This is a genomic window from Streptomyces lydicus (assembly GCF_000717345.1).
GTDB lineage: Bacteria > Actinomycetota > Actinomycetes > Streptomycetales > Streptomycetaceae > Streptomyces > Streptomyces lydicus.
Genome location: NZ_JNZA01000014.1, coordinates 1 through 57671, shown reverse-complemented (window position 1 = coordinate 57671; position 57671 = coordinate 1). Strand labels below are relative to the sequence as shown.

The 57671-nt window shown below is 71.9% G+C and carries 46 protein-coding genes (1 of these 46 running past the window's edge); 20 read left to right on the top strand and 26 right to left on the bottom strand.

The genetic code is table 11. From position 1 onward, the window contains the following. Both OO62_RS15360 and OO62_RS15355 read right to left on the bottom strand, forming a co-directional pair. Window positions 1–207: the beginning of an ABC transporter permease gene (locus tag OO62_RS15360; protein ID WP_033267964.1), read on the bottom strand. 468 nt of this gene lie to the left of the window's left edge; 207 of the gene's 675 nt are visible here — the first part of the coding sequence; the start codon lies at window positions 205–207; its stop codon lies off the left edge, out of view. Next, the gene (locus tag OO62_RS15355) at window positions 204–953 is read right to left on the bottom strand and encodes an ABC transporter permease (RefSeq protein ID WP_033267963.1); all 750 of its coding nucleotides are present in this window, start codon (window positions 951–953) and stop codon (window positions 204–206) included. Before OO62_RS15355 ends, OO62_RS15360 begins: the two co-directional genes overlap by 4 nt. A 237-nt stretch (window positions 954–1190) precedes the next feature. Between OO62_RS15355 and OO62_RS15350 the strand changes: the two genes are divergently transcribed. Continuing rightward, window positions 1191–2057, top strand: coding sequence for a polysaccharide deacetylase family protein (locus OO62_RS15350; protein ID WP_033268114.1), 867 nt, complete (start codon window positions 1191–1193; stop codon window positions 2055–2057). 40 nt (window positions 2058–2097) lie between these two features. Here OO62_RS15350 and OO62_RS15345 read toward each other — a convergent pair whose 3' ends face one another. Then, complete coding sequence (locus OO62_RS15345; protein WP_180290067.1) at window positions 2098–2661, bottom strand: VanZ family protein; 564 nt, start codon at window positions 2659–2661, stop codon at window positions 2098–2100. A 195-nt stretch (window positions 2662–2856) separates the two neighbouring features. Continuing rightward, window positions 2857–4158 (bottom strand): alpha/beta hydrolase, encoded by a 1302-nt coding sequence (locus OO62_RS15340; RefSeq protein ID WP_033267962.1) that lies wholly within the window; start codon window positions 4156–4158, stop codon window positions 2857–2859. A 658-nt stretch (window positions 4159–4816) separates the two neighbouring features. On the opposite strand from OO62_RS15340, the gene OO62_RS15335 reads away from it, so the two are divergent. The 3 genes from OO62_RS15335 to metG all read left to right on the top strand — a co-directional run bounded on the left by OO62_RS15335 (window position 4817) and on the right by metG (window position 10228). Beyond that, window positions 4817–6436: a vWA domain-containing protein gene (locus OO62_RS15335; protein WP_033267961.1), complete on the top strand. Its 1620-nt coding sequence runs from the start codon at window positions 4817–4819 to the stop codon at window positions 6434–6436. Between the two features lie 242 nt (window positions 6437–6678). Beyond that, window positions 6679–8271, top strand: coding sequence for a DHA2 family efflux MFS transporter permease subunit (locus OO62_RS15330; RefSeq protein ID WP_206738502.1), 1593 nt, complete (start codon window positions 6679–6681; stop codon window positions 8269–8271). A 241-nt stretch (window positions 8272–8512) separates the two neighbouring features. Further along, complete coding sequence (gene metG, locus OO62_RS15325; RefSeq protein ID WP_033267960.1) at window positions 8513–10228, top strand: methionine--tRNA ligase; 1716 nt, start codon at window positions 8513–8515, stop codon at window positions 10226–10228. A gap of 79 nt (window positions 10229–10307) precedes the next feature. Here metG and OO62_RS36975 read toward each other — a convergent pair whose 3' ends face one another. Next, window positions 10308–12059: a hypothetical protein gene (locus OO62_RS36975; protein ID WP_051733218.1), complete on the bottom strand. Its 1752-nt coding sequence runs from the start codon at window positions 12057–12059 to the stop codon at window positions 10308–10310. A gap of 133 nt (window positions 12060–12192) precedes the next feature. After that, window positions 12193–13956: an aspartate--tRNA ligase gene (gene aspS / locus OO62_RS15315; protein WP_033267959.1), complete on the bottom strand. Its 1764-nt coding sequence runs from the start codon at window positions 13954–13956 to the stop codon at window positions 12193–12195. 280 nt (window positions 13957–14236) lie between these two features. On the opposite strand from aspS, the gene OO62_RS15310 reads away from it, so the two are divergent. Next, window positions 14237–16411, top strand: a complete 2175-nt coding sequence (locus tag OO62_RS15310) for a SpoIIE family protein phosphatase (protein ID WP_033267958.1) — start codon at window positions 14237–14239, stop codon at window positions 16409–16411. Here the strand turns inward: OO62_RS15310 and OO62_RS15305 are convergent. From OO62_RS15305 to OO62_RS15295, 3 genes are all read right to left on the bottom strand, one after another. Next, on the bottom strand, window positions 16333–17487 hold the full coding sequence (locus tag OO62_RS15305; RefSeq protein WP_033267957.1) for an AI-2E family transporter: 1155 nt from the start codon (window positions 17485–17487) through the stop codon (window positions 16333–16335). The genes OO62_RS15310 and OO62_RS15305 overlap by 79 nt on opposite strands. Window positions 17488–17602: 115 nt before the next feature. Next, a complete protein-coding gene (locus OO62_RS15300) occupies window positions 17603–18556 on the bottom strand; it encodes a pirin family protein (protein ID WP_033267956.1) in 954 nt (317 codons plus the stop codon). A gap of 120 nt (window positions 18557–18676) precedes the next feature. Next, window positions 18677–19159, bottom strand: coding sequence for an SseB family protein (locus OO62_RS15295; RefSeq protein WP_033267955.1), 483 nt, complete (start codon window positions 19157–19159; stop codon window positions 18677–18679). Window positions 19160–19325: 166 nt separating this feature from the next. On the opposite strand from OO62_RS15295, the gene OO62_RS15290 reads away from it, so the two are divergent. The 7 genes from OO62_RS15290 (at window position 19326) to OO62_RS15260 (ending at window position 28966) form a co-directional block, all read left to right on the top strand. Then, window positions 19326–21152, top strand: a complete 1827-nt coding sequence (locus tag OO62_RS15290; protein WP_033267954.1) for an acyl-CoA dehydrogenase — start codon at window positions 19326–19328, stop codon at window positions 21150–21152. A gap of 279 nt (window positions 21153–21431) precedes the next feature. Further along, a complete protein-coding gene (locus tag OO62_RS15285; protein ID WP_033267953.1) occupies window positions 21432–22727 on the top strand; it encodes a M18 family aminopeptidase in 1296 nt (431 codons plus the stop codon). Between the two features lies 1 nt (window position 22728). After that, on the top strand, window positions 22729–24765 hold the full coding sequence (locus tag OO62_RS15280) for an AfsR/SARP family transcriptional regulator (protein ID WP_033267952.1): 2037 nt from the start codon (window positions 22729–22731) through the stop codon (window positions 24763–24765). Between the two features lie 201 nt (window positions 24766–24966). Continuing rightward, on the top strand, window positions 24967–25776 hold the full coding sequence (locus OO62_RS15275; RefSeq protein ID WP_051733216.1) for a DUF4232 domain-containing protein: 810 nt from the start codon (window positions 24967–24969) through the stop codon (window positions 25774–25776). A 298-nt stretch (window positions 25777–26074) separates the two neighbouring features. After that, complete coding sequence (locus OO62_RS15270; RefSeq protein WP_106974858.1) at window positions 26075–27091, top strand: hypothetical protein; 1017 nt, start codon at window positions 26075–26077, stop codon at window positions 27089–27091. A gap of 175 nt (window positions 27092–27266) precedes the next feature. Beyond that, the gene (locus tag OO62_RS15265; protein ID WP_033267951.1) at window positions 27267–28139 is read left to right on the top strand and encodes a helix-turn-helix domain-containing protein; all 873 of its coding nucleotides are present in this window, start codon (window positions 27267–27269) and stop codon (window positions 28137–28139) included. Between the two features lie 173 nt (window positions 28140–28312). Further along, a complete protein-coding gene (locus OO62_RS15260; RefSeq protein ID WP_033267950.1) occupies window positions 28313–28966 on the top strand; it encodes a DUF4232 domain-containing protein in 654 nt (217 codons plus the stop codon). Window positions 28967–29017: 51 nt separating this feature from the next. Here the strand turns inward: OO62_RS15260 and OO62_RS15255 are convergent, their stop codons facing one another. Further along, a complete protein-coding gene (locus OO62_RS15255; protein WP_033267949.1) occupies window positions 29018–30826 on the bottom strand; it encodes an NHL domain-containing thioredoxin family protein in 1809 nt (602 codons plus the stop codon). Between the two features lie 64 nt (window positions 30827–30890). On the opposite strand from OO62_RS15255, the gene OO62_RS15250 reads away from it, so the two are divergent. Together OO62_RS15250 and OO62_RS15245 are read left to right on the top strand one after the other, a co-directional pair. Beyond that, entirely contained in the window at window positions 30891–31421 is a 531-nt protein-coding gene (locus OO62_RS15250; RefSeq protein ID WP_051733214.1) for an LURP-one-related/scramblase family protein, read from the top strand. Window positions 31422–31568: 147 nt separating this feature from the next. Next, a complete protein-coding gene (locus OO62_RS15245) occupies window positions 31569–32393 on the top strand; it encodes a maleylpyruvate isomerase family mycothiol-dependent enzyme (protein WP_033267948.1) in 825 nt (274 codons plus the stop codon). A gap of 118 nt (window positions 32394–32511) precedes the next feature. On the opposite strand, the gene OO62_RS15240 is transcribed toward OO62_RS15245, so the two are convergent. The 3 genes from OO62_RS15240 to OO62_RS41330 all read right to left on the bottom strand — a co-directional run bounded on the left by OO62_RS15240 (window position 32512) and on the right by OO62_RS41330 (window position 35514). Further along, a complete protein-coding gene (locus OO62_RS15240; protein ID WP_033268107.1) occupies window positions 32512–33765 on the bottom strand; it encodes an MFS transporter in 1254 nt (417 codons plus the stop codon). Between the two features lie 89 nt (window positions 33766–33854). After that, window positions 33855–34538, bottom strand: a complete 684-nt coding sequence (locus OO62_RS15235) for a GntR family transcriptional regulator (protein WP_033267947.1) — start codon at window positions 34536–34538, stop codon at window positions 33855–33857. Between the two features lie 112 nt (window positions 34539–34650). Beyond that, complete coding sequence (locus tag OO62_RS41330) at window positions 34651–35514, bottom strand: GNAT family N-acetyltransferase (RefSeq protein ID WP_033267946.1); 864 nt, start codon at window positions 35512–35514, stop codon at window positions 34651–34653. 207 nt (window positions 35515–35721) lie between these two features. Here OO62_RS41330 and OO62_RS39960 point away from each other — a divergent pair, with 207 nt between their 5' ends. Continuing rightward, window positions 35722–35898 (top strand): hypothetical protein, encoded by a 177-nt coding sequence (locus tag OO62_RS39960; RefSeq protein WP_164993280.1) that lies wholly within the window; start codon window positions 35722–35724, stop codon window positions 35896–35898. Between the two features lie 152 nt (window positions 35899–36050). Here the strand turns inward: OO62_RS39960 and OO62_RS15225 are convergent, their stop codons facing one another. From OO62_RS15225 to pdhA (OO62_RS15215), 3 genes are read right to left on the bottom strand one after another with little or no spacing between them, the layout of a single operon-like run. Continuing rightward, window positions 36051–37514: a dihydrolipoamide acetyltransferase family protein gene (locus OO62_RS15225; RefSeq protein ID WP_033268106.1), complete on the bottom strand. Its 1464-nt coding sequence runs from the start codon at window positions 37512–37514 to the stop codon at window positions 36051–36053. 23 nt (window positions 37515–37537) lie between these two features. After that, window positions 37538–38521: an alpha-ketoacid dehydrogenase subunit beta gene (locus OO62_RS15220; RefSeq protein ID WP_033267945.1), complete on the bottom strand. Its 984-nt coding sequence runs from the start codon at window positions 38519–38521 to the stop codon at window positions 37538–37540. A gap of 2 nt (window positions 38522–38523) precedes the next feature. Then, window positions 38524–39741 (bottom strand): pyruvate dehydrogenase (acetyl-transferring) E1 component subunit alpha, encoded by a 1218-nt coding sequence (pdhA, locus tag OO62_RS15215; protein ID WP_033267944.1) that lies wholly within the window; start codon window positions 39739–39741, stop codon window positions 38524–38526. A gap of 327 nt (window positions 39742–40068) precedes the next feature. Between pdhA (OO62_RS15215) and OO62_RS15210 the strand changes: the two genes are divergently transcribed. The 3 genes from OO62_RS15210 to OO62_RS15200 all read left to right on the top strand — a co-directional run bounded on the left by OO62_RS15210 (window position 40069) and on the right by OO62_RS15200 (window position 42362). Further along, window positions 40069–40728 (top strand): response regulator, encoded by a 660-nt coding sequence (locus tag OO62_RS15210; RefSeq protein ID WP_033267943.1) that lies wholly within the window; start codon window positions 40069–40071, stop codon window positions 40726–40728. Window positions 40729–40846: 118 nt separating this feature from the next. Then, entirely contained in the window at window positions 40847–41266 is a 420-nt protein-coding gene (locus tag OO62_RS15205) for a pyridoxamine 5'-phosphate oxidase family protein (RefSeq protein WP_033267942.1), read from the top strand. 52 nt (window positions 41267–41318) lie between these two features. Next, the gene (locus tag OO62_RS15200) at window positions 41319–42362 is read left to right on the top strand and encodes a phosphotransferase (RefSeq protein WP_033267941.1); all 1044 of its coding nucleotides are present in this window, start codon (window positions 41319–41321) and stop codon (window positions 42360–42362) included. Between the two features lie 22 nt (window positions 42363–42384). Here the strand turns inward: OO62_RS15200 and OO62_RS15195 are convergent, their stop codons facing one another. Continuing rightward, entirely contained in the window at window positions 42385–43995 is a 1611-nt protein-coding gene (locus tag OO62_RS15195) for a protein kinase domain-containing protein (protein ID WP_078617177.1), read from the bottom strand. Between the two features lie 321 nt (window positions 43996–44316). Here OO62_RS15195 and OO62_RS15190 point away from each other — a divergent pair, with 321 nt between their 5' ends. Next, window positions 44317–45984 (top strand): protein kinase domain-containing protein, encoded by a 1668-nt coding sequence (locus OO62_RS15190; RefSeq protein WP_033267939.1) that lies wholly within the window; start codon window positions 44317–44319, stop codon window positions 45982–45984. Between the two features lie 120 nt (window positions 45985–46104). On the opposite strand, the gene OO62_RS15185 is transcribed toward OO62_RS15190, so the two are convergent. The 9 genes from OO62_RS15185 to pdhA (OO62_RS15145) form a co-directional block, all read right to left on the bottom strand. Next, complete coding sequence (locus OO62_RS15185) at window positions 46105–46665, bottom strand: bacterial proteasome activator family protein (protein ID WP_173675752.1); 561 nt, start codon at window positions 46663–46665, stop codon at window positions 46105–46107. Between the two features lie 258 nt (window positions 46666–46923). Beyond that, window positions 46924–47778, bottom strand: coding sequence for a hypothetical protein (locus OO62_RS36970; RefSeq protein ID WP_129322986.1), 855 nt, complete (start codon window positions 47776–47778; stop codon window positions 46924–46926). Between the two features lie 134 nt (window positions 47779–47912). Then, window positions 47913–48890, bottom strand: a complete 978-nt coding sequence (locus tag OO62_RS15175) for an NAD(P)H-quinone oxidoreductase (RefSeq protein WP_033267937.1) — start codon at window positions 48888–48890, stop codon at window positions 47913–47915. A gap of 94 nt (window positions 48891–48984) precedes the next feature. Beyond that, on the bottom strand, window positions 48985–50124 hold the full coding sequence (locus OO62_RS15170; protein ID WP_033267936.1) for a potassium channel family protein: 1140 nt from the start codon (window positions 50122–50124) through the stop codon (window positions 48985–48987). Continuing rightward, a complete protein-coding gene (locus OO62_RS15165) occupies window positions 50121–51725 on the bottom strand; it encodes a molybdopterin molybdotransferase MoeA (protein WP_033267935.1) in 1605 nt (534 codons plus the stop codon). Before OO62_RS15165 ends, OO62_RS15170 begins: the two co-directional genes overlap by 4 nt. Continuing rightward, the gene (locus OO62_RS15160) at window positions 51722–52612 is read right to left on the bottom strand and encodes an NTP transferase domain-containing protein (protein ID WP_033267934.1); all 891 of its coding nucleotides are present in this window, start codon (window positions 52610–52612) and stop codon (window positions 51722–51724) included. Before OO62_RS15160 ends, OO62_RS15165 begins: the two co-directional genes overlap by 4 nt. 276 nt (window positions 52613–52888) lie before the next feature. Then, window positions 52889–54355, bottom strand: coding sequence for a dihydrolipoamide acetyltransferase family protein (locus OO62_RS15155; RefSeq protein ID WP_033267933.1), 1467 nt, complete (start codon window positions 54353–54355; stop codon window positions 52889–52891). Then, on the bottom strand, window positions 54355–55389 hold the full coding sequence (locus tag OO62_RS15150; RefSeq protein ID WP_033267932.1) for an alpha-ketoacid dehydrogenase subunit beta: 1035 nt from the start codon (window positions 55387–55389) through the stop codon (window positions 54355–54357). Before OO62_RS15150 ends, OO62_RS15155 begins: the two co-directional genes overlap by 1 nt. Further along, window positions 55386–56579, bottom strand: coding sequence for a pyruvate dehydrogenase (acetyl-transferring) E1 component subunit alpha (gene pdhA, locus OO62_RS15145; RefSeq protein ID WP_033267931.1), 1194 nt, complete (start codon window positions 56577–56579; stop codon window positions 55386–55388). The genes OO62_RS15150 and pdhA (OO62_RS15145) overlap by 4 nt, the downstream gene beginning before the upstream one ends. A gap of 224 nt (window positions 56580–56803) precedes the next feature. Between pdhA (OO62_RS15145) and OO62_RS15140 the strand changes: the two genes are divergently transcribed. Continuing rightward, window positions 56804–57319 (top strand): Lrp/AsnC family transcriptional regulator, encoded by a 516-nt coding sequence (locus OO62_RS15140; RefSeq protein ID WP_033267930.1) that lies wholly within the window; start codon window positions 56804–56806, stop codon window positions 57317–57319. Window positions 57320–57671: the final 352 nt, after the last annotated feature.

The following is a 57671-nucleotide window of genomic DNA, read 5'->3' as shown; positions in this document are numbered from 1 at the left end:
TCCGACGTTGGCGAGGTTGACCGCCAGCGCGCCACCGCGCCCGAGGTGGCCGAGGGTCAGCGCGACCGGCAGGGCGATCAGGGCGCTGAGGGCCAGACAGGCGAAGGTGAGCACGAGGTGCTGTTCCAGGCGGTGCCAGACGCCGTTCTCCCCCGCCCAGTTGGCACCGGTGGTCAGCCAGTCCCAGACCGCGGAGAGGGTGTTCATGTGCGCCGCCCCGGCGCCGCGACCGGCCGCCTGATCCCTGATCCGGCCCGGCTTCGCACCCGGTCCTTGCCGCTCGCCCGCCGCCAGGGCGTCAGCAGCCGTTCCGCCCCGAGCAGCAGCAGGTCGAGGACGACCGCGATGACCACGCACAGCACGGACGCGGTGAGCACCTGCGCCTTGAAGAACGAGTTCATCCCGGCGTAGATGAGGTTGCCCAGTCCGCCGTACCCGACGATCGCGCCGACGGTGGTGAGCGCGACCGCGGAGACCGTGGCGATCCGCAGCCCGGCCATCGCGGTGGGCAGGGCCAGCGGCAGCTCGACGGTGAGCAGTTGGCGCGTCGGCCCGTAGCCCATGCCGCGGGCGGCCTCCTTGGCCTCGGCGGGCACGCCGTTCAGCCCGGCCAGGAGGTTCCGCACGAGCAGGGTGAGGGAGTAGAGCGCGAGACCGACCACGACGAGGGTCGCGGAGAGCCCGTAGAACGGCAGCAGCAGCGAGAACATCGCCAGCGACGGGATCGTGTAGATCAGCGTCGTGATGCCGAGCACCGGCCCGACCGTCCAGCGCCGGCGGCGGGCCAGCAGCGCCAGCGGCACCGCGATGACCAGCCCGAGCGCCACCGAGACGACGGTGAGCTGGAGGTGCTGGAGGACCGCGTCGAGCAGGATCTGCCGGCGGGTGCTCAGGTACTCGCCGCAGATCCATGCGTTTTGGGCCAGGCAGTCGTCGGGCGGCGGTGCGGTCACGCTACGAGTCCACCCCGGCGGGAGCGGAGCGGCACGGCGGAGGCGTCCGATCGTGCGCCCGACCGTACACACCCCACGTATACATCGAGTGTGTACTACCTATGTATAGTGCCTTTCGAGCCCCTGGAACCGGTGCGACCGGTGGTCGGCGCGGCCGGGCGCGCCCCGGCCCGCGCCGGCTTCGCCCTGCCCGGAAGCGGGCTCGCCCTCGACCGCCCGCGTCCGAAAAGAGCCCCCATGCCGAAGACCCCCACGGCCCGGAGCACGTCCATAGCCGGACTGCTGACGGCCACCTCGCTGGTCCTGGCCCTCAGCGGCTGCGCCACCTACGACGTCACCGCGCCGGCCGACGCCCGCGCCGACGCACCGGCGGCCGCCGTGAAGGAGAAGGACGCCCGGCTCGCCGCGGACGCGGACGGCAAGAACGGGGCCGGGAAGAACAGTGCGGGGAAGGACGGGTCGGCCAGGGACGGGGGCGGCGCCGGGCCGGAGGTCGACTGCCGCAAGGCCAAGTGCGTGGCGCTCACCTTCGACGCCGGCCCCAGCGAGAACACCGGCCGCCTGCTGGACATCCTGAAGAAGGAGCAGGTGCACGCCACCTTCTTCATGCTCGGCAAGAACCACGTCGACAAGCGCCCCGCCGAGGTGAAGCGGATCGACGCCGAGGGCCATGAGCTGGCCAACCACACCTGGTCGCACCAGATCCTCACCGAGATCGACCCCGCCGAGGCCAAGCGCGAGCTGTCCCGCCTCCAGGACGCGGTCCACAGGATCACCGGCAAGACGCCCCGGCTGATGCGCCCGCCGCAGGGCCGGACCGACGGCGAGGTCTCCCGGATCAGCAAGGAACTCGGGCTGGCGCAGGTCCTGTGGAGCGTGACCGCCAAGGACTACCAGACCAACGACTCGGCCCTGATCACCAAGCGCGTGCTGGAGCAGACCGAACGCGACGGCATCATCCTGCTGCACGACATCTACCGGGGCACCGTGCCGGCCGTCCCCGGCATCCTCAAGGAGCTGAAGAAGCGCGGCTACACCGTCGTCACGGTCTCCCAGCTGCTGTCGCCGGCGAAGCCGGAACCGGGCATGGTCTACCGGCCGTAGAGCGCCGCGGGGCCGTCGCCACCGCGCCCGGCGGGCGTCCTCAGCCTTCCGCGCCCGAGGACTTGGCGCCGGCCGCCGGCCGCCCGCCGGACAGCCGGTGCCACCAGTGCCGGCGCCGCGGATGGACGGCCCGCCCGAGCCGGCGCCCCAGCAGCAGATAGCCGAGCAGCGCGCCGGCGCAGTTGAGGATCACGTCGTCGATGTCGAACGCCCGGCCGGTGACCAGCGCCCCCTGCACCAGCTCCACCAGCAGCATCACCAGTGCGGTCGCCACCCCCACCCGCACCAGCCCGCGCGCCCGCGGCTCCAGCACCGGCCACAGCACGCCGAACGGCACGCCCAGCACCACGTTGCCGCCGAGTTGCTTGGCCGCGTCCGCCAGGTTCGGCGCACCGAGGTAGTCCCGGATCGACGCACCCGGACGCAGATTGGGGTGGGTCAGCGGGACCGAAGCGGCCGACGGGGTCAGTGTGATCCGGGCCAGCAGCGCCGCGAAGGCCACCATCGCGGCGAACGCGACCACCAGCAGCAGGATCCGCACGGCCAGCGGGGCGCGCGCAGCCGCCAACGGCCGCCCTTCATCAGCCGGTTGCGTACGCACCATGAGAGCCTCCCGGGTCGACGGGACGGGCCGTGTGCCCGAGGTTCCGTCGGTTACCCGCGGCCGCAGGGATCATGTACAGATCACGTGGGCCCCAGAGGCGGCACGCCCCGAACAAACAAACCCCCGGCGGGATCCCCTCCTACGCAGAGAGGGGCGCCGGGAAAGTCCCGGCGCCCCTGCGCTGTTCCTGTGCGGTCAGTTCCGCGGTCGCTCCGCCTCCACCCGGCGGCGGCCGTCGGACGTCGCCGGTGCCTTGCTCGGCCCGGCCGTCCTGCCCGGGGCGCTGCCCTGGCCCGCCTTGGCGGGGGGCGTCTTCCGCGGCGGCACGGCCTCGGTGTCCTGCGGGAACGTCAGCTGCCGGCTCTGCCACTCCAGGGCGGGCACGACCTCGCGCCGCCAGGTCGCGAACTGGTGGCTGCCCTGCGGCAGGATGATCGAGTCGACCGTCATCGGCGCCTTGGCCGCGTGGATGAACTTCATGGTGGCGCCGTAATCCGCCTCGCCCTTGCGGCTGCTGGCCACCAGCGCGGAGATCTGCGGTGCGGGCAGGTTCTTCAGCCGCCACAGCAGGTCGTGCTCACGCTCGTGCTGGGCGCCCGCCGGGCCGGCGCCGAAGAGGCTGCCGGTGGTCAGGTCGTCCTTGATCGCGTAGTCACCGGAGAGCGAGACCGCCGAGGTGTACGCATGCGGGTTGCGCATCGCCAGCTGCAGCGAGCACGTACCACCGGACGAGTACCCGAACGCGCCCCAGGCGCTGGGGTCGTGGCCCACCCGGTAGGCCGACCGCATGGCGTCCGGCAGGTCCTTGGTGAAGAACGTCTCGGCCTGCGGCCCGCCCGGCACGTCCACGCACTCGGTGTCCCGCGGCGGCGCGATCGTCGGCCGCACCATCACGATCACGGTCGGCTGCATCCTGCCCTGGGCGATCAGCCGGCCCGCGTTCTGCGGCACCTGGAGGTGCTGCGCGAGGTTCATGATTCCGCCGGGGTAGCCGCTGATGACGACCATGACGGGGAAGCGCTGCCGGCGGAACTGCTGCTGGAAGTACTGCGGCGGCAGGTAGACGAAGCCCGGGTTGATGGCGCGCGTACGGCGACCGATGATCCGTACGGACTCGACCTTGCCCACCTTGTCGGCGGGGCCCTTGGGCAGCCCGGTCACCCGGTCGAGGCCCTGCGGACCGGCCGGCTGGACCAGCCCGCCCTTGAGGTTGCCGACCGAGGCGTACTGACCGGCGCCCTGGCTCACGGAGGCCGGCGCCTCCTCGTTGTTGCCCAGCAGCTCGTCCCAGTTGCCGTAGAACTCGAAGTTCGCATTCACGGCGAGGGCGAGCGCGCACACGATCGACACCTGGGTGACCACGATGGCGCCCAGTCTGCCCAGCACGGGTCCGACCCCCTGCTTCGACAGCCGGGGCCACAGCCACACCGTGGCGGCCACGCAGACCACCGCCAGCACGACCACCGTGTACTCGAGCGACTGACTGGTCAGCCCCATGCGCCCACATCTCCCGTCACCCTCGGAAGGGTTCTTGCCTTCTTACCGGCCGCCTAAGGCACAACGGGCGGCTCGGGACAATGGTCACCGGAGAAGACGGGCACACCTGCGCATCGGATACCTGAACGACTCAGTTCTTACCCACCTCTTGCCACTTCGTTTCCGGGGCGTGATGTGGCGGCGGGGGGAAAGTGCCCGAGAAAGCGGAGAAAAGTGAAATCTGCCGCACGGGACGGTTTCCTGCCCTGATACCCCGCCATCTCCCCCTACACACACGGAACACCCCCGCTCCCGCCACCCTCCTCCCTCACAACTCCCCTGCCTCATCTCAACTCTCCGTCCCCCTGCGCCTCTTGCAGCCCGGACCACTCGGCACGCATCATCAGGCGCACCCGCATCACTGACGCTCGACCCCCTTGACGCCCGACGGCCACCGATCAGCCCCGTACGCAGCACCGATGCGACCGCGGCAAGATCACCCACCGCCGGCCGAAACCACTTCGCCCGACAGACCCCCCGGATAGCCCACCACGCAAGGCGCGGGGTCCCACGATGAGGCCCTTCCCGGCCGCTACGCTTACGTATCCGTCCTGGTCAGGGACATGTCCGCGCTTCACGGACATACGCCGCACCCACCACCCGCAAGAGAGGTTCGCCGATGGGCATTCGGAGTCTGCTGCGCAACGCTTTCGGTCGCTCCAAGGCGACCCGTGAAGAATCCGGCGCGGCCCCGAGCGGCGCCGGCAAGCCGGAGTCCGCGACCATCCCGGAGGCCCGCGAGGAATCCACGCCGGCCGCCGCCCCGGAAGCCGAGGTTCCGGCCGCTCGTACGGCCCCCTCGGACGACCGTGCCACGGACCCGGCGCCGACGCCCGCCCCCACCCTGCCGGCCCAGGGCAGCCCGGTGGACCGCACCGAGTCGCCCGCACGGGACACCGCCGACGTCGTCGACGTATGGGACGCGGCCGACGTGCGGGACGAGCCCACGACGGAAGCGGCCGAGAAGACCACGGCCGAGCCGGAGCCCACGGCCGAAACCGAGCCCGCGGCCGAGCCCACCGCCGAAGCCGAGCCCGAGGCCGAGCCGAAGGCGGAGACCACGGCAGAGCCCGAGGTCGAGGACAAGGCCGAGGCCGAGGCCCCGAGCACGGAGCAGGCCGAGGACGAGGCCGCACCGGCCACCACCGACCTCGTCAGCCAGGCTTTCGACACGCCGGCCCCGGAGCCGGCCCCGGTCGCGACTCCTGCCGCCGAGCCTGTCGTCGAGGCCGTCGAGCCTGTCGTCGAGGCCGTCGAGGAGCCCGTCGAGGCGAAGACCGCAGACGCGGAGCCGCAGTCCGAGGCCGAGGCCGAGGCCGACGCAGCGCCGGAGGCGGAGGCAGAAGCCGAGCCGACGAGCGAGCCGCAGCCGGAGACGGCCCCGGAGACGACCGCTGAGGCCGCCACCGAGCCCGAGGCGATCCCGGAGACGGCCCCCGAGCCGGCCGCGTCGGAGCCGGAGGCCACCGAGGCCGCTGCGGTCGCCGACGCCACCGCGGTCACCGAGGCCGCCGAAGACGCCGCCCCCGGTGCCTCCCTCCCCACCGCTGCCCCCGCCCTCCTCGGCCTCTACAAGGCCGCCGGGGCCACCCTGGAGAAGCACGGCCTCACCAGCCAGCGCGCCGCCGTCTACCTCGTCCTCGACCGGTCCGGCTCGATGCGCAACTACTACAAGGACGGCACGGTCCAGAACCTCGCCGAACAGGCCCTCGGCCTCGCCGCGCACTTCGACGAGGACCCCACCGTCCCCGTCGTCTTCTTCTCCACCGACATCGACGGCACCGCCGACATCGACCTCACCAACTACGAGGGCCGCATCGAGGAGTTGCACGCCGGCCTCGGCCACATGGGCCGTACGAACTACCACTGGGCCGTCAACGCGGTGGTGGAGCACTACAAGAAGTCCGGCAGCACCGCCCCGGCCTTCGTCCTCTTCCAGACCGACGGCGCCCCGACGTCCAAGCCGGCGGCCGAGCGGGCCCTGTGCGAGGCGGCCGAACTGCCCATCTTCTGGCAGTTCATCGGCTTCGGTGACCCGGAGGCCAAGGGCTTCGACTTCCTCCGCAAGCTCGACGACCTGACCGTCCCGGAGAAGCGCCGCGTCGACAACGCCGGCTTCTTCCACGCCGGCCGCGAGCCCCGCAGCCTCTCCCACGAGGAGCTCTACCAGCAGCTGATGGTCGAGTTCCCCGAGTGGCTCACCGAGGCCCGCACCGCCGGCGTCCTCAAGGACAACTGAGCACCGGGCCCACCCGGCACTCCGCACACCCAGCAGCACCACCGGCCGCGGCCGGGCCCCCGGTGGCCCGCCGCGGCCGCCGCTTTTCCCGCCCGCGTTCCCCGGCCCCCACGGCGCGCTCCCCACACAGCAGGCGAGCCCCCGCTCCCCTCCCTAGGCTGAGTGGGTGAAGCGCTCCGATCGCGCCCCCACGGGCGGCCGGCGGTCGGGGTGATCGTGCCGGCCGGATGAGGCGGGTCGCTATGAGTGGCACGAGCGAAGGCGCGGGGGCCGGGCCCCCCGCTGCCGCCGGCGGCCCGACCACCACCGGCTGGGCCGCCCCCGCGGAGCCGGATCCGCGGCGCTGGTGGGCGCTGGTGGTGATCGCCATCGCGCAGTTGATGGTGGTGCTGGACGCGACCATCGTGAATATCGCGCTGCCGTCGGCCCAGCGGGACCTGGGCATGTCGGATGCGAACCGGCAGTGGGTGATCACCGCGTACACCCTCGCGTTCGGTGGGCTGCTGCTGCTCGGCGGGCGGATCGCGGACCTCGTGGGCCGGAAGAAGACGTTCATGGTGGGACTGGTGGGGTTCGCCGTGGCGTCGGGACTGGGCGGCGCGGCCGGCGGGTCGGGCCTGCTGTTCGGGGCGCGGGCCCTGCAGGGGGCGTTCGCCGCGTTGCTGGCGCCGAGTGCGCTGTCGCTGTTGACCACCACGTTCACGGTGGGCAGGGAGCGGAGCAAGGCTTTCGGGATCTACGGGGCCATCGCGGGCGGCGGCGCGGCGATCGGGCTGATCGCGGGCGGGCTGCTGACCGAGTACCTGAACTGGCGCTGGTGTCTGTACGTGAATGTGCCGGTCGCGACGGTCGCCTTCGCGGCCGCGGCGGTGGTGCTGCGGAGCAAGGCGGTACCGGAGCGGGCGCATCTGGACATACCCGGCGTGCTGCTGGGGTGCAGCGGGCTGGTCGCGCTCGTTTACGGGTGCAGTGAGGCGAGGCCGCGCGGGTGGGGCGACGGGCTGGTCGTAGGGATGCTGGTGGGCGGCGCGCTGCTGCTGGGGGCCTTCGCGTGGTGGCAGACCCGGGCACCGCATCCGTTGCTGCCGCCGCACGTCGTGCGGGACCGGAACCGCGGCGGGGCGTTCCTGACCATGGCCCTCGCGGTCATCGCGATGTTCGGGATGTTCCTCTTCCTGACCTACTACCTGCAGACCGTGCTGGGCTACTCGCCGCTGAAGGCCGGGCTGGCCTTCCTGCCCATGGTGGCGGCGATCGTCATCGGCTCGACGCAGATATCCGCCCGGCTGCTGCACCTGGTCCCGCCGCGGTTCCTGATGGTTCCGGGCGCGCTGCTGGCGTCGGCGGGACTGTTCACCCTGACGTTCCTGACGGCGGAGTCCGCGTACGTCGCGCACGTGCTGCCGGCCGAACTGCTCGTGGGGCTGGGCATGGGGCTGACCTTCATGCCGGTCATGGCCACGGCGACCACGGGGGTCGCGCCCCAGGACGCCGGGGTCACGTCCGCGACGGTCAACACCGCGCAGCAGGTGGGCGGTTCGATCGGTACGGCGCTGCTGAACACCATCGCGACGTCGACCGGTGCGACGTATCTCGCGGGCCGTCTGGCCGACGCGGCGCGGCACAGCGGCGGGCACCCGGTCCCGCCGGCGGTCCGGGAGGGCTTGGTGCGGGCGGGGGTGGTGCACGGGTTCACGGTGGCCATCGGAGTCGGCTCGGTGATCATGCTGGGCGCCGCCCTCGCCGCCGGACTGATCGTGAACGGGCCGGCTCCCCGGCAGAACCAGGTGCCCGCGGCGGGCAGCGCGGACAGCGCGGAGTCGGCGGTGCGGTGATCCGGGCGCACGGCGGGCCGGGAGTGGAGCCCTCCCGGCGCCCCTGAGCCCCGCCGTCCCGATGCCCCGCCCCCGGCCCCCGCGCCCCGTCGACCGCCGCGGCCCCGCACGCCCCCGGCCCCTGCCCGGCCCCTCACCGGCCCCGAAAAGCCCGCGCCGGACCCGCCACCCCGTCCAGTACGATATTGACGTTCCGTAAAGCAAATCCTCACTCACCGTAGCGACTTGGGAGCAGCCGGCAATGGCTCGACACCTCATCACCAGCGCCCTTCCGTACATCAACGGGATCAAGCACCTGGGCAACATGGTGGGGTCCATGCTCCCGGCCGATGTCTACGCCCGGTACCTGCGGCAGCGCGGGCACGACGTGCTCTACATCTGCGCGACGGACGAGCACGGGACCCCGGCGGAGCTGGCGGCGAAGGACGCCGGGCAGTCGGTCGACGCGTTCTGCGCGGAGCAGCACGACAAGCAGAAGGCGATCTACGAGGGCTTCAGCCTCGAGTTCGACTACTTCGGCCGCAGCTCCTCGCCGGAGAACGTCGAGCTCACCCAGCACTTCGCGCGCAAGCTGCACGAGAACGGCTTCATCGAGGAGCGGGCGATCCGCCAGGTCTTCTCGGTCGCCGACGACCGCTTCCTGCCCGACCGCTACATCGTCGGAACGTGCCCGCACTGCGGCTACGACAAGGCGCGCGGCGACCAGTGCGAGAACTGCACCCGGGTGCTGGACCCGACCGATCTGATCGACGCCCGCTCGGCGATCAGCGGCAGCGGCGACCTGGAGGTGCGGGAGACCAAGCACCTGTTCCTGCTCCAGTCGAAGCTCCAGCACGAGGTCGAGGGCTGGCTGGAGGGCAACGGCAGCAAGGAGTGGCCGACCCTGGCGTCCTCCATCGCGCACAAGTGGCTGACCGAGGGTCTCCAGGACCGGGCGATCACCCGTGACCTGGACTGGGGCGTCCCGGTGCCGGCGGACGTGTGGCCGGAGCTGGCGGCCGAGGGCAAGGTCTTCTACGTGTGGTTCGACGCCCCGATCGAGTACATCGGTGCGACGAAGGAGTGGGCCGACGTCGACCCGCAGAACCGCGACTGGAAGGCGTGGTGGTACGAGGCCGAGAACGTCCGCTACACGGAGTTCATGGCCAAGGACAACGTCCCGTTCCACTCCGTGATGTTCCCGGCGACCCAGCTGGGGACCCGTGAGCCGTGGAAGAAGGTCGACTTCCTCAAGGCGTTCAACTGGCTGAACTACTACGGCGGCAAGTTCTCCACCTCGCAGCGGCGCGGCATCTTCACGGACGCCGCGCTGGAGCTGCTGCCGGCCGACTACTGGCGCTACTTCCTGATCGCCAACGCCCCGGAGTCGGACGACACCTCCTTCACCTGGGAGCTGTTCTCCTCCTCGGTCAACAAGGACCTGGCGGACACCCTCGGCAACTTCGTGAACCGGGTGCTGTCGTTCTCGCGGAAGCGGTTCGGCGACGAGGTGCCCGCGGGCGCCGAGGCCGGGGCCGCGGAGCAGAAGCTGGGCGAGGAGATCGCCGGGCTGCTGGCGGAGTACGAGGGCCACATGGAGGCCCTGCAGTTCCGCAAGGCGGCGGCCTCGCTGCGCGCCCTGTGGAGCGCGGGCAACTCCTACCTGGAGGAGAAGGCCCCGTGGCTGGAGATCAAGACCGACAAGGACGCGGCGGCGCTGACGCTGCGCACGGCCATGAACCTCATCCACCTGTACGCGGTGGTCTCCGAGCCGTTCATCCCGGCGTCTGCGAAGGCGATGCGGAGCGCCTTCGCGCTGGAGAACGACACCGCGCCGTGGGTCTCCCAGGACGAGGCGAAGGCGCTCGCATCGGTGCCGGCCGGTACGCCGTTCACGGTCCCGCCGGTGCTCTTCGCGAAGATCACCGAGGAGGACCTGGAGTCCTACCGCGAGCGCTTCGGCGGCGCCGAGCAGTAAGCGCGGAGCGCACGGACACCTGCGCGCCCGTCCGGTCCTCGGGACCGGGCGGGCGCGCTTCGCGTGCCGGGCGGGCGGGTCAGGGCCGGGCCGCCGGGGACAGGTAGGCGCTGAGCCGCTTCAGGCCGGGCGTCGGCGGGAGGCGGACCGGGCGCCAGTCCCGGGCGTAGCGCGGCGGCTTCCGGCCGGCGGCCAGCACGACGGCGGCGGGGTGGCGGGCGCCCAGCCGGGTCAGGCCCGCCGGGCTGATGCTGGCGTCGTGGCCGCCGGGCTGCCGGGCCGCGCAGTGGATCCCGTACGCCAGCCGTACCGCCTCCTCGCCGCTCACCGCGCAGGGCGGCCGGACCCCCGCGGTGCGCAGCGTGCCGACGATGCGGCCGACGTCGTGCTGGGCGCGGACGGTCGCCCGGTGCATCTTGTACAGGATCGCCAGCTGCGTCCCCTCATGGGCCAGCAGCGCGAGGACCAGGGCGGCGATCGCCCAGCCGTGCCGGCGGCGGGGCAGCAGGGTCAGCCAGTACAGGAACCAGGCGGCGGGCATCAGCAGCAGGGCGTAGGCGGGCAGCAGGAAACGCGGGGCGGCGTAGTCCACCATCAGCAGATAGGGGAGGGCGAGGCAGAGACCGACCAGGGCGGGGAGGGCGATGGGGCCCGGGCCGTAGCGGTGCCGCGCACCGCCGGGGTCGCGCAGGCTGGAGGGCGGCCAGGCCGGTCCGTACCGGTGCATCGCGCCGTCGAGGCCGAGGCCGACCGCCCGTACGGGGTTCAGCCCGAGCGTGCCCAGGCGTACCGGCTCCAGGCCGAGTTCGCGGCGGCCGCTGCCCGGTGCGCGGCCGCGCGGGACGGGCCACACCGGCCCGTAGCGGTGCAGCGTCCCGCCGGGTTCGTGGGCCCGCGACGCCGCCCACACCGCTCCGGCGACCGCCAGGGGCAGCGCGAACCACCACACCGCCGTGACCGGCTGGTCCCAGGCCAGGTCGCAGGGACGGCAGAGCGTCTTGCCCTGGAGGGCCCGTGCGTGGTCACCGAAGGACGGGTGCCAGCCCAGCCCGCCCTGGATCTCCCCGGCCTGCCGCAGCCGGGCCAGCAGCCCGCCGTAGGACGTGAATGCCTCCACGATCCACTCGGTGCAGCCGAGGACCAGGCCGGCCGGCACGGCCAGCAGCACGGTGGAGCGCCGCCAGGCGGGTACGCAGAGCGCCGCGGCAAAGAGGGGCAGGGACAGCCAGACGGCGTCGAGGGGACGCATCAGGCCGGCCACGGCCACCGCGACGGCAAGGCCGACCGCCGCGCTCCGGCCGGCGCCCGGGGCCAGCTGCGCCGCCGGCTGCCGTACGGCCAGCAGGAAGCAGCCCGTGGCGACGAGCGCGGCATAGGCGGTCCACAGGTTGGGCATCGCCTGCGGACCGTAGAAGAGGGTGATCCACAGACCCGCGAACAGCGCACCGCCCAGGGCCGGTACGGGGGCGGGCAGCAGACGCCGCCAGAGGCACAGGGTGAGCAGGAACCCGGCGCCGGAGAGCACCGCGAGGTAGCAGTGCAGGACGGGCGCCGAGGTGGTCAGGGCGGCGACCGGGGCGAGGAGCAAGGTGATGCCGCGGGCGCGCGGGGCGCTGAAGAACGCGGCCGGGGCGCGGGGGTCGACCTGGCTGACGTAGACCGTCTCGTCCCATCCCAGGCCGGGCGTGCCGACGGCCAGGTAGAGCTGGGCAGCGGTGAAGAGCACGGCCAGCGCGATCAGCCATCGCAGATCGCGGACCGGAGCGAAGTGTGCCGTACGCGTCCGCGTGCCCAGGACGGACGTGCCGGGGAGAAGGCTGGCTTGCTGCATGGGCACCACAGTGCGTGCGCGGCCGGAACCCGGCCACAAATGTGGTGCGGTTGGAGCACGCGGCCGCTTACGCCGAAGGGGCGGTGTTTCACGTGAAACACCGCCCCTCGGCGTCTGTGCGGCTCCGCCGGCGCTACTTCACCTGCGGCTTGCGGACGTTGAGGTGGAGCTCCTTGAGCCGGGCCTCTTCCAGCTCGGTCGGGGCGCCCATCATCAGGTCCTGCGCGTTGCCGTTCAGCGGGAACGCGATGGTCTCGCGGATGTTCGGCTCGTCCGCGAGCAGCATGACGATGCGGTCGACGCCGGGGGCGATCCCGCCGTGCGGCGGGGCGCCGAAGCGGAAGGCGCGCAGCATGCCCGCGAACTTCTCCTCGACGGTGTCCCGGTCGTAGCCCGCGATCTCGAACGCCTTGAGCATGATGTCGGGCTCGTGGTTCCGGATCGCGCCGGAGGAGAGCTCGACACCGTTGCAGACGATGTCGTACTGCCAGCCCAGGATGTCCAGCGGGTCCTGGGTCTCCAGCGCCTCCAGACCGCCCTGCGGCATGGAGAAGGGGTTGTGCGAGAAGTCGATCTTGCCGGTCTCCTCGTCCCGCTCGTACATCGGGAAGTCGACGATCCAGCAGAAGCGGAAGACGTTCTCCTCGAAGTGGCCGGCCCGCTTGGCGGCCTCGACGCGCACCGCGCCCATGATCTTCGAGACCTCGTCGAACTCGCCGGCGCCGAAGAAGACCGCGTGGCCGGGCTCCAGGCCGAGGCGCTCGTTGAGGAGCTTGACGTTCTCCTCGGTCAGGAACTTGGCGATCGGGCCGGTCAGCGAGCCGTCCTCACCGACGCGCACCCAGGCCAGGCCCTTGGCGCCGTGCTGGACCGCGTAGTCACCGAGCTGGTCGAAGAACTTGCGCGGCTGGGCCTGAACGGCCGGCACCGGCAGCGCACGGACGTGCTTGCCGGCGAACGCCTTGAACTCCGAGCCCTCGAAGACGTCGGTGATGTCGACCAGTTCCAGCTGGGCGCGCAGGTCCGGCTTGTCGGAGCCGTACTTCAGCATCGCCTCGCGGAACGGGATCCGCGGGAACGGCGAGGTGACGTGGCGGCCACCGCCGAACTCCTCGAACAGCTCGGTCATCAGCTGCTCGATGGGCCGGAAGACGTCCTCCTGCTCGACGAAGCTCATCTCGACGTCGAGCTGGTAGAACTCGCCCGGCGAGCGGTCCGCGCGGGCGTCCTCGTCCCGGAAGCAGGGGGCGATCTGGAAGTAACGGTCGAAGCCCGAGATCATCAGCAGCTGCTTGAACTGCTGCGGGGCCTGCGGCAGCGCGTAGAACTTCCCCGGGTGGAGGCGGGACGGCACCACGAAGTCGCGGGCGCCCTCGGGGGACGTGGCGCTGAGGATCGGCGTCGCCATCTCGTTGAAGCCGAGGGTGGTCATCTTGTGGCGGATGGCCGAGATGACCGCCGAGCGCAGCATGATGTTGCGGTGCATCCGCTCGCGGCGCAGGTCGAGGAAGCGGTACTCCAGGCGCTTCTCCTCGTTGACGCCGTCGTCGGCGTTGATCGTGAAGGGGATCTGCTGGGCCGCGCCCAGGACCTCGACCTCGGAGACCTCGATCTCGATCTCGCCGGTCGGCAGCTCCGGGTTCACGTTCTCGGCGCCGCGCGAGACGACCTTGCCGTCGACGCGGACGACCGTCTCCTTCGTCAGCTTGTCCAGCACCTCGGCGGCGGGGGTGCCGGGGCGGGCGACGAGCTGCACGAGACCGTAGTGGTCCCGCAGATCGATGAAGAGGATGCCGCCCAGGTCACGACGATTGTGCAGCCAGCCGCTGAGGCGGACGTCCGTGTCGACGTCCGCGGCTCGGAGCTCGCCGCAGTTATGGGACCGGTACCGGTGCATCGCTCATCCAAGTCGTCGCGAGTGTCGAGGTGAGGAGTTGTCGGGAGCAGAGGAGAGGGATCGGAACACGGGCTCACACGCCCGGTCGCTCTCCCCGTCGGTCGCCCGAAAGGCCACCCCAGGATTGACATAACCGCTCCAGGTTACCGTCCCGGCCCCCGCCTCTTCGTTGACATATACGCATCAGCCGTTTCGGGATCGGAAGAAGGGCTCCCGACTGGGACGACGGTCACATCCCGGCTCGCTGTTGCGCCCCACCAAACGCCCCTAAAGTGAGGCAATGCGCACCAAGGACCTCCTGGCCGCCATCGCGACCGGCCTGTGGCGCTGGGACAACGCCTCGGGGCAGGTGGCCCTGGACGCCGAGGCGGCCCGGCTGCTCGGGCTCCCCGCCGAGCCGGTGGAACTCAGCGAGGCCGCCGTACGCTCCCGTTTTCATCCCGTCGACTTCGCCGAGGTCAACGGGATCGTGCAGCTCGCGGTCTCCGAGGAGACGCTCGCCGAGGCCCGGCTGCGCATCGTGGACGAGCACGGGCGAGTGCTGCGCATCGTCCGCTCCCGCTCCCGGCCCCGGCTCGTCGACGGGGATTTCGAGCTGGTCGGCACCCTCCAAGAGGTGCCCGAGCCACAGCCGGGGACTTCGGCGGCGCACACGCCGATAACCGGCGACTGGCGCCGCTCCCGTGAGGCGTTCCTGCTGGACGCGGGGCGGGCGCTGGCCGAGGCCCGGTCCACCGCCGAGGTGCTGCGGGTGGCGGCCGGGCTCTCCATGCCCGGCTTCATGCCGGACGGCCTGGCGGTCTTCGGGATCGAGGGCGACCGGATCTCGGTGATCGGCCACCACGGCCACCACCCGGACGACGAGAAGCCCTTCCTCGACATGACGCTGGACACCGACTATCCGGCCGCCGAGGTCATCCGCTCCGGGCGGGCCCTCTACCTGCCCAGCCCCGAGGAGTACAGCCGCCGCTACCCCGCCACCTGGCCACTGGCCGCCCCCTTCGGCCTTACGTCATGGGCGTTCCTGCCGCTGGTCAACGCGGGCCGGACGATAGGCGCCTGGATGGCGGCCTTCGCCCAGCCGGTCGCCTTCACCCCCGACGAGCGCTCGGTGCTCACCACCGTCGCCCGGATGCTGGCCCAGGCACTGGCCAGGGCCGGGATGCAGGAGGAGCAGCAGGAGCTGGCGCTGGGCCTCCAGCGCAGCATGATGCCGACGGTGCAGCCGGACATCCCGGGGATGACGGTCGCGGCCCGCTACGTCCCGACCGGCGGGGGACTGGAGGTCGGCGGCGACTGGTACGACATGATCCCCCTGCCGTCCGGCCGGCTCGCGCTGGTCATCGGGGACGTCCAGGGGCATGACGTCCGGGCCGCCGGCCTGATGGGGCAGCTGCGGATCGCGCTGCGCGCCTATGCGTCCGAGGGCCACCACCCCGATGCGGTGCTCGCGCGGGCCTCCCGCTTCCTCGCCGGCATCAACGCGACCGGGTTCCACGGCCACGCCGAGGACGACCAGCGCTTCGCGACCTGTCTGTACATCGAGGTGGACCCGGCGACCGGCCTGCTGGACATCGCCCGGGCCGGGCACCCGGATCCGGCGATCCGGCTGGCCGACGGCACGATGCTGGTCCGGCCCACCGCGGGCGGGCTGCCGCTGGGCATCGTCCCGGACGCCGACTACCCCACCACCCGGCTGGTGCTGGAACCGGGCGAAACCATGGTGGTGTGCACCGACGGGCTGATCGAGACCGGCGGCCACGACCTGGAGACCGGCTGGGCGCGGCTGCGCGACATCATCGAGTCGCATCAGCCCGACGCGGACCACGAGGACCTGGAGCAGCTGGCCGATGCCCTGGTCCAGGCCGTGCACGGGCCGTCCTCGCACCACACCACCGGGCCGCTGGTGGACCGCCGTGAGGACGACATCGCCGTACTGCTGCTGCGCCGCGAGGGCGCCAGCTGCGGGGTGGGCGCCGGTGGCCCGCCGGACCGGCGGCCGGTGCGGCGCACCGTGCTCGCCGTCGCGCAGGCCGAGCCGCAGCGGATCGCCGAGGCCCGCCGGCAGGTCCGCGAGGTGCTGCACGACTGGGCCGATGCCGACCAGGTCGACTCGGCGGTGCTGATGGTCTCCGAGGTGATCACCAACGTCCTGACGCACACCGACGGCGACGCACTGCTGGTCGCCGAGATCTCCGGGGCACCGGGCGCCCGGCGGATCCGCGTCGACGTCTCCGACAGCAGCGATGAACTGCCGCACCGCCGCAGCCCCGGCGAGCTGGCGTCCTCGGGACGCGGACTGGTGCTGCTGGAGCTGCTGGCCGGGGCGTGGGGGGTGGATCCGCGCGGCGACGGCAAGTCGACGTGGTTCGAGCTCTACGAGGACGCGGCGGAGGCGGCGGGCCCGGTGTCACCGGAGTCGGAGCCCGCGTCGGAGGCCGAGCCCGCGGCGTAGTGCTTGCGCAGCTCGTGGAGCACGCCGGAGACGGCGGCGGTCAGCGGGACGGACAGCAGCATGCCGAGGATTCCGGCGATGCTGGCGCCCGCGGTGATCGCCAGCATGACGGTCGCCGGATGCATCTGGACGGTACGACTCTGGATCATCGGCTGGAGCACATGCCCCTCCAGCACCTGTACGGCGAGGACCACGCCGAGTGCCCAGAGCGCGATCACGAGGCCCCGGTCGGCGAACGCCACCAGGACCGCGACGGCGCCCGAGATGAAGGCACCGAGGTAGGGGATGTAGGCGCCGACGAAGACCAGCGCGCCCAGGCCGGCGGCGCCGGGCACCTGGAGGATCAGCAGTCCGACGGTGATGCAGGTGGCGTCGATCAGCGCGATGAGCGTGGTACCGCGCATGAAGCCCTCTATGGCCTGGAAGCCGCGGCGGGCCATCCGCTCCAGCTGCGGCGCGGAGTTGCCCGGCGCCCAGTCGTGCAGCCCGCGGACGGCCTTGCCGGAGTCCCGCAGGAAGAAGAACGTCAGCAGCAGGGCCAGCACCGAGGCGGCGATGAACTGGCTGACCACGCTGACCCCGGCCAGCAGCCCGGAGGCCGCTTCGCCGCCGAACTTGCCGACCAGGCTCTTGGCATTGGTGGCGAGGTCGTCGAGCGAGGTACCGGCCGCGCCGAAGGTCTTGGAGAGGTCCTTGGCGGCGTCCTTGAGCGAGGCGAGGATCTGGTCCCCGGTGTCGATCAGGGCGCTGACCACGATGTAACCGGCGCCGCCGACCACCACCACGAGGACCGCGCAGGTCAGCCCGGCCGCCAGCGAGCGGTTGAGCTTTATCGCCACCAGCCGGCGGTAGAGCGGCCCGAGCAGCGCACTGCCGAGCAGCGCCAGCAGGACGGGGGTGACCGCCGCGCTCAGGAAGACGCACAGCCACACCCCGAGGGCCAGGACGGCCGCGATCAGCAGCGCGACCAGACACCAGGCCGCGGCGCGGCGGGCCTCGATCGGCAGCAACGGCTTTTCGGGCAGCGGCCGTTCACCGTCGGCGCCGCGGGGGTCGTGATCCGAGTCGTTTCGCACTCCGACAGTCCACCACGGCCACCCGCGCCGGGACGGAGCCGGAACGTGACCGGGGGCGGTGTTTCACGTGAAACACCGCCCCCGGTCACCTTGTGGCCGCCCGCCCGACGGGGCCTCAGAGCTCGTCGGCCGGGATGGACCCGAGCCGGCCGGCCTGGAAGTCCTCGAACGCCTGGGCCAGTTCGGCGTGGGTGTTCATCACGAACGGGCCGTAGTGCATCATCGGCTCGCGGATCGGCAGCCCGCCCAGCAGCACGACCTCGAAGTTCGGGCTGCGCGACTCCTGGGTCTCGTCCGCCCGGATCGTGATCGAGTCACCGGTGCCGAACACGACCGTCTGCCCCATGCGGAACGGACGTCCCTCGGCGCCGGCCGCGCCACGCCCGGCGAGCGCGTAGGCGAGGCCGTTGAAGTCCTTGCGCCAGGGCAGGGTGAGTTCGGCGCCCGGGTTCACGGTCACATGCATCATCGTGATCGGGGTGTGCGTGATGCCCGGTCCCCGGTGGCCGTCGAGGTCACCGGCGATCAGCCGCAGCAGCGCACCGCCGTCGGCGGAGGTCAGCAGCTTGACCTGGCCGCCGCCGATGTCCTGGTACCGAGGGGCCATCATCTTGTCGCTCTTCGGCAGGTTCACCCACAGCTGGAGGCCGTGGAAGAGACCGCCGGACATCACGAGCGACTCCGGCGGCGCCTCGATGTGCAGCAGGCCGGAGCCGGCCGTCATCCACTGGGTGTCGCCGTCGTTGATGGTGCCGCCGCCACCGTGCGAGTCACGGTGCACGAACGTGCCGTCGATCAGGTACGTGACGGTTTCGAAGCCGCGGTGCGGGTGCCAGGGCGTGCCCTTGGGCTCTCCCGGCGCGTACTCCACCTCGCCCATCTGGTCCATCATGATGAACGGGTCGAGGTACTTGTAGTCGATGCCGGCGAACGCCCGGCGCACCGGGAAGCCCTCGCCCTCGAAGCCGCTCGGAGCGGTGGCAACGGCCAGCACGGGACGGGGCTGCGCGGTGGCGGGTGCCGCCACACGCGGCAGGGCCAACGGGTTCTCTACGGTCACAGCGGGCATGACGGCCTCCTCGGTCGTGCAGTCAACTTAGTTGAATACTGAACAACCTGCAAGGCGTGCCGCATTCCCACCCGCGTTTCCGCAGGTCAAATGGGTCTGCAGGGGTTTCGACGGGAGCCGTCAGCCGTACATCCGGCGCATCGCGAAGTCCACCATCTGCTCCACGGCCTTCGCGTCGAAGACCATGCGGTGGTCGCCCTCCATGTCGAGCACGAACCCGTAGCCGGTCGGCAGCAGGTCGAGCACCTCGGCGCCGGTGATCACGAAGTACTTGGACTCCTTGCCCGCGTACCGCCGCAGCTCCTTGAGCGAGGTGAACATCGGGATCACCGGCTGCTGGGTGTTGTGCAGCGCCAGGAAGCCGGGGTTGTCACCGCGCGGGCAGTAGACCTTGGAGGTGGAGAAGATGCCCTGGAAGTCCTCGGCGGACATCGAGCCGGTGGTGAAGGCACGCACCGCGTCGGCGAGGGAGGGCGGGGACGGCTCGGGGTACAGCGGCTGCTCGCCGTACCCCCCGGAGGCCGGTTGCTGCGGCGGGGGCGGTGGCGGTGGCGCGCCGTACTGCTGCTGCCCGGCACCCGCGTTCTGGTCGTAGCCGTACATGCGCCACAGCGTACTGAGTCGGCGATTCGCCGGGGGACGCTCGTCACAGATGGGTGGAAGGGGTTGATTCTTATTACCCACGGGTAGCATCATTTAACTACTAGCCGGTATTGCGTCTGAGGTCCCTGCCTTGGGTCCTCTCCCGAACCCCTACGGAGCCGTACCCATGGGCCACTACAAGTCGAATCTCCGCGACATCGAGTTCAACCTCTTCGAGGTGCTGGGCCGTGACAGCGTGTACGGCACCGGACCGTTCGCGGAGATGGACGTCGACACCGCCAAGAGCGTGCTGTCCGAGATCGCCCGCCTGTCCGAGAACGAGCTGGCGGAGTCCTTCGCGGACACCGACCGCAACCCCCCGGTCTTCGACCCGGACACCAACACCGCGCCGATTCCGGACACCTTCAAGAAGAGCTACCAGGCGTACATGGACGCCGAGTGGTGGCGTCTGGGCATCCCGGAGGAGATCGGCGGCACCACCGCGCCGCGCTCCCTGCTGTGGGCCTTCGCCGAGACCATCCTGGGCGCCAACCCGGCGGTCTGGATGTACGCCTCCGGCCCCGCCTTCGCCGGCGTCCTGCACGACGAGGGCACCGAGGAGCAGCACCGCATAGCCCAGCTGATGGTGGACAAGCAGTGGGGCTCCACCATGGTGCTGACCGAGCCGGACGCCGGTTCGGACGTCGGCGCCGGCCGCACGAAGGCCACGCAGCAGGCGGACGGCACCTGGCACATCGAGGGCGTGAAGCGCTTCATCACCTCCGGTGAGCACGACATGTCCGAGAACATCGTGCACTTCGTCCTCGCCCGCCCCGAGGGTGCCGGTCCGGGCACCAAGGGCCTGTCGCTGTTCATCGTGCCGAAGTACGACTTCGACTGGGAGACCGGCGAGCTGGGCGAGCGCAACGGCGTCTACGCCACGAACGTCGAGCACAAGATGGGCCTCAAGGCGTCCAACACCTGCGAGATGACCTTCGGCGCCAACCACCCGGCCAAGGGCTGGCTGCTCGGCGAGAAGCACGACGGCATCCGCCAGATGTTCAAGATCATCGAGTTCGCCCGGATGATGGTCGGCACGAAGGCCATCGCCACCCTCTCGACCGGCTACCTCAACGCGCTGGAGTACGCCAAGGAGCGGGTGCAGGGCCCGGACCTGGCGGCCTTCACGGACAAGAGCGCGCCGCGCGTCACCATCACCCACCACCCCGACGTGCGCCGCTCGCTGATGACGCAGAAGGCGTACGCCGAGGGCATGCGTGCCCTGGTGCTCTACACCGCCACGGTCCAGGACGAGATCATCGCCAAGGAGGCCGCGGGCGAGGACGCCAGCGCCGCCAACCGCCTCAACGACCTGCTGCTGCCGATCGTCAAGGGCTACGGCTCGGAGAAGTCCTACGAGCAGCTCGCGCAGTCGCTGCAGACCTTCGGCGGCTCGGGCTACCTGCAGGAATACCCGATCGAGCAGTACATCCGGGACGCCAAGATCGACACCCTCTACGAGGGCACCACCGCGATCCAGGGCCAGGACTTCTTCTTCCGGAAGATCGTCCGTGACCAGGGTCAGGCACTCACCGTGCTGTCCGACGAGATCAAGAAGTTCCTCGCCGACAACGTCGGTGGGGACGAGCTGGCGCAGGCCCGCGGCGAGCTGGCCAAGGCTGCCGCCGACCTGGAGGCCATCGTCGGCGCCATGCTGACCGACCTCGCGGCGACCGAGCAGGACGTCAAGTCCATCTACAAGGTCGGTCTGAACACCACCCGCCTGCTGCTGGCCTCCGGCGATGTCGTCATCGGCTACCTGCTCCTCAAGGGCGCGGCGGTGGCCGCCGAGAAGCTGGCCGGCGCCTCGGCGAAGGACAAGCCCTTCTACACCGGCAAGATCGCCGCGGCGAAGTTCTTCGCGCACAACGTCCTGCCGGGCGTCGGCGTCGAGCGCGGGCTGGCCGAGTCCGTCGACCAGTCGCTGATGGAGCTCGACGAGGCCGCGTTCTGAGCACCGTGACCGCGGGCCCGTCCGCAGCGTTCTCAGAGGACTCTCAGATTGGCCTTGCAGACTGACGCCGCCCGCCTCTCTTCCCCCGGAGAGGCGGGCTTCGTCATCCCCGTCCCCCGCCCGCATGCGGCCCGTACGGCGCCGCATGTCACCGAACGACCGGAATCGCTCAGTCCAGCAAGGTTTTCGGCCTCGAATACGGAAATCGTGGCCGGAAGGGTACGGAGTCGCGCCGCACGCGCGCGGGGAATGCGGGGCGCTGCTCCTTATGCTGAATCCATGACCAACTCCGCCCGCTTCGATCGCGGCCACACCGACGACCTGATGTCCTTCCTTGCCGCCAGCCCGTCGCCCTACCACGCGGTGGCGAACGCGGCGGAGCGGCTGGAGAAGGCCGGCTTCCGGCAGGTCGCGGAGGTCGACGCCTGGGACGGCGAGAGCGGCGGGAAGTACGTACTGCGCGGTGGCGCGATCATCGCCTGGTACGTGCCCGAGGGCGTGGCCGCCGCCACTCCGTACCGCATTGTGGGGGCGCACACCGACTCTCCCAATCTGCGGGTCAAGCCGATTCCGGACACCGGCGCCCGCGGCTGGCGGCAGATCGCCGTCGAGATCTACGGCGGCACCCTGCTCAACACCTGGCTCGACCGCGATCTGGGGCTGAGCGGCCGGATCACGCTGGCGGACGGAAGCCACCGACTGGTCAATGTCGACCGGGCGTTGATGCGAGTGCCGCAGCTGGCGGTGCACCTCGACCGCTCGGTGAACTCCGAGGGCCTCAAGCTCGACAAGCAGCGCCACATGACGCCGATCTGGGGTCTGGGCGAGGTGGCCGAGGGCGATCTGATCTCCTTCGTCGCCGACGAGACCGGCGTCCCGGCCGAGGACGTCAAGGGCTGGGACCTGATGGTCCACAGCATCGAGCCACCTGCCTACCTGGGCCGCGACCGCGAGCTGGTCGCCGGACCGCGGATGGACAACCTGCTGTCCGTGCACGCCGGTACGGCCGCGCTCACCGCGGCTGCCGCCGCCGGCAGCCGGCTGACCACCATCCCGGTGCTGGCCGCCTTCGACCACGAGGAGAACGGCAGCCAGTCCGACACCGGCGCGGACGGCCCGCTGCTCGGGACGGTGCTGGAGCGCTCGGTCTTCGCGCGCGGCGGCTCGTACGAGGACCGGGCCCGGGCCTTCGCCGGCACCGTCTGCCTCTCGTCCGACACCGGGCACGCCGTACACCCCAACTACAGCGAGCGGCACGACCCGAGCCACCACCCGATGCCCAACGGCGGCCCGATCCTCAAGGTCAACGTCAATCAGCGCTATGCGACGGACGGCAGCGGGCGGGCGGTCTTCGCGGCGGCCTGTGAGCGGGCCGGGGTGCCGTGGCAGAGCTTCGTCTCCAACAACGCGATGCCGTGCGGGACCACGATCGGTCCCATCACCGCGGCCCGGCACGGTATCGCCACCGTCGACATCGGCGTGGCGATCCTGTCCATGCACTCGGCACGTGAACTGTGCGGCGCCGAGGACCCCTACCTGCTGGCGAACGCCCTGACGGCCTTCCTGGAGGGCTGAGTTGGAATTCTCACTGCTCGGCCCGATCGCCGTGACGACCGGCTCCGGAGAGCTGTCGCTCGGGCCCGCCAAACGGCGCAGTGTGCTGGCGCTGCTGTTGCTGCAGCCCAACACCACCGTCCCACTGGAGCAGTTGATCGACTCCCTGTGGGAGGAGGAGCCACCCGAACATGCCCGTACGGTCGTCCAAGGCCATGTCTCCCGGCTGCGCGCCACGCTCGCCGAGGGCGGGGCGGAGGCGTACGGCATCGAGCTGACCACCCATGGCTCGGCCTACCTGCTGCGCCTGCCGGAAGAACTGATCGACGCCCACCGGTTCGGCGAGCTGGTGGCGCTGGCCCGGCCCGAGGCGGCACCGGCCGACGCGGTACCGCTGCTGCGCGAGGCGCTGGGGCTGTGGCGCGGTCCCGCGCTGACCGGCACGGTCACCAGCCCGCCGTTCGCGGCCGCGGCGCATGCCCTGGAGGAGCGCCGGCTGACGGCCGTCGAGGCACTGGGACGGGCGCACGGCGCGCTCGGTGAGCATGAGCAGGCAGCGGCGATCCTCTACTCCGCCGCCGTCAACCACCCCTTGCGGGAGGGCCTGATCGCCGGTCTGATGCGGGCGCTGTTCCGCACCGGCCGGCAGTCCGACGCGCTGGAGTGGTTCCACCGCACCCGCCGGCTGCTCAACGAGGAGCTGGGTGTCGATCCCGGCGAGCGGCTGCGCGAGGCGTACGAGGAGATTCTGCGCGCCGAGGCGGCGGGCGCGGGGCGTCAGCCCAGCCGGCCGGCGGACGCCACCCGCGGGGCGGGCGAGGGGCCCGCGGGGGCACCGTCGTTTCACGTGAAACACGGCCAGGGCGGCCGGGTGCCCCTCCAGGGAGGCGCCGACGCGGGAGACGCGGTCGAGGCGCCCGCCGGGGAACCCGCTGCCGGTGGCGCGAGCGGCGCCCGGGGCGGCACGGAAGGCGGCTCGGCGGCCGGTGACGGCTCCGGGCGGACCGGTGCGGCACCGCGGCTGCTGCCCAGGCCCCCGGCCCGCTTCCTGGCGCGGGAGGAACAACTCGGCGCACTGACCGAGGCGTTGACCGACCGTACGACCGGTGAGAGTCCACTGGCGGTGGTCGCGGGCCCGGCCGGGGTCGGCAAGACCGCCTGCGCCGTGCAGTGGGCCCATCTGCACGCGGACGCTTTCCCCGACGGGCAGCTTTTCGCGGACCTGCGGGGCTTCGGCGAGGGCGACGAGGCGGCGCCCGCCGAGATCCTGCGCGACTTCCTGCTCGCGCTCGGTACGCCCCCGGAACGGGTCCCCGGTTCGGCACAGGCCGCCTCGGCGCTGTTCCGGTCGCTGGTCGCGGAGCGCCGGCTGCTGGTCGTCCTCGACAACGCGCGTAGCTCGGCGCAGGTCCGGCCGCTGCTGCCCGGCGGCCTGCACTGCGCCACGGTCGTCACCAGCCGCAGCCGACTCGACGGTCTGGTCGCCACCGACTGCGCCCGTCCGGTCGGGCTCCAGGCGCTCGGCCATGAGGAGGGCGCGGCGTTGCTGGGGGCCATGCTCGGTCCGGAGCGGGTGGCCGAGGACCCGGCCGCCGCCCGGGAGCTGGTCGACCTGTGCGACGGGCTGCCGCTGGCCCTGCGCGCCGCGGCCGCCCAGCTGACCGCCCGGCCGCGCTGGCGGCTGGCCCGGCTCGCCGCGGCCCTGCGCGACGAGCGGCGGCGGCTGGCGCTGCTGTCGGCGGAGGACACCGGGATGGCGGCGGCGCTGCGGATGTCCGTCGCCCGGCTGTCGGCGGACGACGCACGGCTGCTCAGTGCCCTGGCGACCAGCGCGGACGGACACCTCAACGCCTCGGTGGCGGCGGCACTCGCCGGGTACGACCCGGAGCGCACCCAGGACGGCCTGGACCGGCTCGCCGAGATGCATCTGGTGGACGAGGAGGCCACCGACGTCTACACGATCAGCACGCTCACGCAGCTCTTCGCGCGCGACGAGCGCGGGGAGGGCGGCAAGGGCAGGAGGAGCGGTGCCGGTGAGGAGAGCGGCGAGCGCGGCTGAACGGCTGAGCGGCACCAGGAACTACGGGGGCCGGGGCGGAGGCAAGCAGCGGGTCGCGGTCGGCCCGCCTGACGCCCGGCCGCCGCACCGGCCGCCTCGTGCGCCACGGGGACGTTAGGCGCACGTTAGTGACACGGCAACGGCCGGCGGCAGAGTGGTCCACAGAACGCACGACCACCACCGACCCGGGGGAGACCGGAGATGCCGCGCAGCCTGAGCCACGCCAGCAGCCCTCGTACGTCCCGCACCGTCCGCCGCCGTACGCTGCGGATCGCCGCGGCCGGGCTGACCGCCGTCGCCGCGCTCACCCTCACCGCCTGCGGCCAGGACAACCCGCTGCGGACCGGCGCCGCCAAGCCGTACAACCCGGTACAGCAGGACGCCAAGGGCCCGGCGGACGGGACGCCGGACACCGGCGCCGGCACCCCGGCGACGGGTGGCAGCGTCGCGCAGGGCGGTGCGCGGCCCGCCGGGGGCGGCGCGGAGCAGGCGTCCGCCAAGGATCTCCGCAGGACCGCACCGGGCGCCGGGGCGGGCTCCCGGGCGCAGGGCGCGGGCAAGGGCGGCAGCGCACCGGCCGTGCGGCACAGCGCCTGCGACGCCGCCAAGATCCGCATCGTCGCCCAGCCGCTGAAGCGGCCGGTCAATCACCTGCTGCTGGTGGCCACCAACACCTCCGGCGCCACCTGCGACCTGTACCTGGCCCCGTACCTGAGGTTCGACGAGGCACAGGCGCCGCTCGCCGAACTGCCGGACAGCAAGCCGCAGGCCGTGGTCACCCTCGCCCCCGGCGAGTCCGGTTACGCGGGTGTGATGACGTCGTCCGCCGACGGCTCCGGGCACAACGGCCGCACCATGACCTCCCTGTCCGTCAGCCTCCCGGGCCGTGACGGCAAGGGCAGCGTCGGCGGTTCGGCCGCCGTGCCGATCCCCGGCGGCTCGGTGTACGTCGACGACAGCGCCTGGGTGACGTACTGGCAGTCCGACGCGAACGAGGCGACGACCTGGTGAGCCCGAGCCACTGAGCCACCACCCCTGAGCCAGGGCGCCCGTACCCCCGACGGGCGCCCTTTCGCATGCCCACCGTCCCGTCATGTCTCGTGCGACGGTCCCTCCTGTCTCACGCGGACGACGTCCCCGCAGGTCACGGCCGCGCACAGGGCCGGGACGTCCCGCGGGACGCAGAACCTCCGACGGGCCCGCGCCCCCGGCTCACGATGGTCTCCGTCGCCGCGGCCAGACCACCCGGCGGCTCACCGACAGGCCGACAGGCACGACGCCAACCGGCCGTCCACGGAGGGGAATCGGCATGTACGAGCACAGCAGCACGCACCCGGCGGACTCCACCACCCCCACGGACCACACCGCCGCCGCGGGCGGCCCGGCGGAGCACCGGCGGTCCCCGTTCCGCAGGGCGGTGGTGCGCCGGGTGCTGCCCGCGGTGGCCGCGGCCGGCCTCGGGGTCACCGGGTTCGCCGGCTTCGCCCACGGCACGCCGGCCGGCCCGTCGGCGGGCGCCACCAAGCTCACCCGCGACACCGCGGCAACGGCCACCACCGTCTCCGCCCGCACCACCGGAGCCGGTTCCGTACGCCAGGCCGCGGCCGCCGCCGACTTCCCGACCTGGGGCACCCGGTGGGTGGTGCACGCCACCGCGGACACCGGCTCCCCTGCCGTCGGGATGATCAACAAAAGCGCGCCGGGCCAGGACCGGATCACCGCCGACTACCAGGTCGACACCGGCCGCAAGGTCTGCGAGGGCTCCGCCTGCTCGACGTTCATGGCCCACCTCACCGGGCCGGTCACGGGATTCCTCAGCGTGGTCGCCGTGGACATCCCGCAGGACCGGCTGCCGGGCGTACCGGTCCAGGGCGGCGGCGGTCAGCCGCAGCCCGGCGGCTCCCGGCAGGAGATGCTCAACCGCGCCGCCACCTGGCTCACCGCCAACAACGGCTCCCAGGTCCCGTACAGCCAGGCCAAGATCTGGAAGGACGGCTATCGCCAGGACTGCTCCGGCTACGCCTCGATGGCGCTGGGACTGCCGACACCGGGCACCAACACCGTGGGCCTGGCCACCGACCGCAGCATCACCCGCCCCATCGCGCTCGGTGAGCTGAAGCCCGGTGACCTGCTCATCGACGCGGCCGGCGACAACAACAACCGGCATGTCGTGATCTTCGAGAAGTGGAACAACGACGCGCACTCCTCGTACACGGCCTACGAGCAGCGCGGCGGTCACGGCACCGACCACCGGACGCTGACCTACGGACTGCCGGGCGGGGACGCGGAGTTCAAGCCCTACCGGCCCGTCACGTTCGGCGACTGACCGGCCCGAGCGCAAGGCCGGTACGGCGCAACCCGGCGTTTCACGTGAAACATCCGTGGGTTTCACGTGAAACGTCACCAACCGACCCGGGTCCGATCCGGATCGTGTAACGAGGGGCACTTCCGTCACAGGGGAGCGGAAGTGCCCCTCGCGCGGGCATGTCCGCTGTGCTGGAATGCCAGACGTGCCTGGCAATCAGAACCACGCCGCTCATCCCCGCCGCAAGCCGCTCGCGCCGCTCCCCGACGAACTCTCCGGACCGGTACGGGACTTCGTCGCCGCCCTGCGCCGCATGCACGGCGAACTGGGCTACAGCCTCAAGGAGTTGGAGGGCCGGCTGCCTGCCAGCCGCTCGTCCCTCTCCCGCTATCTGCGAGGGCAGAGCCTGCCCGACGAACGGCTGCTGGTGCAGTGGTGCAAGCTCTCCTTCACCGGCGAGGACCGGCTGCCCGCCCTCGTCGAACTGCTCCACCGGGCCCAAGAGGCGGCGGACGCGGGTGAATCCGGCGTGACGCCCTCGCCGGAGCCGGCAGGAGCGACGGGTGCGGAGCCACCGGCCGGGGGCACGACGGCACCAGCGGCCGGGCGGCGCCGGCTGCGGCTCGCCCTCGCCGTGCTCGGTACCGCCGCCGTACTGACCGCGGCGGCACTGGCGGTCCCGGCATTGACCGGGCCCGACGACTCCCCGGACGGCGGTGGGACCCCGCCTCCGCAGACCCCGGCCCGGGGCACCGGCTCGGCCCTGATCACCGTGCACAACGTCGAACGGGACTGTCAGCACCGGCGGACCGAGAACTGCGCCCTCTCCCTGGCCCGGGACCCGTACCGGGTCTACCGCCGCTCCAACGTCGTGGGACACGTCTGGCACGGCGATGTGCTGCACGCGGTCTGCCGGATCGCCAACGGGGTGACCGTCACCGACGAGGTGGGCGGGCACAGCAGCATGTGGTTCCGGATCGATCACGAGGGGAAACAGATGTGGGTGCCGGGCATCCGGATCCGCCCGGAACAGCTGGAAAACACCGCATTGCCCAGTTGTCCGGAATGAGCCTCGCCCACCTCCCGCCCACCGGCCCACCCGACCCACCTGACCTGCGCCGACGTACTTCCGGCCGGGTGCCCCGCGCACCCGCCCTGGCGCATTCGACCGCGCTCGATATCGTGGCCGTGCCATGACAGACACACCTCGCTGACCGCAGCGACCCACTGGGGGAACCACCCATGACCGCAGCCCGCTCCCGCCGCCGCTCCGCCGCCTACGCCGCGCTCGCCCTCGGACTGGCCGGGTCACTCGCACTCACCGGCTGCAACAGCCACTCCTCGAAGAAGTCGAAGAAGTCCTCTTCCTCGTCGTCCAAGAGCAAGAAGCGCAAGATCATCGGTGGTGGTGCGGCCGCGGCGGGCGCAGGAGCGGGTGCGGCGTCGCGACGTGTGCCCGACTGCTACCCGAGCACGTACAAGCTCAGGTTCTCCCAGCAGACCGGCGCCGACAGCCACGTGACCGTGAAGTTCAACAACAACACGAGCCGCGACTGCAAGCTGTACAACGCCCCGCTGCTGCGCTTCAACAACGCCAAGAACCCGCTGCCGCTGCTCCAGGGCACCCCCGGTCAGTTCGACGGCACCCGCATCACGGTGCCCTCCCACGGCTACGCCTACGCGGTCATCCCCACCAACACCGCGGCCGCCAAGGGCACCGAGCAGAAGTCGGTCGCCGTCGACTTCATGGGCACCTCGGCCAGCTCCGTCACGCACGGCCCGGCCACCGTCAACTTCGCCGAGAAGCGGCTGCACATCTCCGTCGGCAAGAGCAAGGTCACCAACTGGTCGTCGAGCATCCACGGCGCCGAGCTGGCGGCCGGCGTCGGGAAGTAGCCCCCGCACCATGCGTGCCCGGGCCTGCCGGCAGGCCCGGGCACCGAGCCGCTACTCCGCGTCCAGCCCCGCGAGGACCAGCCCCAGCCGGGCCACCCCGCCGTCGACGACCTCCACCGGAACGCCCCAGTCCTGCTGGTGCACATGGCAGGCGGGGTACTCGATGTCCGGGGCGTCGTCACAGGACGCGGCCATCGCCGAGACGTGCAGCACGCCCTCGGTGACACCGTCAGCGAGCACCAGGTCGCGGGCGAGATCCGTCCCCGCCCCCTCGCCCTCGGCGAGCAGCTCCGGCGGGGTCGCGCTGACCAGCAGCCGGGTCGACGGACCGTAGCGGGTGTCCAGCTTCTGGCCCGCCGGGGCCTGGAAGACCACCTCCAGCCGCAGGGCGCCCGGGGTGACCTCGGTGGCCGCGCGCTGGGTGCGGTGCGCCACCGACTCGACGCGCACCGCCTCCTCGGGCAGCCGCAGCCGGGTCAGCCGGTGCCGCGCCGACTCCACGACCACGATGTCGTCCTCGGCCAGCACCGCGGCGGACGGCTCCCGCAGATCCGTCGCCAGCGTCGTGACCTCGCCACTGGCGGGGTCGTAGCGGCGCAGGGCGTGGTTGTAGGTGTCGGCGACGGCGACCGAGCCGTCGGGCAGCGCGGTCACGCCCAGCGGGTGCTGGAGCAGCGCCTGGTCCGCGGGCCCGTCGCGGTGCCCGAAGTCGAAGAGGCCGGTGCCGACGGCCGTGCGGACGACATAGCCGTCACCGCCCTCGGCGCGCTCGACCCAGCGCACGGCACTGGTCTCCGAGTCCGCCACCCACAGCCGGTCGCCGGCCGCCGCGAGCCCGGACGGCTGGGCGAACCACGCTTCGGCGGCCGGTCCGTCGACCAGGCCCTCGTTGGTCGTGCCGGCCGCGACCTCGACCGTGCCGGTGGCCGGGTCGTACGTCCACAGCTGGTGCACGCCGGCCATCGCGATCCACAGCCGGTCCTGCCACCAGGCGAGGTCCCACGGCGAGGACAGCGCCACCTCGCGGGCCGGGCCCGAGGTCGGTGAGCCCTGCCACCACTGCTTGCCGGTGCCGGCCACCGTCTCCAGGGCGCCCGTCGCGGGGTCGAACACCCGGAGGGCGTGGTTGACGGTGTCCGCCACCGCGACCGTGCCGTCCGGCAGCAGCGCCAGGCCCTGTGGTTCGTTGAAGGAGTCCGGCGTCAGGCCGCGCTCGCCGCTGCCGATCCGGCGCAGCACCTGCTCGCCGTCCGCCGCCAGCTCCACGAGCTGGTGCCGGGTGGTGTCCGAGACCAGGAAGGTGCCGCCCGGCAGCCGTACGGCCTTGCCGGGGAAGCGCAGATCGGTGGCGACCGGCTCCGGCGGCACGTACGGGCCGTCGCCGCGCCGCAGCGTGCCCTTCGCGCCGTGCTCGGCCTCCAGTTCCTCGACGAGCTTCGCGAGGGCGTGCGCATGGCCCTCGCCGGCGTGCTGGGCGACGACGTACCCCTCGGGGTCGATCACCACCAGCGTCGGCCAGGCCCGGACCGCGTACTGCTTCCACGTGGCGAGCTCGGGGTCGTCCAGGACCGGGTGCTCGACGCCGTAGCGCTCGACGGCGTCCACGACCGCCTGGTGCTCGGCCTCGTGCACGAACTTCGGGGAGTGCACACCGATGATCACGACCGTGTCGCGGTGCCGCTCCTCCAGCTCCCGCAGCTCGTCCAGGACATGCAGACAGTTCACACAGCAGAACGTCCAGAAATCCAGGACGACGATGCGTCCTCGCAGGTCGGAGAGGGTGAGATCCTTGTCGCCGGTGTTCAGCCAGCCGCCCTTGCCGATCAGCTCGGGGGCCCGGACGCGTGCACGTGAAGCCATGTGGACATTCAACGTCACTCCGGTGCGTGCGCATTCCGCAGGGGCACCGGGGAACACGTCACCCATGCAGCCATCCCCCGCGGGGGCTCCCCCGCGCTCCCGCAAGTACCTCGTACGCGACCGGATCTTCGGCATCGGCGACGACTACTGGATCGAGGACGAGCACGGCCACCACGCGTTCCTCGTCGACGGGAAGGCGCTGCGGCTCCGGGAGACCTTCGAGCTGAAGGACCCCGAACGCCGGGTGCTGATCACCATCCGCAAGAAGATGCTGGCCCTGCGCGACACGATGACGATCGAGCGGGACGACCAGCCGCTGGCCACCATCAAGCGCAAGCGGCTCTCGCTGCTGCGCAACCACTACCGCGTCGAGCTGGTGGACGGCACCGCACTGGACGTCAGCGGCAAGATCCTGGACCGCGAGTTCGCGGTCGAGTACGAGGGCGAACTGCTCGCGGAGATCTCCCGCCGCTGGCTGACCGTCCGCGACACCTATGCGGTCAATGTCGTACGCGACGACGCGGATCCGCCGCTGCTCATCGCCATCGCGGTGGGTGTGATCCGGCTGGCGGAGCGGGAGCGCGGCGAGGACTGAGGAGCGGGCGCCGGAAGGGCCGCGGCCCGCTGCGGCAGGGGCACATCCGCCTACGATGGTCCCCCGAAAGCACTGCCGGGGTGCCCGTGCGCAGCGTAACTTAACTGCACAGACAGCAGCCCGCGTACGAACCGTCCGAGGGGTCCCGTGACCGTCCATCCCAGCCTTCAGTCCTCCATCGATGCCTGGACGCACTCCATAGAAGCGATAACCGAGCTGGTCACTCCGCTCGTCGAGGGCGAGTGGAACAAGGCGACATGCCTGCCAGGATGGTCCGTTCGCGATGTGGTCTCCCATGTCATCGGCCTGGAATGCGAAATGCTGGGCGACCCACGGCCGATCCACACACTGCCGCGCGACCTCTACCACGTACGCAGCGAATCGGCCCGCCGCATGGAGGTGCAGGTCGACGTCCGCCGGCACCACACCGCTCCCGAGATGCTCAGCGAGCTCGAATACACCGTCATCCGCCGCTCCCGGCAGCTGCGCAACGAGTCCCGTCAGCCGGACGCCGTGGTGCGCAGCCCGCTCGGCGAGGACCGTTCGCTGGAATTCGTGCTGCAGCAGCGGGCGTTCGACGTCTGGGCGCACGAGCAGGACCTGCGCCGCGCGCTCGGCAAGCCCGGCAATCTGGACTCCCCCGGCGCGCAGATCACGCGCGATCTGCTGGTGAAGGTGCTGCCCGGCGTCGTCGCCAAGCGCGCCCAGGCCCCCGCCGATTCGGCCGTCGTCTTCGACGTCAGCGGACCGCTGGAGTTCCTGCGCACGGTCCGCATCGACGCCGAGGGCAATGCCACGATCGACGGCAGCGTCTCCCTCGGCCCGACCGTGACGCTCGCACTGGACTGGGACACCTTCCACCAGCTGGCCTGCGGCCGGGTCCGCCCCGCGGCCGTCGCCGACCAGATCAAGATCGACGGCGACCCCGAGCTCGCCGACGCCATCCTCACCAACTTCGCGGTCACGCCGTAGCGGAGAGACCGGGAGACGGGGCGGGGGCGTCCCGGCGGGACGTTTCACGTGAAACAGCGGGCCCCCGCCACCGACTCACGCCGGTTCTCGCCGCCGCCTCGGGCCGGCCCCCACCGCCTCACGCCGGGACGTGCACCGCCTCGACCCGGCTGACGACCAGCCGTTCGCTCTCCCGCCGTGCCGCACTGCGGCGCAGTCGCAGGATCTGGGACACGCCGACCGCCTCCAGGACGAAGATCGAGGCGAGCGCGATCCGGTAGTTGTGGCCGGTGGCGTCCAGCAGCACGCCGACCGCCAGCAGGGTCGTCATCGACGCGGTGAAGCCGCCCATGTTGACGATGCCGGAGGCGGTGCCCTGGCGCTCGGGCGGGTTGGCGGGCCGGGCGAAGTCGAAACCGATCATCGAGGCCGGACCACAGGCACCGAGCACGGTGCAGAGCGCGACAAGCAGCCCCATGGGCGCGTGCGCGGACGGCCAGGACAGCACGATCCCCCACATCAGCGCGGTGGCGCCGACGGTGCCGAGGGCCAGTGGCGTACGGGCGGCGTGGTGGCGGGCGATGACCTGGCCGTAGATCAGGCCCACCGCCATGTTGGAGAGCACCACGAGCGTGAGCAGTTCACCCGCGGTGCCGCGGGACAGGCCCTGCGCCTCGACGAGGAACGGCAGGCCCCACAGCAGCAGGAACACCATCGCCGGGAACTGGGTGGTGAAGTGCACCCACATGCCCAGCCGGGTGCCGGGCTCCCGCCAGGCTTCGGCGATCTGCCGCCGAACGAAGCCGGCGCCGGTGTGCGCGGCGGGCGCGGGCGGCGGCTCGAACCCCTCGGGGTGGTCCTTGAGGAAGAGCAGCAGGACGATCAGCACGACGATGCCGCCGGCGGCACTGGTGGCGAAGGTCGGGGTCCAGCCGAAGGTGTGCAGGAAGCGGGCGAGGACGAGCGTGGAGATCAGGTTGCCCGCCATGCCGACCAGGGCCGCGATCTGCGCGATCAGCGGGCCGCGGCGGGCCGGGAACCAGCGGGAACCCAGCCTCAGCACGCTGATGAAGGTCATCGCGTCACCGCAGCCGAGCAGGGCGCGGGAGCCGAGCGCCATCGGGTAGGACGAGGAGAGCGCGAAGCCGAACTGGCCGGCGGTGTAGAGCACCACGCCGATGGTCAGCACCTTCTTGGCGCCGAGCCGGTCGACCATGAGGCCGACGGGTATCTGCATCCCCGCGTACACCAGCAGCTGAAGGATGGAGAACGTGGACAGCGCCGAGGCGTTGATGTGGAAGCGCTCGGCGGCGTCCAGCCCGGCCACGCCGAGGCTCGTACGGTAGGTGATCGCGACGAAGTAGACCGCGACGCCGATGCCCCAGACCGCCATCGCCGTGCGGCCGCCGGGCGGATCCGCGGACAGCAGCCGGGCGGGGGAGCCAGCTGTGCCGGAGCCCTCCGGCCCCCCGGTGCCGGCGCTCATCGCACCTCTCCCTGCGCGAGGTTCCGGACCCAGCTGACGTGCCGGTGCACGGCGTCGGTCGCGGCCTCCGCGTCACCGGCCCGCAGCGCCTCGAGGATCTCCGCGTGCTCGGTGATGTTCTTGGCGATCCGGTCCGGGTGGGCGTGCATCACCGCGACGCCCATCCGCAGCTGACGGTCTCGCAGCTGCTCGTAGAGGCGGTCCAGGATCTGGTTGCCGGCGCTGCGCACGATCGCGGCATGGAAGGCGCGGTCGGTGACGGAGACGGCGGCCAGGTCACCGGACTCGGCCTGCGCCCGCATGGTCTCCAGCAGCTCGGTCAGCTCGCCGATCAGCGCCTCGTTCGCGGGCGCCGCCTTGGCCGCGGCGTGCTTCTCCACCAGCAGCCGGGTCTCGACGACATCGGCGATCTCCTGCGCGGAGACCGGCAGCACCAGCGCGCCCTTCTTCGGGTAGAGCTTGATCAGCCCCTCCACCTCCAGCCGCAGCAGCGCCTCGCGCACGGGCGTCCGGGACACCCCCACGGCATCGGCCAGCTCGCCCTCCGTGAGGAGCATGCCGCCCTCGTAGCGGCGGTCCAGGACGGCGTCCTTGATGTGCGTGTAGACCCGTTCGGCAGCGGGCGGCTGCTTGGCGGAGGGCTCTCGGGCAGGGGCGGCGGGCGGCGACGCGGCAGGCATGCGCACAGGATAGATACAACAGGTATGCGTCCGACGCCGCATTCCGCGATGCGGACAGTCCCGGGGGTGTTTGTCCTGGTAGTTGGCCTCTTGAGCCGCCCGGAGTCCCGCCTCAGCCCTGCATAAGGCCCTGCGCGATCAGCCGGCCCACGACCTGGCGGTGAGCGGGAGCGCAGCGCTCGTGTGCCTCCCGGCGGTCGAACCAGGCGTACTCGGCGATCTCCCGGCCCGGGGCCGGGGCGATGTCCTGCGGCCCGCCGGTGAAGCAGGTCATGTGCAGGCGCCGTCCGCCCTTGCCGTGCGCGACGTCATGGATGACGAACGCCTCCCGCAGCTCCTCGGCGGGGACCACCAGCCCGAGCTCCTCGGCCAGCTCACGGGAGAGCGCCTCGCGCGCCGTCTCGCCGGGCTCGTACTTGCCGCCCGGGAGGTAGAACGTGTCGTTCCCGCGGGTCCGTACGCTCAGCAGCCGCCCCTCGCGCAGATGCAGCCAGCTCACCGACTTCAGCGGTGCGGCGCGCTCCAGCGCGACCAGCGGATGGCCGGTTTCCTCGTCCGTTCGCCGCCCCCGCTCGCTGAAGCCGAGTCGCGCGTAGAAGCGGCGGGCCCGGGCGTTCTCCTCGAAGACCTCCAGGGACAGCGCGCCGTGGCGCGCCGCCGCATGCTCGACCAACTGCCGTCCGACACCGGCACCTTGGGCCTCCGGCGCGACGAACAGCCCGCCGACCTCGGCACCGGGGCCGTCGCCGTTCCGTCCGGCCGGCAGGAGCCCGAGCAGCCCGACGACGGTGCCGCCACACTCGGCGACCCAGTTCTCGGCCCGGACGAGATACACCTCGCGGAGGATCCGGGCGCGCTCACCCTCGCCCTCGCCCACGAGGAACGGATGCGCCTGCCGTGCGGCCCGGGACCACAGGTCGCTGACAATGTCCTGGTCGGCGGCCTGGTAGCGCCGGATGATCACTTCGTTGCTCATTGCGCCGACCGTAAACAGCGCGGTCCTCGGCGGCAAACGCTTTACGGGCGCGGGGCGATCGCCCTCGTGAAGGGGGACCACAGGCGGACGTAGGGTCCACCTAAAGGTGGACGGCAGTCCCTACCTGGCGCGTACGGATCGGCCCGAATCCCATGGGTGAATGGAGGCAGGGAGCCGGGGAGGCTCCGAACCCAAGGGGAGTTGACCATGCAGTCCAGCACGAACGCCGGCCGCCGTATGCGGAACACCGTCGTACTGGCTTTGATCGTTGCCGGCCTGTGGGCAGGCGTCGCGCTGACCCGCGGCGCGGCACACGCCGACGAGTCCGGCCCGACCGGCCCGGTGGCGCACTTCAGCCGCGCGGTGGAGCTCATCCGCGGCTGACCGGCCCGGTGCCGCAGGCCCGCACTGCAGGGCCGCCGCCAGACCCGGAGCGCCGTTTCACGTGAAACGACGCCGCTCCGCACGCGACCCGGCCCCGGGGCGTGGTTTCACGTGAAACCGCACCCCGGGGCCGAATGGTCCCGTATGCCGGCTCAGCCCCAGGTGATGAGCCGCTTCGGGCGCTCCAGGACGGCCGCCACATCCGCGAGCAGCTTGGAGCCCAGTTCGCCGTCGACCAGACGGTGGTCGAAGGACAGTGCCAGGGTGGTGACCTGGCGGGCCTTCACCTTGCCCTTGTGCACCCACGGCTGGAGCTTGACCGCGCCGAAGGCGAGGATCGCCGACTCCCCCGGATTGAGGATCGGCGTACCGGTGTCGACACCGAAGACACCGACATTGGTGATGGTGACCGTGCCGCCGGCCATCGCCGCCGGGGACGTCTTGCCCTCGCGGGCCGTGGCGACCAGGTCGCCCAGCTCGGAGGCGAGTTGCGGAAGCGTCTTGGCCCCGGCGTCCTTGATGTTCGGGACGATCAGCCCGCGCGGGGTGGCCGCCGCGATGCCGAGGTTGACGTAGTCCTTGTAGACGATCTCCTGATTCGCCTCGTCCCAGGCCGCGTTGGCCTCCGGGTGGCGCTTGAGCGCGACCAGGAACGCCTTGGCGACGAGCAGCAGCGGGTTGACCCGCAGCCCCGCCATGTCCGGGTCCTGCTTCAGCTCCTGGACGAGCTTCATCGTCCGGGTCACGTCGACGGTGATGAACTCCGTGACGTGCGGAGCCGTGAAGGCGCTGGCGACCATCGCCTGGGCGGTGGCCTTGCGTACGCCCTTCACCGGCACCCGCCGCTCGCGTGCGGCGGTGTCGACGGTGCCGGGCTCGGCCGCGGCGACCGCGACGGGCGCGGGCGCCTCGGCCGGTGCCGCCGCCGGAGTGGCGGCGGCGTGCACGTCCTCGCGGGTGATGATCCCGTCCGGGCCGGTGGGGAGGATCGTCGCCAGGTCGATGCCGAGGTCCTTGGCGAGCTTGCGCACCGGCGGCTTGGCCAGCGGCCGGCCCGCGGCGGGTACGGCACTCCCGGCCGGAGCGGCCGGAGCGGGCTGAACAGCAGGCGCGACGGGGGTGGCGGGCGCCGCCGGAGCGGCCCGTCCGTTCAGCTCGGCCTGGAGCGCGGCCTTCGCCGGCTCCGGCTGCGCCGGTACGCCCGGCTGCGGCTTGCGGGCCCGGCGCTTGGTCGAGGACGGCGCGGCGCCGTAGCCGACCAGCACCGCCTGCCGGCCCTGCGGCTCGGCCTCCTCGTCGGCCGCGGCCTCCTGCGGCGCGGCGGCCGGGGCCTCGGCGGGACCTGCGCCGGGGTCGGTGTCGACGGCGATGATGGCGGTGCCGACATCGACGGTGACGCCCTCGCCGAAGCGCAGCTCGTGCACCACCCCGGTGTAGGGGATGGGCAGTTCGACGGCGGCCTTGGCGGTCTCGACCTCACAGACGACCTGGCCGTCGGTGACGGTGTCGCCCGGCTGGACGTACCACTTGAGGATCTCTGCCTCGGTCAGCCCCTCGCCCACGTCGGGCATCTTGAACTCGCGGAAGCGCTGAGCGTTGGCGGTACTTGCAGTCATGGTCACGAACTCTCCTCAAACCCTCAGTACGCCAACGCACGGTCAACGGCGTCGAGCACCCGGTCCAGCCCCGGCAGGTACTCGTCCTCCAGGCGGGAGGGCGGGTACGGGGAGTGGAAGCCGCCGACCCGCAGGACCGGTGCCTCCAGCTGGTAGAAACACCGCTCGGTGATACGGGCGGCGATCTCCGCACCGGAGCCGAAGAAGACCGGTGCCTCGTGCACGACGACCAGCCGGCCGGTCTTCTGCACCGACGACTGCACGGTGTCGAAGTCGATCGGCGACAGCGACCGCAGATCGACGACCTCGACCGACTTGCCCTCCTCGGCCGCGACCTTGGCGACGTCCAGGCACACCTTCACCATCGGGCCGTAGGCGGCCAGCGTGAGGTCGGAGCCGTTCTGGACGACCCGGGCCTTGTGCAGCGGGTCGGGGATCGACTCGGTGTCCAGCCGGGACTTGTCGTGGTAGCGGCGCTTGGGCTCGAAGTAGATGACCGGGTCGTCGCCCGCGATGGCCTGCTGGAGCATCCAGTAGGCGTCGGAGGAGTTCGAGGGAGAGACGATCTTGAGGCCCGCGACGTGCGCGAACAGCGCCTCGGGCGACTCGGAGTGGTGCTCGACCGCGCCGATTCCGCCCGCGTACGGGATGCGGATGACGACCGGCACCTTGACCTTGCCCAGCGCGCGGGCGTGCATCTTGGCGAGCTGGGTGACGATCTGGTCGTAGGCGGGGAAGACGAAGCCGTCGAACTGGATCTCGACGACCGGGCGGTAGCCGCGCAGCGCCAGGCCGATGGCCGTGCCGACGATGCCGGACTCGGCGAGCGGGGTGTCGATCACCCGGTCCTCGCCGAAGTCCTTCTGCAGACCGTCGGTGACGCGGAAGACGCCGCCGAGCTTGCCGACGTCCTCGCCCATGACGAGGACCTTGGGGTCGGCCTCCATGGAGGCACGGAGCGATTCGTTGATCGCCTTGGCGATCGTGATCTTCTCGAAGACGGCCATGGTCAGTTCCCCTCCGCGCTGGCATCGGCATCGGCGAACGACGCCTGGTACGCGGCGAACTGCGCGCGCTCCTCATCGACGAGCGCATGCCCGTCGGCATAGACATTCTCGAAGATCGCCATGTGGTCCGGGTCGGGCATGGCGCGCACGGCCTCGCGGACCCGCTTGCCCAGGGCCACGCTCTCCTCCTCGATCGACGCGAGGAATGCCTCGTCGACCAGGCCCTCGCTCTGCAGGTACACCCGCAGCCGCTGGATCGGGTCCTTGGCCTCCCAGGCCGCCCGCTCCTCGTCGGCCCGGTAGCGCGTCGGGTCGTCGGAGGTGGTGTGCGCGCCCATCCGGTAGGTGAACGCCTCGATGAGCATCGGCCCCTGGCCGGTACGGGCCCGCTCCAGCGCCGCCTTGGTCACCGCCAGACAGGCCAGTACGTCATTGCCGTCGACCCGTACGCCGGGGAATCCGAAGCCACGGGCGCGCTGGTAGAGCGGCACCCGGGTCTGCTTCTCGGTGGGCTCGGAAATCGCCCACTGGTTGTTCTGGCAGAAGAACACGACCGGGGCGTTGTAGACCGCGGAGAAGGTGAAGGATTCCGCGACGTCTCCCTGACTGGAAGCACCGTCACCGAAATACGCGATCACCGCGGAATCCGAGCCGTCCTTCTGCACACCCATCGCATAGCCGGTCGCGTGCAGCGTCTGCGAACCGATCACGATCGTGTAGAGGTGGAAGTTGTTGCTGTTGGGGTCCCAGCCGCCGTGATTGACGCCGCGGAACATGCCCAGCAGATTCGTCGGGTCGACGCCACGGCACCACGCCACACCGTGCTCACGGTAGGTCGGGAAGACGTAGTCGTCGTCGCGCAGCGCGCGACCGGAGCCGATCTGGGCCGCCTCCTGGCCGAGCAGCGAGGCCCACAGGCCCAGTTCGCCCTGGCGCTGGAGGGTGGTCGCCTCGGCGTCGAACTGCCGCGTCAGCACCATGTCGCGGTAGAGACCGCGCAGCTCTTCGGGGGAGAGGTCGATCGAGTAATCCGGGTGCTCGACCCGCTTCCCTTCCGGGGTCAGCAGTTGTACGAGCTGATCCTGCTCCGCCTGCTCGGGCCGGCCGGCGGTGCCGGTCTTGGCCGAGGACGCCTTCTTGGCCGGCGTCGCCTTTTTGGCGGTGGTGCGCTTGCTGCTGCCGCGGGCGTTTTTCCGCTGCGCAGTGCCTTCCACGGTCACGTGCTGCTCCTCCGTCTGTCCGGCCCCCGGGGTCCGCCGGTGGCCGTATTGCGGCTCACCCGGTATCCGATACGGCGCACGGGGTGGGTGCGAACGCGGCCGAATCCGGGTGGAACAAAGCTCCCGGAGGGTGGCCTGCTCATTGCACGTTACCCATTGTCAAAGCCGAAGTGGAAACGGCGCTGACCTGCGATTTTGCTTGGATTTCCAAGTAAATCGCGGAGGCTTGGAACAACTCCTGGTCACAGCGTTGCAGGCCGCCGGGACAACGGCACGTTATATCGATGACCTGGAGCACGGGAAGACTTGATGTGTGAGACTGGGTTGGTGCGCGAAGACGGAAAAATCACGGTATTCCTGCTCGATGACCACGAAGTCGTCCGGCGCGGCGTCCACGAAATGCTCGCCGTCGAGGAGGACATCGAGGTGGTCGGCGAGGCCGGCACCGCCGCAGATGCCCTGGTCAGGATCCCGGCGACGCGTCCCGACGTGGCCGTGCTCGACGTCCGGCTGCCCGACGGCAGCGGTGTCGAGGTCTGCCGTGAGATCCGTTCGCAGAACGAGGACATCAAATGCCTGATGCTCACCTCTTTCGCGGATGACGAGGCCCTCTTCGACGCGATCATGGCCGGCGCGGCGGGTTACGTCCTCAAGGCCATTCGGGGCAACGAGCTGCTCTCCGCGGTCCGCGACGTGGCCGCCGGGAAGTCGCTGCTCGATCCCGTCGCCACCGCGCGTGTCCTCGAACGGCTGCGCGACGGCAACGTCTCCAAGGGGGACGACCGGCTCGCGAGCCTCACCGACCAGGAGCGCAAGATCCTCGATCTGATCGGCGAGGGGCTGACCAATCGCGTGATCGGCGAGCGGCTGCATCTCGCGGAGAAGACGATCAAGAACTATGTCTCCAGCCTGCTGTCCAAGCTCGGCATGGAGCGCCGCTCCCAGGCCGCCGCGTACGTCGCGCGGCTACAGGCCGAGAAGCACTGACCCCGCGGGCATCCCGGACGGCGCGCAGGCCGGATCGGGGTGATTCGGGACCATCGTCCTGTTTTCTCCGGGCTGCTGGGCCCTACTGGCCGGCCGGGCCGACCGGCAAGGTGGTGCCATGCCCACCGACACCTACCGTGCCATCGAGTTGCTCGGCCGCATCCCCTACGGGCGGGTCTCGGCCAGTCGGCGGGCGCTGCCCTTCACCACCGTCACCCGGCATCTCGTCCTCGACGACGGGCGGCTGATGCTGCGGCTGCACCGCGGCTACGACTACCACCGGGCGCTGGACGGCAGCGTGGTCGCGTACGAGGCCGACAACGTCAACAGCGGCGCGGCCGACACCTGGTCCGTACAGTTCACCGGCACCGCGCGGGTCACCGCCCCGGCGGCCGCCGAACGGGAGCGGTTCGGTGCCACGCCCCGGCTGGCGGACGGGGAGCCCTTCGATCCGGTCTTCCTGCGCATCGAGCCGGAGTTCGTGACCCTGCACTGGCTCACCGAGGTACCGGCCCACCACCTCGCGCACTCTGCGTAAGGCTTTCCGCTTCACCCACTCCGACGGGTGCAGTTGATCTAACATCTGGCGCGTGCTGCGCTCATCTGTAGTCCGGACGGCGGCGACGCCCGACAGAGACACCCTGGGATCCCTGCTCCGCCACTACACCGGCGCCGGCGCGCCGCTGTCCTGCGAGCCGGTCGCCGAGGGCCTGCTCAACCACGGCTACTTCCTCGCCACCACCCGCGGCCGCTACTTCCTCAAGCACCACCTCGACGGCGACCACGCCGCCCTCACCCGCCAGCACCGCGCCACCCGGCGGCTCGCCGCCCTCGGCCTGCCGGTCGCCCCGCCCGTCGCCGACGCCGACGGCCGCACCGTCACCGTCCTCGACGGCCGCTGCTACGCCCTGCACCCCTGGGTCGAGGGCCGCCACCTCGGCGGTGCCGCGCTCTCGGGCGGACAGTCCCGCCGGCTCGGCGCCCTGCTCGGGCTCGTGCACACCGCACTGGAGCAGGTCATGGCGGACGAACCGCACCCCGCCCGGCCGCCGTGCACGGACACCGGGGCCGACCCCGAGCGCACCTTCGAAACGATCGACGAGCTGCTGGCCCTGGCCCGCGGCGCCCGCCCGCGAACCAGCTTCGACGAGCTCGCCGAGCACCGGCTGCTGGAGCGCCGGGCCCTACTGGAGCGGCAGGCGCACCGCCGCCCGGCTCCCGGCGCGGAACCCACCGCCGGCTGGGTGCACGGCGACTTCCACCCGCTCAACGTGCTCTACCGCGGCGCGGAGCCGACCGCGATCGTCGACTGGGACAGGCTGGGCGTCCAGCCGCGCGCGGAGGAGGCGGTCCGTGCCGCCGCGATCTTCTTCGTACGCCCCTGCGGCACGCTGGACCTGGCCAAGGTGGCGGCATACGCGGGCGCCTACCGCAGCGCCTGCGGGGCCGACGCCGACGAGCTGGCCGCGGCCGTCCACCGGGTCTGGTGGGAGCGGCTCAACGACTTCTGGATGCTCACCTGGCGCTACCAGCTCGGCGACCGCCGCACCGATCCGCAATTCCCGGCGGCGGCCGCCCTGGCCGTGTGGTGGACCCGCGAATACCACGCCGTGCAGGACGCGTTCACCCGCTGAGGCGGGCGGCGGGGCCGCCGCGTCAGCCGGTGGTGCCGAGCGTGGTGCCGCCGTCCGTGCCCGTGCCGGCGGTGGCGCCGCTGTCCGTACCGCCGGTGGCGCCACCGTTGTCGGTGCCACCGTTGCCGGTGCCCCCGTCGGTCGTCCCGCCGTCGGTCGTCCCGCCGTCGGTGGTCCCGCCGGTGGTGTCGGTGGGCGGCTCCGTCGTCGGCGTCTCGGTCGTGGGCGGCGGCGAGCTCGGCGGCTCGGACGTCGGCGGCGTGCTCGGCTGCGACGTCGACGGGCGGCTGTACGTACCGCTGTCGCCACCGGTGCCACCGGGCTCGGTCTGCGGGGTGCTCGGTTCGTCCGACGGCGGCTCGCTGGTCTTGTCGTCCTGCGACGGCGACGGCGACTGGGTCGCGGGGGTCTGCTGCTTCTTGTTCCCGCCGCCGGTGTTCTGCAGGGCGAAGGCCACGCCCAGCGCGATGGCGATCACCGCGAGCGCCGCGATCAGCAGGAACTTGCCGCGGCCGCCCTTGGCCGGCCGGGCCCCGCCGTCGAAACCGCCGTCGTCGTCCCGCATGCCGGACAGGATCGGCTGGGCCGTGGTCTGGCCCCCCTCGGGGTACGGCAGCGCGGTGGTGGCCGCCGTGCCCATGGCCGGGCCGAGACCTCCCTCGTGCATGGCCACCGGGCCGGTGCTCCAGGTCCCGGTGTGCCCGCCCTGCTCCTGCAGCATCTGCAGCGAGTACTGGACCAGGCCGCGCATCTCCTCGGCGGTCTGGAACCGGTCGTCGGGGTCCTTGGCCAGCGACCGCATGACCAGGCCGTCCAGCTCCGGCGGTACGTCGGCCACCTGCGAGGCAGGCACCGGCATGTCCTGGACGTGCTGGTAGACGACCGACAGCGGGGTCTCGCCGGTGAACGGCGGGCGCAGCGTGAGCAGTTCGTACAGCAGGCAGCCGGTGGCGTAGAGGTCGGAGCGGGTGTCGACGGTCTTACCGAGCGCCTGCTCCGGGGAGAGGTATTGGGGCGTACCCATGACCATGCCGGTCTGCGTCATGGTCGACTGCGCACCGTGCAGGGCACGGGCGATACCGAAGTCCATGACCTTGACGGCGCCGCTGTTGGTGATGATCACGTTCGCGGGCTTGATGTCACGGTGCACGATGCCGTGCTGATGGCTGTAGGCCAGCGCCTCCAGCACACCGGAGACGATGATCAGCGCCTGGTCCGGCGGCGGGGCGTCGGCGTTGAGCAGCAGATCGCGGATGGTGTGGCCCTCGACCAGCTCCATCACGATGTACGGCACGGTGTTGCCGCCGACGAGGTCCTCGCCGGAGTCGTAGACCGCGACGACCGCGTGGTGGTTCAGCCCGGCCACGGACTGTGCCTCCCGCGTGAAGCGGGCCTTGGACACCGGGTCCTCGGCGAGGTCGGCACGCAGCAGCTTCACGGCGACGGTCCGGCCCAGACGTACGTCCTCGGCCGCGAACACCTCCGCCATGCCGCCACGGCCGAGCCGCCGCGTGAGCCGGTAGCGGCCGTCGCCGACCAGCCCGCCGTTGCCCCACATCTCCGGTGCGTCGGGGATATTGGAGCCGGTGGCCTCAGGGTCGGACGGGCCCTGTGGGCTCTGCGTCGGTGCCATCGGTCCTCGCCGTCGAATCAATCCGCATGAGAGCGGTAAGGTCATCGGTCTTCGCTAGAGCACGCTACAGGCTCCGCGGCACCCGCCGGTCCGTCGTGGACCGGCCATCAAACCTGCCGGGCGCCCGGTATCGCAAGCTCACCTGGGGTAATCAAAGGCGCCGAACGTCTCACCGCCGTGACGGGATCTTGCACATCTGGTCACGGAACGGGCACACGGCTTGACGTGTCCGGGGCCTGGGGCAGACTTGGCGGGAGAATTTCAGATTTTGATCGCTACACGTGCGGGTTGTGCGCCGTGTGCCTAGGGGGAAGCGGAACGATGAGCCAGGACGGCGCTCAGGGCCAATTCGAGGGCCGTTCGGTCGGCGGAGGACGTTACCAGCTTCGTGATCTTCTCGGGGCCGGCGGCATGGCGTCCGTGCACCTCGCACACGACACCGTCCTCGACCGCGACGTCGCGATCAAGACACTGCACACCGAGCTCGGTCGTGAGCAGGCTTTCCGCGAGCGCTTCCGCCGCGAGGCGCAGTCCGTGGCGAAGCTCACGCACACCAATATCGTCTCGGTCTTCGACTCCGGTGAGGACGAACTCGACGGCGGCATGGTGCCGTACATCGTCATGGAGTACGTCGCGGGCCAGCCGCTGCGCTCCGACCTGGACAACGACATCGCCCAGCATGGCGCGATGCCGACGGAAAAAGCCCTGAAGATCACTGCCGATGTGCTGGCGGCGCTCGAGGTCAGCCACGAGATGGGGCTGGTCCACCGCGACATCAAGCCCGGCAACGTGATGCTGAACAAGCGGGGCGTCGTCAAGGTCATGGACTTCGGCATCGCCCGCGCCATGCAGTCCGGCGTGACCTCCATGACGCAGACCGGCATGGTCGTCGGCACCCCGCAGTACCTGTCGCCGGAGCAGGCGCTGGGCCGCGGGGTGGACGCCCGCTCCGACCTCTACTCCGTCGGCATCATGCTCTTCGAGCTGCTGACCGGTCAGCTGCCGTTCGACGCCGACTCCCCGCTCGCCATCGCCTACGCGCACGTCCAGGAAGAGCCGCCGGTCCCGTCGAGCATCAACCAGTCGCTGCCGCCGGCCGTCGACGCGCTGGTCGCCCGCGCGCTGAAGAAGAACCCCAACGAGCGCTTCCCGACCGCCGAGGCGATGCGGGACGAGTGCCTGCGGATCGCCGGGTCCGGGCAGTCCGGCGCGACGCCGCTGATCATCGGCGAGGGCCCGCGCGCCCGCACCAGCGGTTCCTCGGTCTCCTCCGCGGTGTTCCCCACCGCCTCCGGCACCCCGCACACCCCGGTGTCGCCGAACGTGCAGCAGCCGTACCAGCCGACGCAGGCCGCCGGGTACGGGCCGCAGACGCCCCCGCCGCTGAACAACGCCTACCCGACGCCGGCGCCCGGCCCGATCCCCGGCCCCGCCCCGTTCAACAGCGGCGGCTTCCAGGCACCGCCCCCGTACGCCCCGCCGCCCGTGACGGCCTCGATGCCGACGGCCGGCCGCCCCGGCGCGCGGAAGAACAACACCCCCGTGATCGTCGTCGCGGCGATCGTCGGCGTGGTCGTGGTCACCGCCATCGCGGTCGGCATCGGGCTGAGCGCCGGCTCCAGCAGCGACAACGGCGGGGACTCCCCGACATCGTCGTACACGCCGTACTCCTACACCCCTTCGCCCACCGACAACGTCCGGCCCGAGGACAAGTCCGCGACGATCCTGACGTCGGAGTGCACCAGCCCCACCAAGAGCTATTCCGACAAGGGCAAGATCCTCATCCCGTCGTTCCGCTACAAGAACCTGGACTCGGTGAAGAAGTGCATCGAGGCCGCCGGTTGGCATTACAAGATCGTCGGCGAGGAGGACAGCGCGATCTGGGGCAAGAACACCGTCACCCAGCAGAAGCCGGACGCGATCAGCTGGTGGTACCCGAGCAAGGACGACACCATCGAGCTGACGATCTCGACCGGCCGTAGCGGCTGACGGCGGACGGCCTCGGGCCGGAGAACATGACGGAGGGGCCGGCACGCGTGCGTGCCGGCCCCTTCTGTCGTTGCCCCTCCCGGCCCGGGTGGTCCCGGGCTTTCTCCAACCGCCGAGCCCCTACAGGTACGGGCCCGAGCGGGCACCGCCCTGGCCGGGCTTGCCCTCGTCGCCCTCCAGCCCGACACCGGGCGGCAGCGCGCGGCGCATCTGCTCCAGCTGGGCGCGGGCCGCCATCTGCTGGGCGAACAGCGCGGTCTGGATGCCGTGGAACAGGCCCTCCAGCCAGCCCACCAGCTGGGCCTGGGCGATCCGCAGCTCGGCCTCCGTCGGCACGGACTCATCGGTGAACGGGAGCGACAGCCGCTCCAGCTCCTCCACCAGCTCGGGCGCCAGCCCGTCCTCCAGCTCCTTCACCGAGCTGGCATGGATCTCCTTGAGCCGGACCCGGCTCGCCTCGTCGAGAGGCGCGGCCTTTACCTCCTCCAGCAGCTGCTTGATCATGCTGCCGATGCGCATGACCTTCGCAGGCTGTTCGACCATGTCCGTCACCGGGATCTCTCGGGGCTCATCGCCATCGTTCCCGCCACCGGTGCCGGCGCCGCCGAGCGCCATGCCGTCCGGGCCGACAACCAGGACGTGCGGATTCTCCTGCGACCGTTCGTTCATCGGCATATCCATGCCGCCATTCTCTCGTACGAGCGCTTCTCAACGGTGGTGCCCCTGGGAGAAGGTGATCCACCCTTCCGCGCGATGCCGAGATGCGGTTTCACGTGAACCCCCACGGGAGGGCGAGGAGCGGTTTCACGTGAAACCACCGGATTCCCGCTGTTTCACGTGAAACGGTGCGTGTTTCACGTGAAACCACCGGGAGCAACGTTCCGTTTCACGTGAAACAGGGCGGGTGCCGTCCCGTTTCACGTGAAACCGGCGGCGCGGTCAGCGACGCCGCAGTCGCAGGCCCAGGAAGGCCAGCCCCAGGCCGGTCAGCGCCAGGCCGGCCCCCATCGGCAGCACCCTCTCGACCGGGGCCGCAGGGGCTTCCAGGGCGTACGGCCTGGTGTCCGAGGCGCCGTCGGCGGTTCCCGTAGCAGGGGACGGCTGCTCCGGCATGGTGGGCGTCGGCAGCGGCGGCAGCGCCTCGTACGGCGTCCGGGGGCCCCGGTCCACGGCATCGACGCGGCGGGAGGACGGACGCCAGGTGTCGGGGGACGCGGACGCCGAGGGCTGGTGCTTCGGGGCCGAGGCGTGCCGGGGGTGTGCCCGGTCCGCGCCACGCGGTTCCGCCGGCCGTGCGAGCCCGAGGTCGCCGTCACCGGGGTAGTCGGGGTACCGGCCGTAGTACGACGGGCCCGGCCCGGAGAAGTCGCGGCCGAACGGGTGATGCGGGTGGTGGTACCACCGCCCTTCCCAGCCGTGATGGCGGTGCGACGGCCGGTGCGCCATGCGTCCGGGGCCGTACGGCAGGTCGGGGAAGCGGTCCGGCAGGTCCCGGAAGCGCCCCGGGCGGCCGGGAAAGCCCCCGTCCGCTGCCGTCTGCCCGGCGCCCGTCGGCAGCTCGCTCAGACGATCGTCGACCGCGAAGTCGTCGGGTGTGAGCATCTCGGGCGTCAGATCATCGGGCGCGTAGTCGTCGGGCGTATCGCCCGGCTGGACGAGGTTCGGCGGACGGTCAACCGGCGTGGCCTGTCGGTCCGAGGCCACCGCGGAGGTGGCTCCCAGGGGGACGGGCAGGACGACGGCGGCGACCACCAGACCGGTGGCAATGCGCGAACGGAATCCTGGAGCGACCACAGTGCCCCTCCCGTGCCGAGCCGTCGGGTGACTTGCCCAGCGTCACATGTGATCAGATTCACGGCATCTTGAAGCCGTCGGCGGGGGTACCCGGCGACGGCTCGGGAGGGGCGGGGCGGCCTTCACGGCCCGGTTCAGACCGTCAGGATGACCTTTCCGACGTGCTGGCTGGCTTCGAGGATGCGGTGCGCCTCGGCGGCCTCGGCCATCGGCAGCGTGCGGTCCACGATGGGCCGGACCTGACCGTTGGCGATCAGCGGCCAGACGTGCTCCCGCACGGCGGCGACGATGGCGGCCTTCTCGCTCAGCGGGCGGGCGCGCAGCCCGGCGCCGGTGATCGCGGCACGCTTGGCCATCAGGGCGGCGAGATTCAGCTCCGCCTTCACCCCGCCCTGCAGCCCGATGATCGCGAGCCGTCCGCTGACGGCGAGCGCCTTGACGTTCCGCTGCAGATACTTGGCGCCGATGATGTCGAGGATGACGTCCGCACCCTTGCCGTCGGTGCCCTTGCGGATCTCCTGGACGAAGTCCTGCTCGCGGTAGTCGATGAGGAGGTCCGCGCCCAACTCGGCGCAACGGGCCAGCTTTTCGGGACCGCCGGCGGTGACCGCGACCCGCGCGCCGACCGCCTTGGCCAGCTGGATCGCCATCGTGCCGATGCCGCTGGCACCCCCGTGGACCAGCAGCGTCTCGCCGGGCCGCAGGTGCGCGATCATGAAGACGTTCGACCAGACCGTGCAGGTCACCTCGGGCAGCGCGGCAGCGGTGACCAGGTCCAGGCCGGCCGGCACGGGCAGCAGCTGCCCGGCCGGGACGGCCACCTTCTCCGCGTAGCCGCCGCCCGACAGCAGCGCGCACACCTCGTCGCCGACGGCCCAGCCGTGCACGCCGGGACCGAGCGCGACGATCCGGCCCGCGCACTCCAGGCCGGGGTAGGGGGAGGCGCCGGGCGGCGGGTCGTAGAAGCCCTGACGCTGCAGCAGATCGGCGCGGTTCGCGGCGCTGGCCGCGACCTCGATCAGGACCTCGCCCTCTGCGGGCTGCGGATCGGGGACTTCGGCCCAGACAAGTGCTTCGGGGCCACCGGGCTCCGGGATAGTGATCGCTCGCATGGGCGCGAGGCTACTCGCCGTCCGCCTGCGGAGCGACGGTGCGGGGGCCGACGACCACGGCCGGGTCGGCCTGCCACCCGTTCACACCATCGGGTTATTCATCCAGCCGGCGCATCGGGGAGACGCCGGTGCCGGGGAGCGTCGGCTTCGCGGGCTTCTTGCCGGGAACGGCCGGTTCCTCGGTCGCGGCCGCGCGGACGATGGTGATCAGCCGGTCGGTGCTCTGCAGCGGGCTGGCCGCCGGGTCGTCATATCCCAGGAGCCGGTGGCCACGCAGGACCGAGACAACCAGATCGGCCGTCTCCCGTACGGACTTGCCCACCTCGGACTTCACCACCGGACGTTCCACCAGGTCCAGGCCGCTGCCCTGCTGGATCAGGTCCTCCATGACGGTGCCCGCGCTGGGGCTGTGGACGGAGAGCCCCAGCAGCCGGCCCGCCGCGCTGGCCGAGGTGATCACGGAGTCGGCACCGGACTGCCGCAGCAGCGGGGCGTTCTCCTCCTCCCGCACCGCGGCGACGATGGTCGCCTTCTTGTTGAGCTGACGTGCGGTCAACGAGACCAGCACGGCGGTGTCATCGCGCTGGGTGGCGATGACGACCTGGTGGGCGCGCTGGATCTCGGCCCGCAGCAGCACATCGCTGCGGGTCGCGTCACCGACCACTCCGGCGTAGCCCTCGGCCACCGCCGCGTCGATCACCTTGGAGCTGGGGTCGACGATGACGATGCGGTCGCGGCTCAGCCCCGTCGCGCGGAGGGTCTGGACGGCGGAACGGCCCTTCGTCCCGAAGCCGACGATGACGGTGTGGTCGCGCAAGGCGTTTCTCCAGCGTTTCAGTTGCCACTGCTCGCGGGTGCGCTCGGTCAGCACCTCCAGTGTGGTCCCGACCAGGATGATCAGGAAGAGCACCCGCAGCGGCGTGATGAGCAGGATGTTCAGCAGCCGCGCGCTGTCGCCGTAGGGCACGATGTCGCCGTAGCCCGTGGTGGAGAGGGTGACGGTCGCGTAGTAGAAGCAGTCGAGCAGGTCCACCGTGCCGTTGGCGTTGTCGTGGTACTCGTCGCGCTCCATCCACACGATGAAGACCGTGGCGAGCAGGACGAGCAGCGCCATCAGCAGCCGCCGGCCGACCTGCCGCAGCGGCGCCTTCGGCGCGCGGCGCGGCAGCATCACCCGGTGTGAGCGGTCCTCGGGTACCTCGCGTGCCGCGGCGTCCTGCAGCGGGAGCTTCACGCGGCGCCCCCGGAGAACCCGTACGGCGCCCCGGCCGCGGGCCCAGCCGCCGACGAACCCGGCGCCCAGCCCGCTGACCAGGGAAGTTCCAGCAGTTCGAGCTCCGTGCCGGGGTCCGCGCCGCCGGGCGGGACGACCGCGAGCGCGTCGGCGGCGGCGATCCCGCGCAGCATGGCCGGGCCGTGGAAGTGCAGCGGCTCCGCCGTCAGGCCGTGCCGCTCGTCGTCGCGGTAGACCACCGGGACGAGCCGGATGTCCTGCGGATGCCCGTGGACCGCGGCGGCCAGCGGCGCACGGTACGGCTCCACGGGCCGGCGGGCCGCGAGGGTACGGAGCAGCGGCTCGGCGAGCGTGCAGAGGCCGGAGACGGCGGCGAGCGGGTTGCCGGGCAGGCCGACGAGGTGTCGGCGCGGGGCGAGCCGGGCGAGCAGCATGGGGTGGCCCGGACGTACCGCCACCCCGTCCACCAGCACCTCGGCGCCCAGCCGGCGCAGGGTGGGGTGGACGTGGTCGACCGGGCCGGACGCGGTGCCGCCGGTGGTGATGACCACGTCGGCGGTGGACCGGGCGAGGGCCTCGTACAACGTGTCGGCGTCATCGGCCAGGTGGCGCGGGGCGGGCGCCTCGACGCCCAGGGCGTGCAGCCACGGGACGAGCATCGGGCCGAGCGCGTCCCGGATGCGGCCGTCCTGGGGCAGCCCGCGGTCCAGCAACTCATCGCCCAGGACCAGCACTTCGGCTCGCGGCCGGGGGTAGGAGGTCAGCTCGTCGTAACCGGCCGCAGCGGCCAGGCCCAGCACGGCGGGGGTCACCAGGGCCCCGGCGGAGAGCAGTTGGTCGCCGCGACGGCACTCCTGGCCGCGCGGGCGGATGTCCTGGCCGGGCGGTGCGAGCCGCGGTGCGTACAGCCGCCGCCCGCCGTCGGCGAGCTCCCGCACCTCGCCGTGCTCGTTGCGCAGCACGGCGGTGGCGCCGGCCGGGACGCGTGCCCCGGTCGCGATCGGGACGGCGTGGCCGTCGAGGAGCGCCTCGGTGGGGGCGTGACCGGCGAGGATGCCGGGGTGCGGGGCGGTCGCGGCGTCGTCCGCGGGGTGGTCGAGGCGCCAGGGACCGGGGCCGGAGACCGCCCAGCCGTCCATCGCCGAGGTGTCGAACGACGGCAGATCGGTGAGCGCGGTCAGCGGCTCGGCGAGCGTCCGGCCGAGCGCTTCGCCGAGCGCCGTGGTCGTCGGCTCGGGCGGCCCGGACACGGCGCGCGCGGCGATCCGGCGGGCGGCGTGCCAGGGGAGGTCGGCCGGCGCACGGCGGGGTGCGGGGGCGGCGGAGGGATCCGAGCCGCAGGGGCGGCCTTCGGGGCGCCCGTCCCGGCTGACGACGCGGTCGCTGTGAACGCCGGGCAGGTCGCCGTCGGAGGCGGGGCGCTCGCCGTCCGAAGTGGGGCGTTCGCCGGCGGCGCCACCGCCGGCTCCGGCGTCGGCCGCCACGGTGACCCGGCCCTCGTTGGCCAGCGCCAGCGCATCGTCGAACAGGTCGCCGGGCCCCTCGTCGCGGGGCGCACGCAGCCCGCCCCGGGGCACTCCGCCCCTGTCCCCGTCGGTCATTCGGCGGGCTTCGCTTCGGCGCCCGTGGCGCCGGCGTCGGGCGCGTCGGCGGCCTGCTCGGTCTCCGCCGCCCAGCGGTTGGCCAGCGCGGCGACCTGGTCGGACAGCACCTTCACGTCCCGGTCCTGCCGGCCCGCCGCGTAACCGATCAGGAACGTCGTCAGCGGCGCGGCCGGGCGGGCCACGCCGTGCGCCGCGTCCCGCGCGAGATCGAGAAGCGCCGCCGTGTCGACATCGAGCTCGATGCCCAGTTCGGCCTTGACTGCGGTGATCCATTCGTCCAACACGAGTCCATGCTCCCTGATACGGGCGCGCGCTGCGCTGAGGGCCTCCCAGGTGTCGCAGTCGAAGGATGCCGTGGCGGCGGCGTCCTTGATCCGCGCGAGCACCAGCCGGTTGGTCACGGCGCGCAGCGGCAGCCCGGCCAGGGTGCCGTGCTCGGCCCGCACCTCCGCCAGCTCGCGGCGCAGCGAGGCGGCCCGGTAGGCGGCGATCAGCGGCTGGTCCTTCCCGGCGGCGTCCTGGAGCAGCGCGCCGTCCGCCGCTCCCTCGGCCGCCTCCAGCAGGGTCCGTACGGTCGCGGGGGTCAGGAACGGCAGGTCGGCGGAGAGCGCGAGCACCACCGCGGCGGTGGTGTGCCGCAGACCGGCGTCCAGCGCGGCGAGCGGGCCGCCGCCCGGCGGGTCCTCCAGGGCGCGCACGACGGCCCGGGCGGTCGGACGGCCGGGACCGACGACGACGGTGGTCACCGCGTCGGGGCAGGCGGCGAGCACCCGGTCCAGGAGGGCGCGGCCGCCGACGGAGAGGGCGGGTTTGTCCGCCCCGCCGAGCCGCCGGGCGGCGCCTCCGGCCAGGATGACGGCGTCGTGCTCGATGTGGTCGTTCACCCCTTGAGTATCACCAGGGGCAGCGCGCTCACACAGCGGCCGCACGGGACGGGGCGCCGGGCGCCTCGTGGATGCCGTGGCCGGTTCCGGTGAGCTGGCCGGTACCGGCACGGTGAGGGCTCGGCGAGGTGGCCGGCTGGGCCGCAGAGTAGTCAGCTCGGACCCCGTCGCCCTCACCTACGCGGCTCTCCGCGCGCACAGGACAGGGTCTCCGCGGGCACGGGACCGGTCTGCCCGCTCGCAGGACCGGTCCCGTGCCCTTCGCGCTCTTCGCGCTCACATCCCCCGCAGCAACAGCGCGGGCTGCTCCACGCAGTCGGCGACGAACCGCAGGAAGCCCCCGGCGGTGCCGCCGTCGCACACCCGGTGGTCGAAGGTGAGCGACAGCTGGACGACCTGCCGGACCGCCAACTCACCGTCGTGCACCCAGGGTTTGGCGGCTATCCGGCCCACACCGAGCATCGCCGCCTCGGGGTGGTTGATGATCGGCGTGGAGCCGTCGACGCCGAAGACGCCGTAGTTGTTGAGGGTGAACGTGCCGTGCGTCAGCTCGGCCAGGGACAGCCCGCCCTCCCGGGCGGTTTCGGTGAGCCGGGCGAACTCGGCGGAGAGGTCCTCGACGGTACGCGCATGGGCGTCCCGTACGACCGGCACCACCAGGCCGCGGTCGGTCTGCGCCGCGAAGCCCAGATGGACGGCCGGCAGCCGGACGATCTCCTGGGTCTTGGTGTCCACGGTGGAGTTGAGCTGCGGGAACCGCGCGAGGGCGGCCGTGGTGATCCGGGCCAGTAGCGCGAGCAACGACACCTTGGGAGCACCGGGCACATTCATCGCCCTGCGGGCGGCGAGGAGTTCGGTGGCGTCGGCGTCCACCCAGCAGGTGGCCTCCGGGATCTCCCGGCGGCTGCGGCTGAACTTCTCGGCCGCCGCGCCCAGCATCCCCCGCAGCGGAATCCGCTCCTCGCCGGTCGGGGCCGCGGCAGCGGCGCCCACCGCGTCTGTCACACCGGCACCAGCCGTCGCGTGCTCCTGGCGCGTCCGGATCGCGCACTCGACGTCCGTACGGAGAATGAGCCCGTCCCGCCCGGAACCGGTCACCTCCCGCAGGTCCAGGTCGTGTTCCCGGGCCATCCGACGTACCAGCGGCGAGATGACGGCCACCGTACGACTGCGGGCATCCGCCGCACGGGCGGCGGCCGAGCCGTTCGCCCCCGTACGTGCCCCGGCCGCCGCCACGGCCCCGGCCCGGGGGACCCCCGCAGCCTCCGCGCCGGAGCTGTCCTGCCCCGCCGCCACCTGCTCCGCCGGCCGCGACGCCCCTGCCGCGGGGCCCGTGCCGCCCGGCCGGATCCGGCGCCGCCGCGCCGCCGCCGCGCTCGTGCCGTACCCGACGAGCACGTTCCCGGACCCGGCCTCCGCCGCGTCCGCAGGGCCCGCGGGCGCTCCGGCCTCTGAACCATGGGCCGACGGCCCGGTGCCCGCCAGATCGTCCGGCACCGCACCGACCGCGACAGTCACCAGCGGTGCGCCCACCGGGACTTCAGCACCCTCCGCGCCGAAGCGGGCGGTCACCACCCCGCCGTACGGGCAGGGCACCTCCACCATCGCCTTGGCGGTTTCGACCTCCACCACGGGCTGGTCGACGGCGACCACCTCGCCGACCTCGACCATCCACTGCACGATCGTCGCCTCGGTGAGCCCCTCCCCCAGGTCGGGCAGGGTGAATTCGCGGACCACGGCCATCACTCACCACGTCCCTCGGTCCAGTCCGACTCCCACTGGAGGCGGGCGACGGTGTCCAGGATCCGGTCCACGCCGGGCAGATGGTGCCGCTCCAGCATCGGCGGCGCATACGGGATGTCGAAGCCGGCGACCCGCAGCACCGGCGCCTCCAGGTGGTGGAAGCAGCGCTCCGTGATCCGTGCGGCGATCTCCCCTCCGGGACCGCCGAACCCGTTGGACTCGTGGACGATCACGGCACGTCCGGTGCGGCGCACCGACGCGCAGACCGTCTCGTCGTCGAACGGCATCAGGGAACGCAGGTCGACCACCTCCAGGTCCCAGCCCTCGGCACGGGCCGCCTCGGCGGCCTCCATGCAGACCGGCAGCGACGGCCCGTAGGTGACCAGCGTGGCGCTGCTGCCGCGGCGCCGGACCTCGGCCCGGCCCAGCGGGGCGACCGGCGCGGGCTCGTCCGGCGACCAGTCGGACTTGGACCAGTAGAGCCGCTTGGGCTCCAGGAAGACGACCGGGTCGTCGGAGGCGATGGCGGCCCTGAGCAGCCCGTAGGCGTCCTCGACGGTCGCCGGGGTGACGACCTGGAGCCCCGGGGTGGCGAGGTAGTACGCCTCGGAGGAGTCGCTGTGGTGCTCGACGCCGCCGATCCCGCCGCCGTAGGGAATCCGGATCGTCAGCGGCATCGGCAGCGCACCGCGGGTGCGGTTGCGCATCTTCGCCACATGGCTGACCAGCTGCTCGAACGCCGGGTAGGCGAACGCGTCGAACTGCATCTCCACGACCGGCCGCAGCCCGTACATCGCCATGCCGACGGCGGTGCCGAGTATGCCGGCCTCGGCGAGCGCGGTGTCGGTGCAGCGGTCCTCGCCGAACTCCCTGGCCAGGCCGTCGGTGACGCGGAAGACGCCGCCCAGGGTGCCGACGTCCTCGCCCATGACGTGGACGGACGGGTCCTCGGCCATGGCGTCGTGCAGGGCGCGGGTCAGTGCCTGCGCCATCGTGGCGGGCTTGCGCGCGGTCGCCGGAACGGTGGTCGTCATGGCCTGGCCTCCTCGGCGGACCCATCGGTGCCCGCTGCGTCCTCGGTGTGTCCGGCGGCCTCGGCATCCAGCTCGGCGCGCAACTGCTCCGCCTGCTCACGCAGTTGGCTGGTCTGCTCGGCGAATACGTGGTTGAACAGGTCCATCGGGTCGAGCACCGGATCGGCGTTCATCCGCTCCCGCAGGTCGGCCGCCATCTGCTCGGCGCCGTCCCGGGTGGCCCCGACGAATTCCTCGGTCAGCAGCCGCCGCGCCTCGAGTTCGCGCTCCAGGAGCGCTATCGGGTCGTGGGCCCGCCAGGTCTCGACCTCGGCGTCGGCGCGGTAGCGGGTGGCGTCGTCGGCGTTGGTGTGGGCCTCGATGCGGTACGTGACGGCCTCGACCAGCGTGGGACCGCCGCCCCCGCGGGCGCGCTCCACGGCCTCGGTGAGCACCTCGTGCACCGCGGGCGCGTCGTTGCCGTCGACCAGGCGTCCCGGCATGCCGTATCCGACCGCCTTGTGGGCGAGGGACGGCGCCGCGGTCTGCTTGGCGAGCGGCACGGAGATCGCGAAGCCGTTGTTCTGGACGAGGAAGACGACCGGCGCCTGCCACAGCGCCGCAAAGTTCAGCGCCTCGTGGAAGTCGCCCTCGCTCGTGCCGCCGTCGCCCACCATGGCCAGCGCCACCACGTCGTCGCCCTTGAGGCGGGCGGCGTGTGCGAGACCCACGGCGTGGGGGAGTTGGGTGGCGAGGGGGGTGCACAGAGGGGCGATGCGGTGTTCGTGCGGGTCGTAGCCGTTGTGCCAGTCGCCGCGCAGCAGGGTCAGGGCCTGTACGGGGTCGAGGCCACGGGCCACGGCGGCCAGGGTGTCGCGGTAGCTGGGGAAGAGCCAGTCGCGCTCTTCGAGGGCCAGCGCGGCGGCCACCTCGCAAGCCTCCTGGCCGGTGGAGGACGGATAGACCGCCAGCCTCCCCTGCCGGGTCAGTGCCGTGGCCTGGGCGTTGTAGCGACGGCCGCGCACCAGCTGGGCGTACAGCCGGGTCAGCAGTCCGGAGTCGAGTCGGCCTGCGGCGTCCGTGCCCAGGAGGCGGTACGGCGCCGCGTCGGGCAGGAGGGGCGCGGGGTCGACGCGCGGCCGCCAGGCGGGCGGCGGGCCGGCCAGGCTGCTCTTGTTCCTGCTGCTGCCGGGCTGCTCTAGGACCGTCATGTCGAGCACCTCCTCGGATCAGGGGGTGGCGCGCGGGCGCCTCATTGGGGTGGTGGGCGGACGGCGGATGGGCAGGATGGAGTCGGTCGGGGCGGCTGAGCCCTTCCCTACCGATTGTTCGGTCGCTGATGCATTTTGGCTACAGGCGGGTTCAGCCTGTGGACAAACGGTTCTCCACAGCTTGAGATGAAGACAGGGCGTCCACAAAGGGGAGGCGGGACCATATGCCGGACGAACAGATGGCCAACACCGGAGGACAGTCGTCACACCCCGCTCCGCCATCGCCGGCCGCACGCCCGCTGGACACCATCGACCGCTCGATCCTGCGCATGCTTCAGACCGACGGACGGGCCTCGATACGCTCCGTGGCCGAGCGGGTGCACGTCTCGCGCGCCAATGCGTACGCGCGGATCAACCGGCTCATCGACGACGGGGTGATCCGCGGCTTCAGCGCCCTCGTCGACCAGGAACGGGCAGGCCAGGGCGCCTCCGCGTACATCACGCTGAAAATCGTCCAGAACTCCTGGCGGACCGTGCGCAAGCAGCTGACGTCACTGCCGGGCGCCACCCATATCGCGCTGGTCAGCGGCGATTTCGACGTTCTGCTGCTGGTCCACACCAAGGACAACCGCGAACTGCGCGAACTGGTCCTCACCCGCATCCAGTCGATACCCGAAGTACTCAGCACCAGGACGTTGCTGGTCTTCGAGGAGACGAACCTGGGGCCGGAGGAGGCGTAGGGGAGGTGGGGCGGGGGCGGCCACCGGCGCCTGACGGGAGAGGCAGGGCTGCGGCCACTGGCGCCGACGTGGGAGGGGCTGCCGCCACTGCCGTTGGCCCGGGAGAAACGGGGCTCGGGCTCAGCCGCTGACCGCGAGAGCCGGAGCTCGGGCTCGGCCCCTGCCCGCCGGCCAGGAAAAACCCGGCCTCGGGCTCGCCCGCTGACCGCGAGAAGCCGGCGCTCGGGCTCGGCCCCTGCTTGCCCCGCGAGGCTTCCGCTGCGGCTTCCCCCGCCCCCTCCCCCTCCCCCCCTTCGGGGGAGGGGGCGGGGGGTGGGTTCGGGGGTGGGGGGGTGCCAGCGGGGCTCAGCTC

Coding starts and splice junctions, on each gene's coding strand:
- OO62_RS15350 (WP_033268114.1), top strand. CDS start 1,191: ATGCCGAAGACCCCCACGGCCCGGAGCACGTCCATAGCCGGACTGCTG.
- OO62_RS15345 (WP_180290067.1), bottom strand. CDS start 2,661: ATGGTGCGTACGCAACCGGCTGATGAAGGGCGGCCGTTGGCGGCTGCG.
- OO62_RS15340 (WP_033267962.1), bottom strand. CDS start 4,158: ATGGGGCTGACCAGTCAGTCGCTCGAGTACACGGTGGTCGTGCTGGCG.
- OO62_RS15335 (WP_033267961.1), top strand. CDS start 4,817: ATGGGCATTCGGAGTCTGCTGCGCAACGCTTTCGGTCGCTCCAAGGCG.
- OO62_RS15330 (WP_206738502.1), top strand. CDS start 6,679: ATGAGTGGCACGAGCGAAGGCGCGGGGGCCGGGCCCCCCGCTGCCGCC.
- metG (WP_033267960.1), top strand. CDS start 8,513: ATGGCTCGACACCTCATCACCAGCGCCCTTCCGTACATCAACGGGATC.
- OO62_RS36975 (WP_051733218.1), bottom strand. CDS start 12,059: ATGCAGCAAGCCAGCCTTCTCCCCGGCACGTCCGTCCTGGGCACGCGG.
- aspS (WP_033267959.1), bottom strand. CDS start 13,956: ATGCACCGGTACCGGTCCCATAACTGCGGCGAGCTCCGAGCCGCGGAC.
- OO62_RS15310 (WP_033267958.1), top strand. CDS start 14,237: ATGCGCACCAAGGACCTCCTGGCCGCCATCGCGACCGGCCTGTGGCGC.
- OO62_RS15300 (WP_033267956.1), bottom strand. CDS start 18,556: ATGCCCGCTGTGACCGTAGAGAACCCGTTGGCCCTGCCGCGTGTGGCG.
- OO62_RS15295 (WP_033267955.1), bottom strand. CDS start 19,159: ATGTACGGCTACGACCAGAACGCGGGTGCCGGGCAGCAGCAGTACGGC.
- OO62_RS15290 (WP_033267954.1), top strand. CDS start 19,326: ATGGGCCACTACAAGTCGAATCTCCGCGACATCGAGTTCAACCTCTTC.
- OO62_RS15285 (WP_033267953.1), top strand. CDS start 21,432: ATGACCAACTCCGCCCGCTTCGATCGCGGCCACACCGACGACCTGATG.
- OO62_RS15275 (WP_051733216.1), top strand. CDS start 24,967: ATGCCGCGCAGCCTGAGCCACGCCAGCAGCCCTCGTACGTCCCGCACC.
- OO62_RS15270 (WP_106974858.1), top strand. CDS start 26,075: ATGTACGAGCACAGCAGCACGCACCCGGCGGACTCCACCACCCCCACG.
- OO62_RS15265 (WP_033267951.1), top strand. CDS start 27,267: ATGCCAGACGTGCCTGGCAATCAGAACCACGCCGCTCATCCCCGCCGC.
- OO62_RS15260 (WP_033267950.1), top strand. CDS start 28,313: ATGACCGCAGCCCGCTCCCGCCGCCGCTCCGCCGCCTACGCCGCGCTC.
- OO62_RS15255 (WP_033267949.1), bottom strand. CDS start 30,826: ATGGCTTCACGTGCACGCGTCCGGGCCCCCGAGCTGATCGGCAAGGGC.
- OO62_RS15250 (WP_051733214.1), top strand. CDS start 30,891: ATGCAGCCATCCCCCGCGGGGGCTCCCCCGCGCTCCCGCAAGTACCTC.
- OO62_RS15240 (WP_033268107.1), bottom strand. CDS start 33,765: ATGGCGGTCTGGGGCATCGGCGTCGCGGTCTACTTCGTCGCGATCACC.
- OO62_RS15235 (WP_033267947.1), bottom strand. CDS start 34,538: ATGCCTGCCGCGTCGCCGCCCGCCGCCCCTGCCCGAGAGCCCTCCGCC.
- OO62_RS41330 (WP_033267946.1), bottom strand. CDS start 35,514: ATGAGCAACGAAGTGATCATCCGGCGCTACCAGGCCGCCGACCAGGAC.
- OO62_RS39960 (WP_164993280.1), top strand. CDS start 35,722: ATGCAGTCCAGCACGAACGCCGGCCGCCGTATGCGGAACACCGTCGTA.
- OO62_RS15225 (WP_033268106.1), bottom strand. CDS start 37,514: ATGACTGCAAGTACCGCCAACGCTCAGCGCTTCCGCGAGTTCAAGATG.
- OO62_RS15220 (WP_033267945.1), bottom strand. CDS start 38,521: ATGGCCGTCTTCGAGAAGATCACGATCGCCAAGGCGATCAACGAATCG.
- OO62_RS15205 (WP_033267942.1), top strand. CDS start 40,847: ATGCCCACCGACACCTACCGTGCCATCGAGTTGCTCGGCCGCATCCCC.
- OO62_RS15195 (WP_078617177.1), bottom strand. CDS start 43,995: ATGGCACCGACGCAGAGCCCACAGGGCCCGTCCGACCCTGAGGCCACC.
- OO62_RS15190 (WP_033267939.1), top strand. CDS start 44,317: ATGAGCCAGGACGGCGCTCAGGGCCAATTCGAGGGCCGTTCGGTCGGC.
- OO62_RS15185 (WP_173675752.1), bottom strand. CDS start 46,665: ATGGATATGCCGATGAACGAACGGTCGCAGGAGAATCCGCACGTCCTG.
- OO62_RS15175 (WP_033267937.1), bottom strand. CDS start 48,890: ATGCGAGCGATCACTATCCCGGAGCCCGGTGGCCCCGAAGCACTTGTC.
- OO62_RS15165 (WP_033267935.1), bottom strand. CDS start 51,725: ATGACCGACGGGGACAGGGGCGGAGTGCCCCGGGGCGGGCTGCGTGCG.
- OO62_RS15155 (WP_033267933.1), bottom strand. CDS start 54,355: ATGGCCGTGGTCCGCGAATTCACCCTGCCCGACCTGGGGGAGGGGCTC.
- OO62_RS15150 (WP_033267932.1), bottom strand. CDS start 55,389: ATGACGACCACCGTTCCGGCGACCGCGCGCAAGCCCGCCACGATGGCG.
- pdhA (WP_033267931.1), bottom strand. CDS start 56,579: ATGACGGTCCTAGAGCAGCCCGGCAGCAGCAGGAACAAGAGCAGCCTG.
- OO62_RS15140 (WP_033267930.1), top strand. CDS start 56,804: ATGCCGGACGAACAGATGGCCAACACCGGAGGACAGTCGTCACACCCC.